Source organism: Serratia sp. H1w (assembly GCF_000633355.1).
Classification (GTDB): Bacteria; Pseudomonadota; Gammaproteobacteria; order Enterobacterales; family Enterobacteriaceae; genus Chania.
Window position 1 is genome coordinate 1 of the sequence record NZ_AYMQ01000005.1, and the last position, 57,671, is coordinate 57,671.

53 protein-coding genes and 1 other annotated feature (1 of these 54 running past the window's edge) are annotated in these 57,671 nt (G+C 54.5%); of the genes, 31 read left to right on the top strand and 22 right to left on the bottom strand.

The genetic code is table 11. The annotated features are described in order from the left end of the window. Positions 1 to 52 precede the first annotated feature (52 nt). Positions 53 to 2,728 carry a bifunctional acetaldehyde-CoA/alcohol dehydrogenase gene (gene adhE, locus U869_RS0100465; protein WP_025119246.1) on the bottom strand — a complete coding sequence of 892 codons (2,676 nt, stop codon included), beginning with the start codon at positions 2,726 to 2,728 and terminating at the stop codon, positions 53 to 55. 724 nt (positions 2,729 to 3,452) lie between these two features. Here adhE and U869_RS0100470 point away from each other — a divergent pair. From U869_RS0100470 to oppF, 7 genes are all read left to right on the top strand, one after another. Further along, positions 3,453 to 4,097 (top strand): YchE family NAAT transporter, encoded by a 645-nt coding sequence (locus tag U869_RS0100470; RefSeq protein WP_021181228.1) that lies wholly within the window; start codon positions 3,453 to 3,455, stop codon positions 4,095 to 4,097. Positions 4,098 to 4,777: 680 nt separating this feature from the next. Further along, on the top strand, positions 4,778 to 6,415 hold the full coding sequence (locus U869_RS0100475; RefSeq protein WP_025119245.1) for an ABC transporter substrate-binding protein: 1,638 nt from the start codon (positions 4,778 to 4,780) through the stop codon (positions 6,413 to 6,415). 152 nt (positions 6,416 to 6,567) lie between these two features. Further along, complete coding sequence (oppA, locus tag U869_RS0100480; protein ID WP_025119244.1) at positions 6,568 to 8,205, top strand: oligopeptide ABC transporter substrate-binding protein OppA; 1,638 nt, start codon at positions 6,568 to 6,570, stop codon at positions 8,203 to 8,205. An 82-nt stretch (positions 8,206 to 8,287) separates the two neighbouring features. After that, the gene (oppB, locus tag U869_RS0100485; RefSeq protein WP_021181231.1) at positions 8,288 to 9,208 is read left to right on the top strand and encodes an oligopeptide ABC transporter permease OppB; all 921 of its coding nucleotides are present in this window, start codon (positions 8,288 to 8,290) and stop codon (positions 9,206 to 9,208) included. A 15-nt stretch (positions 9,209 to 9,223) separates the two neighbouring features. After that, entirely contained in the window at positions 9,224 to 10,129 is a 906-nt protein-coding gene (oppC, locus tag U869_RS0100490) for an oligopeptide ABC transporter permease OppC (RefSeq protein ID WP_025119243.1), read from the top strand. 11 nt (positions 10,130 to 10,140) lie between these two features. Further along, on the top strand, positions 10,141 to 11,133 hold the full coding sequence (locus U869_RS0100495) for an ABC transporter ATP-binding protein (protein ID WP_025119242.1): 993 nt from the start codon (positions 10,141 to 10,143) through the stop codon (positions 11,131 to 11,133). After that, entirely contained in the window at positions 11,130 to 12,128 is a 999-nt protein-coding gene (gene oppF, locus U869_RS0100500; RefSeq protein ID WP_025119241.1) for a murein tripeptide/oligopeptide ABC transporter ATP binding protein OppF, read from the top strand. Before U869_RS0100495 ends, oppF begins: the two co-directional genes overlap by 4 nt. Positions 12,129 to 12,188: 60 nt before the next feature. On the opposite strand, the gene U869_RS0100505 is transcribed toward oppF, so the two are convergent. Further along, entirely contained in the window at positions 12,189 to 12,512 is a 324-nt protein-coding gene (locus U869_RS0100505; protein ID WP_021181235.1) for an HI1450 family dsDNA-mimic protein, read from the bottom strand. Between the two features lie 56 nt (positions 12,513 to 12,568). After that, entirely contained in the window at positions 12,569 to 14,029 is a 1,461-nt protein-coding gene (cls, locus tag U869_RS0100510) for a cardiolipin synthase (RefSeq protein ID WP_025119240.1), read from the bottom strand. 235 nt (positions 14,030 to 14,264) lie between these two features. Here cls and U869_RS30315 point away from each other — a divergent pair, with 235 nt between their 5' ends. Further along, positions 14,265 to 14,441: a YciY family protein gene (locus U869_RS30315; protein ID WP_071998187.1), complete on the top strand. Its 177-nt coding sequence runs from the start codon at positions 14,265 to 14,267 to the stop codon at positions 14,439 to 14,441. Between the two features lie 81 nt (positions 14,442 to 14,522). Here the strand turns inward: U869_RS30315 and U869_RS0100515 are convergent, their stop codons facing one another. Together U869_RS0100515 and U869_RS0100520 are read right to left on the bottom strand one after the other, a co-directional pair. Continuing rightward, the gene (locus tag U869_RS0100515; RefSeq protein WP_025119239.1) at positions 14,523 to 15,014 is read right to left on the bottom strand and encodes a Dps family protein; all 492 of its coding nucleotides are present in this window, start codon (positions 15,012 to 15,014) and stop codon (positions 14,523 to 14,525) included. A 148-nt stretch (positions 15,015 to 15,162) separates the two neighbouring features. Then, on the bottom strand, positions 15,163 to 16,659 hold the full coding sequence (locus U869_RS0100520; RefSeq protein ID WP_025119238.1) for an MFS transporter: 1,497 nt from the start codon (positions 16,657 to 16,659) through the stop codon (positions 15,163 to 15,165). Positions 16,660 to 16,781: 122 nt separating this feature from the next. On the opposite strand from U869_RS0100520, the gene U869_RS0100525 reads away from it, so the two are divergent. After that, positions 16,782 to 17,339 (top strand): TetR/AcrR family transcriptional regulator, encoded by a 558-nt coding sequence (locus U869_RS0100525; RefSeq protein WP_025119237.1) that lies wholly within the window; start codon positions 16,782 to 16,784, stop codon positions 17,337 to 17,339. A 113-nt stretch (positions 17,340 to 17,452) separates the two neighbouring features. On the opposite strand, the gene U869_RS0100530 is transcribed toward U869_RS0100525, so the two are convergent. Then, complete coding sequence (locus tag U869_RS0100530; protein WP_025119236.1) at positions 17,453 to 17,749, bottom strand: YciI family protein; 297 nt, start codon at positions 17,747 to 17,749, stop codon at positions 17,453 to 17,455. 305 nt (positions 17,750 to 18,054) lie between these two features. Here U869_RS0100530 and tonB point away from each other — a divergent pair, with 305 nt between their 5' ends. After that, positions 18,055 to 18,801 (top strand): TonB system transport protein TonB, encoded by a 747-nt coding sequence (gene tonB / locus U869_RS0100535; RefSeq protein ID WP_025119235.1) that lies wholly within the window; start codon positions 18,055 to 18,057, stop codon positions 18,799 to 18,801. Positions 18,802 to 18,873: 72 nt separating this feature from the next. Here tonB and yciA read toward each other — a convergent pair whose 3' ends face one another. Beyond that, complete coding sequence (gene yciA, locus U869_RS0100540) at positions 18,874 to 19,296, bottom strand: acyl-CoA thioester hydrolase YciA (RefSeq protein WP_025119234.1); 423 nt, start codon at positions 19,294 to 19,296, stop codon at positions 18,874 to 18,876. Further along, positions 19,296 to 19,835 carry a septation protein A gene (locus tag U869_RS0100545; RefSeq protein WP_025119233.1) on the bottom strand — a complete coding sequence of 180 codons (540 nt, stop codon included), beginning with the start codon at positions 19,833 to 19,835 and terminating at the stop codon, positions 19,296 to 19,298. Before U869_RS0100545 ends, yciA begins: the two co-directional genes overlap by 1 nt. Before the next feature lie 222 nt (positions 19,836 to 20,057). On the opposite strand from U869_RS0100545, the gene U869_RS0100550 reads away from it, so the two are divergent. Next, positions 20,058 to 21,761 (top strand): SulP family inorganic anion transporter, encoded by a 1,704-nt coding sequence (locus tag U869_RS0100550; RefSeq protein WP_025119232.1) that lies wholly within the window; start codon positions 20,058 to 20,060, stop codon positions 21,759 to 21,761. A gap of 49 nt (positions 21,762 to 21,810) precedes the next feature. Here U869_RS0100550 and U869_RS0100555 read toward each other — a convergent pair whose 3' ends face one another. Both U869_RS0100555 and U869_RS0100560 read right to left on the bottom strand, forming a co-directional pair. Continuing rightward, entirely contained in the window at positions 21,811 to 22,605 is a 795-nt protein-coding gene (locus U869_RS0100555) for a YciC family protein (RefSeq protein ID WP_025119231.1), read from the bottom strand. Between the two features lie 32 nt (positions 22,606 to 22,637). Further along, on the bottom strand, positions 22,638 to 23,078 hold the full coding sequence (locus tag U869_RS0100560) for a YkgJ family cysteine cluster protein (protein WP_025119230.1): 441 nt from the start codon (positions 23,076 to 23,078) through the stop codon (positions 22,638 to 22,640). Positions 23,079 to 23,362: 284 nt separating this feature from the next. Here U869_RS0100560 and ompW point away from each other — a divergent pair, with 284 nt between their 5' ends. Then, on the top strand, positions 23,363 to 24,004 hold the full coding sequence (ompW, locus tag U869_RS0100565; RefSeq protein WP_025119229.1) for an outer membrane protein OmpW: 642 nt from the start codon (positions 23,363 to 23,365) through the stop codon (positions 24,002 to 24,004). 45 nt (positions 24,005 to 24,049) lie between these two features. Here the strand turns inward: ompW and U869_RS0100570 are convergent, their stop codons facing one another. The 7 genes from U869_RS0100570 to U869_RS0100605 all read right to left on the bottom strand — a co-directional run bounded on the left by U869_RS0100570 (position 24,050) and on the right by U869_RS0100605 (position 31,147). Continuing rightward, on the bottom strand, positions 24,050 to 24,364 hold the full coding sequence (locus U869_RS0100570; RefSeq protein ID WP_025119228.1) for a BON domain-containing protein: 315 nt from the start codon (positions 24,362 to 24,364) through the stop codon (positions 24,050 to 24,052). Between the two features lie 227 nt (positions 24,365 to 24,591). Continuing rightward, positions 24,592 to 25,398, bottom strand: coding sequence for a tryptophan synthase subunit alpha (gene trpA, locus U869_RS0100580; RefSeq protein ID WP_025119227.1), 807 nt, complete (start codon positions 25,396 to 25,398; stop codon positions 24,592 to 24,594). After that, positions 25,398 to 26,588, bottom strand: a complete 1,191-nt coding sequence (gene trpB, locus U869_RS0100585; RefSeq protein WP_025119226.1) for a tryptophan synthase subunit beta — start codon at positions 26,586 to 26,588, stop codon at positions 25,398 to 25,400. The genes trpA and trpB overlap by 1 nt, the downstream gene beginning before the upstream one ends. A gap of 38 nt (positions 26,589 to 26,626) precedes the next feature. Continuing rightward, positions 26,627 to 27,988 (bottom strand): bifunctional indole-3-glycerol-phosphate synthase TrpC/phosphoribosylanthranilate isomerase TrpF, encoded by a 1,362-nt coding sequence (trpCF, locus tag U869_RS0100590; protein WP_025119225.1) that lies wholly within the window; start codon positions 27,986 to 27,988, stop codon positions 26,627 to 26,629. Positions 27,989 to 27,991: 3 nt separating this feature from the next. Continuing rightward, positions 27,992 to 28,990: an anthranilate phosphoribosyltransferase gene (gene trpD, locus U869_RS0100595; protein WP_025119224.1), complete on the bottom strand. Its 999-nt coding sequence runs from the start codon at positions 28,988 to 28,990 to the stop codon at positions 27,992 to 27,994. A 16-nt stretch (positions 28,991 to 29,006) separates the two neighbouring features. Continuing rightward, complete coding sequence (locus U869_RS0100600; RefSeq protein WP_025119223.1) at positions 29,007 to 29,588, bottom strand: gamma-glutamyl-gamma-aminobutyrate hydrolase family protein; 582 nt, start codon at positions 29,586 to 29,588, stop codon at positions 29,007 to 29,009. Beyond that, positions 29,588 to 31,147, bottom strand: a complete 1,560-nt coding sequence (locus tag U869_RS0100605) for an anthranilate synthase component 1 (protein ID WP_025119222.1) — start codon at positions 31,145 to 31,147, stop codon at positions 29,588 to 29,590. Before U869_RS0100605 ends, U869_RS0100600 begins: the two co-directional genes overlap by 1 nt. 28 nt (positions 31,148 to 31,175) lie before the next feature. Beyond that, positions 31,176 to 31,280, bottom strand: a sequence feature (Trp leader region). Between the two features lie 259 nt (positions 31,281 to 31,539). Between U869_RS0100605 and U869_RS0100610 the strand changes: the two genes are divergently transcribed. The 3 genes from U869_RS0100610 to rluB all read left to right on the top strand — a co-directional run bounded on the left by U869_RS0100610 (position 31,540) and on the right by rluB (position 34,291). Continuing rightward, positions 31,540 to 32,412, top strand: coding sequence for a PHP domain-containing protein (locus tag U869_RS0100610; RefSeq protein ID WP_025119221.1), 873 nt, complete (start codon positions 31,540 to 31,542; stop codon positions 32,410 to 32,412). 198 nt (positions 32,413 to 32,610) lie between these two features. Further along, positions 32,611 to 33,231, top strand: a complete 621-nt coding sequence (locus U869_RS0100615; RefSeq protein WP_025119220.1) for an L-threonylcarbamoyladenylate synthase — start codon at positions 32,611 to 32,613, stop codon at positions 33,229 to 33,231. 151 nt (positions 33,232 to 33,382) lie between these two features. Beyond that, on the top strand, positions 33,383 to 34,291 hold the full coding sequence (gene rluB / locus U869_RS0100620) for a 23S rRNA pseudouridine(2605) synthase RluB (protein WP_025119219.1): 909 nt from the start codon (positions 33,383 to 33,385) through the stop codon (positions 34,289 to 34,291). A 47-nt stretch (positions 34,292 to 34,338) separates the two neighbouring features. Here the strand turns inward: rluB and cobO are convergent, their stop codons facing one another. Together cobO and U869_RS0100630 are read right to left on the bottom strand one after the other, a co-directional pair. Further along, positions 34,339 to 34,929 carry a cob(I)yrinic acid a,c-diamide adenosyltransferase gene (cobO, locus tag U869_RS0100625; protein WP_025119218.1) on the bottom strand — a complete coding sequence of 197 codons (591 nt, stop codon included), beginning with the start codon at positions 34,927 to 34,929 and terminating at the stop codon, positions 34,339 to 34,341. A gap of 13 nt (positions 34,930 to 34,942) precedes the next feature. Continuing rightward, positions 34,943 to 35,704, bottom strand: coding sequence for a YciK family oxidoreductase (locus U869_RS0100630; RefSeq protein WP_025119217.1), 762 nt, complete (start codon positions 35,702 to 35,704; stop codon positions 34,943 to 34,945). Between the two features lie 384 nt (positions 35,705 to 36,088). Here U869_RS0100630 and sohB point away from each other — a divergent pair, with 384 nt between their 5' ends. Next, a complete protein-coding gene (sohB, locus tag U869_RS0100635; protein ID WP_025119216.1) occupies positions 36,089 to 37,135 on the top strand; it encodes a protease SohB in 1,047 nt (348 codons plus the stop codon). Between the two features lie 49 nt (positions 37,136 to 37,184). Here the strand turns inward: sohB and U869_RS0100640 are convergent, their stop codons facing one another. Next, entirely contained in the window at positions 37,185 to 37,436 is a 252-nt protein-coding gene (locus U869_RS0100640; protein ID WP_025119215.1) for a YciN family protein, read from the bottom strand. Positions 37,437 to 37,862: 426 nt separating this feature from the next. Here U869_RS0100640 and topA point away from each other — a divergent pair, with 426 nt between their 5' ends. From topA to acnA, 3 genes are all read left to right on the top strand, one after another. Continuing rightward, positions 37,863 to 40,469: a type I DNA topoisomerase gene (gene topA / locus U869_RS0100645; protein ID WP_025119214.1), complete on the top strand. Its 2,607-nt coding sequence runs from the start codon at positions 37,863 to 37,865 to the stop codon at positions 40,467 to 40,469. Positions 40,470 to 40,829: 360 nt separating this feature from the next. Continuing rightward, positions 40,830 to 41,804, top strand: coding sequence for an HTH-type transcriptional regulator CysB (cysB, locus tag U869_RS0100650; protein ID WP_025119213.1), 975 nt, complete (start codon positions 40,830 to 40,832; stop codon positions 41,802 to 41,804). A 230-nt stretch (positions 41,805 to 42,034) separates the two neighbouring features. Further along, positions 42,035 to 44,707, top strand: a complete 2,673-nt coding sequence (acnA, locus tag U869_RS0100655; protein WP_025119212.1) for an aconitate hydratase AcnA — start codon at positions 42,035 to 42,037, stop codon at positions 44,705 to 44,707. A 163-nt stretch (positions 44,708 to 44,870) separates the two neighbouring features. Here the strand turns inward: acnA and ribA are convergent, their stop codons facing one another. After that, on the bottom strand, positions 44,871 to 45,461 hold the full coding sequence (gene ribA / locus U869_RS0100660) for a GTP cyclohydrolase II (RefSeq protein ID WP_025119211.1): 591 nt from the start codon (positions 45,459 to 45,461) through the stop codon (positions 44,871 to 44,873). Positions 45,462 to 45,739: 278 nt separating this feature from the next. Here ribA and pgpB point away from each other — a divergent pair, with 278 nt between their 5' ends. Further along, positions 45,740 to 46,507, top strand: a complete 768-nt coding sequence (gene pgpB, locus U869_RS0100665; RefSeq protein WP_025119210.1) for a phosphatidylglycerophosphatase B — start codon at positions 45,740 to 45,742, stop codon at positions 46,505 to 46,507. Positions 46,508 to 46,541: 34 nt separating this feature from the next. Here the strand turns inward: pgpB and U869_RS0100670 are convergent, their stop codons facing one another. Further along, positions 46,542 to 47,336, bottom strand: coding sequence for a DeoR/GlpR family DNA-binding transcription regulator (locus U869_RS0100670; protein WP_025119209.1), 795 nt, complete (start codon positions 47,334 to 47,336; stop codon positions 46,542 to 46,544). Between the two features lie 380 nt (positions 47,337 to 47,716). Between U869_RS0100670 and U869_RS0100675 the strand changes: the two genes are divergently transcribed. The 11 genes from U869_RS0100675 to lapB all read left to right on the top strand — a co-directional run. Beyond that, positions 47,717 to 48,520: a transketolase gene (locus U869_RS0100675; RefSeq protein WP_025119208.1), complete on the top strand. Its 804-nt coding sequence runs from the start codon at positions 47,717 to 47,719 to the stop codon at positions 48,518 to 48,520. A 2-nt stretch (positions 48,521 to 48,522) separates the two neighbouring features. Continuing rightward, on the top strand, positions 48,523 to 49,431 hold the full coding sequence (locus U869_RS0100680; protein ID WP_025119207.1) for a transketolase family protein: 909 nt from the start codon (positions 48,523 to 48,525) through the stop codon (positions 49,429 to 49,431). A 10-nt stretch (positions 49,432 to 49,441) separates the two neighbouring features. Next, entirely contained in the window at positions 49,442 to 50,242 is an 801-nt protein-coding gene (locus tag U869_RS0100685) for a GolD/DthD family dehydrogenase (protein ID WP_025119206.1), read from the top strand. A gap of 71 nt (positions 50,243 to 50,313) precedes the next feature. Next, positions 50,314 to 51,237, top strand: a complete 924-nt coding sequence (locus U869_RS0100690) for a D-ribose ABC transporter substrate-binding protein (protein WP_369795040.1) — start codon at positions 50,314 to 50,316, stop codon at positions 51,235 to 51,237. Positions 51,238 to 51,297: 60 nt separating this feature from the next. Beyond that, positions 51,298 to 51,915: a DUF2291 family protein gene (locus U869_RS0100695; RefSeq protein WP_025119204.1), complete on the top strand. Its 618-nt coding sequence runs from the start codon at positions 51,298 to 51,300 to the stop codon at positions 51,913 to 51,915. 9 nt (positions 51,916 to 51,924) lie between these two features. Continuing rightward, entirely contained in the window at positions 51,925 to 53,424 is a 1,500-nt protein-coding gene (locus U869_RS0100700) for a sugar ABC transporter ATP-binding protein (RefSeq protein WP_025119203.1), read from the top strand. Between the two features lie 10 nt (positions 53,425 to 53,434). Continuing rightward, a complete protein-coding gene (locus U869_RS0100705; protein ID WP_025119202.1) occupies positions 53,435 to 54,499 on the top strand; it encodes an ABC transporter permease in 1,065 nt (354 codons plus the stop codon). Then, positions 54,492 to 56,015 (top strand): FGGY family carbohydrate kinase, encoded by a 1,524-nt coding sequence (locus U869_RS0100710; protein WP_025119201.1) that lies wholly within the window; start codon positions 54,492 to 54,494, stop codon positions 56,013 to 56,015. The genes U869_RS0100705 and U869_RS0100710 overlap by 8 nt, the downstream gene beginning before the upstream one ends. Beyond that, complete coding sequence (locus tag U869_RS0100715; RefSeq protein WP_025119200.1) at positions 56,012 to 56,809, top strand: glucose 1-dehydrogenase; 798 nt, start codon at positions 56,012 to 56,014, stop codon at positions 56,807 to 56,809. The genes U869_RS0100710 and U869_RS0100715 overlap by 4 nt, the downstream gene beginning before the upstream one ends. A gap of 346 nt (positions 56,810 to 57,155) precedes the next feature. Further along, positions 57,156 to 57,458 (top strand): LapA family protein, encoded by a 303-nt coding sequence (locus U869_RS0100720; protein WP_025119199.1) that lies wholly within the window; start codon positions 57,156 to 57,158, stop codon positions 57,456 to 57,458. A 6-nt stretch (positions 57,459 to 57,464) separates the two neighbouring features. After that, positions 57,465 to 57,671 carry the start of a lipopolysaccharide assembly protein LapB gene (gene lapB, locus U869_RS0100725; protein WP_025119198.1) on the top strand. The gene runs 966 nt beyond the window's last position, so 207 of the gene's 1,173 nt are visible here — the first part of the coding sequence; the start codon lies at positions 57,465 to 57,467; its stop codon lies off the right edge, out of view.

Genomic DNA, 57,671 nt, shown 5'->3' on the forward strand with positions numbered 1-57,671 from the left:
TGACCATCTCATTAACCCGCCTTTCGGCGGGTTTTGACCATTCAGGGAACGGTTATTTCTTGGACTTTTTTTCCGCTTTGGCGGCAACAGGTGCTGCCGCTACCACTTCTTCTTCGGTCTCTTCGCTGAATTTGCGGCCGTAGAAGGTATCCATCAGGATTTGCTTGAGTTCAGCAATCAGCGGATAGCGTGGGTTAGCACCGGTACATTGGTCATCAAACGCGTCTTCAGACAGTTTGTCGACCTTGGCCAGGAAGTCGGCTTCTTGCACACCAGCTTCACGGATCGAAGTTGGGATACCCAAATCTGCCTTGATTTCATCCAGCCATACCAGCAGTTTCTCGATTTTCTGCGCGGTACGGTCACCAGGAGCGCTCAGGCCGAGGTGGTCTGCGATCTCTGCGTAGCGACGGCGTGCCTGCGGACGGTCATACTGGCTGAATGCAGTCTGCTTGGTCGGGTTGTCGTTGGCGTTATAACGGATAACGTTAGAGATCAACATGGCGTTGGCCAGACCGTGCGGGATATGGAACTCAGAACCCAGTTTGTGGGCCATTGAGTGGCAAACCCCCAGGAAGGCGTTGGCAAACGCGATACCAGCGATGGTCGCGGCGTTGTGCACGCGCTCACGAGCAACCGGGTTTTTCGCCCCTTCGTGATAGCTGGCTGGCAGATATTCTTTCAGCAGTTTCAGGGCTTGCAGCGCCTGGCCGTCTGAATATTCGTTGGCCAGTACGGAAACGTAGGCTTCCAGGGCGTGAGTCACCGCATCCAGGCCGCCGAAGGCGCACAGGGACTTAGGCATGTTCATGACCAGGTTGGCATCGATAATCGCCATATCCGGGGTCAGAGCATAGTCAGCCAGTGGGTATTTCTGGCCGGTGGCGTCATCGGTCACAACCGCAAACGGCGTCACTTCTGAACCGGTACCTGAAGTGGTGGTGACGGCGATCATTTTCGCTTTCACGCCCATTTTCGGGAACTTGTAGATACGCTTACGGATGTCCATAAAGCGCAGCGCCAGATCTTCGAAGTGGGTTTCAGGATGTTCGTACAGCACCCACATGATTTTCGCGGCGTCCATTGGTGAACCACCACCCAGCGCGATGATCACGTCTGGTTTGAAGGAGTTCATCTGCTCGGCACCTTTACGTACGATGCTCAGCGTTGGGTCGGCCTCGACTTCAAAGAACACTTCAGTTTCAATACCGTGCGATTTCAGAACTTTGGTGATCTGATCGGCATAGCCGTTATTGAACAGGTAGCGGTCGGTCACGATGAAGGCGCGTTTTGCCCCATCGGTAGCCACTTCTTCCAGCGCGATTGGCAGTGAGCCACGGCGGAAGTAGATTGATTTTGGAAGTTTGTGCCACAACATGTTTTCTGCTCGCTTCGCTACAGTTTTCTTGTTGATCAAATGTTTTGGACCGACGTTTTCAGAGATGGAGTTACCACCCCAGGAACCGCAGCCCAACGTCAGTGACGGAGCGAGTTTAAAGTTGTACAGGTCACCGATACCACCCTGAGAAGCAGGGGTATTGATCAGGATACGCGCGGTCTTCATTTTGTCGCCAAAATACTCGACGCGTGCAGTCTGGTTATCTTGGTCGGTGTACAGGCAAGAGGTGTGACCGATACCGCCCATGGCGACCAGTTTCTCTGCTTTGCTGACGGCGTCTTCAAAGTCTTTGGCACGATACATCGCCAGGGTAGGCGACAGTTTTTCGTGAGCAAACGGCTCGGATTCGTCCACCAATTTCACTTCACCGATCAGGATCTTGGTGTTGGCTTGTACTTTGATACCGGCCATTTCAGCAATTTTTGGTGCAGACTGGCCAACGATAGCGGCGTTCAGGCCACCGTTTTTCAGGATGATATCCTGTACGGCTTTCAGCTCTTTGCCCTGCAGCATGTAGCCACCGTGGGAAGCGAAACGTGCACGCACGGCATCATAAACAGAGTCAACCACGATCACTGACTGCTCAGAAGCACAGATTACACCGCTGTCGAAGGTTTTGGACATCAGGATAGAAGCCACTACGCGTTTGATGTCGGCAGTTTCGTCAACCACGACTGGCGTGTTACCGGCACCAACGCCGATAGCTGGTTTACCCGAGCTGTAAGCGGCTTTAACCATGCCTGGGCCACCGGTGGCCAGGATCAGGTTGATGTCTGGGTGATGCATCAACTGATTGGACAGTTCAACCGTTGGCTGGTCGATCCAACCGACGATGTCTTTCGGTGCGCCTGCTGCGATGGCTGCTTGCAGCACGATATCTGCGGCTTTGTTGGTGGCGTTCTTGGCACGTGGGTGCGGGGAGAAAATGATGCCGTTACGGGTCTTCAGGCTGATCAGCGCTTTGAAGATCGCGGTAGAAGTCGGGTTGGTGGTGGGGACGATACCGCAAATCAGGCCAATTGGCTCTGCAATGGTGATGGTACCGAAAGTGTCATCTTCGGAGAGGATCCCGCAGGTCTTTTCGTCTTTATAGGCGTTATAGATGTATTCTGAAGCGAAGTGGTTTTTGATGACCTTGTCTTCAACGATACCCATGCCTGATTCTTCAACGGCCATTTTAGCCAGAGGAATACGGGCATCTGCGGCGGCGAGGGCAGCGGCGCGGAAGATCTTATCAACTTGCTCTTGTGAGAAGTTGGCATACTCGCGCTGGGCTTTTTTGACACGTGCAACTAGCTCGTTCAATTCAGCGACATTCGTTACAGCCATGATGCTCTCCTGATAAATGTTAAACTCTTTCAGTAAATAAGCCGTTCGAGGAACTAGTATAGACATCTGCTGGGAAGGCGTCTGTTAAATGATGAGACTTTTCCCGCAGTTAGCGACCCATACTGCTGATTTACTTAAAGAGCTTTACCAAGTGCAAGTTGGTAGTAGGCAAGCGGGACAGAAATCGGTATCCATACCTTGTGCTACCTTTTGACTACGACTTAGAGCTTAACTATTCCTGAGTAGATATTTTGTGATGTACATCATAAAAATCGCATGCTGACACCTTTCAGCTCTCATTTGTTGAGAGTAATTATCAACTGAGTGCTTGGTGGTGGTGAGAATACACGAAATAACAGCAGGCGACACACAAGGTATTAACAATAGCGAATTGTTTTGTAACATTCTGTTGGAGTAGGGAAAAATGCTGTCTGGGTGGATGGATTAGCTAGCGTAATTCCATTACATTAGCGCGCATCGGCAGTGTCTCTTTTTTAAAGCTATACCCTATGGATTTCAAGTTGCAGCTAGGCGACAAGCTTGCTCATCCCCAGGAGCTTACTTTTGGGTAAGTGACTGGGGTGACAAATCTGTCGGGAACAGATTTGAACGCTGTACACAGCGGCCCCGTAAGGGGTGAGGCCCACGGATGGGCCGAATAGCTATGTGCAGGTAACAACGCTGCAGCTTGAAAGACGACGGGTATATTTATGCGGAGTTTTTCGTGGGTCAATCTCTGTTAGATTTTTCCGGCTACATCAAGTTTTTTGTCGGCCTGTTTGCGCTGGTCAACCCGGTAGGTATTTTGCCGGTGTTTATCAGCATGACCAGCTACCAGGCCGAGGTCGGGCGTAACAAAACCAACCTGACGGCTAACCTGTCGGTGGCGATCATCTTGTGGACTTCGCTGTTCCTGGGCGAGGGCATCCTGCGGATGTTCGGCATTTCCATCGATTCCTTCCGTATTGCTGGCGGCATCCTGGTGGTGACCATCGCCATGTCGATGATCAGCGGTAAGCTGGGGGAAGACAAACAGAACAAGCAAGAAAAGTCGGAAAGTGCGATCCGCGAAAGCATCGGGGTCGTGCCCTTGGCACTGCCGTTGATGGCGGGGCCGGGTGCTATCAGTTCCACCATCGTCTGGAGCTCCCGCTACCACAGCTGGCAGAACCTGTTAGGTTTTACCGTGGCGATCGCATTGTTCGCCTTCTGCTGTTGGTTATTATTCCGGGCGGCTCCGTTGCTGGTTCGCCTGCTCGGGCAAACCGGTATCAACGTCATTACCCGCATCATGGGGCTGTTGCTGATGGCGTTGGGCATCGAATTTATTGTCACCGGAATTAAAGCCATTTTCCCCGGCCTGTTATAGCCTGAAAATGCCGCGAATATCCCCGTTCGCGGCTTAAATCATTTTTTAATCATTCAAATTATCTCATTCAATGCCTTATTAAAGTGCATGACCTGCCTGCTTTTCATTCTATTGCCCAACCATGTGGCACAAATCTCACTTTATTGCTCGATAAAGCACCAGGATGTTATTTTCTACACTTTTTAAACCCGGGTGATGGCGGTTTTCTGTCTGCCTACGGTGAAAACTGGTGTTAATTTAATCACATCATTCTGTAGGGCTTGTCTCCGTTTCACACAGGTGTTATTAGTGATTAACCACGCATAGGCAGGTGTTTATTCTCTGAATGGTGATTTTGTTAACTGAATGTTTCTTTTGGCGGGCCTTTTGGGCCACGTAAAAAATCACGCGCAGAGATGGCGAAAATTGTATATTAAAATCATGTAATTACCTCGATATTGACCGGATGGAAATGACGGGTATCAGTCGGCTGGTGCGACAACAAAAGAGAAATGCTTAACATTTCTGTAAAAATTATTAGCTATGAATTTTTGCTTCTGCTAATTTCCGAGCAACTTATTCGAAAGAATTTTCTTAGCTTTGGCTTGCCGAGTAGGAATGATTCTTGCTGGTATCCGTTTAAATCAACGCATGATAACTATTTCACAATTATTGCTTTGCAGAGAAAAGGAGCCTGAACTATGCAGTCCACCAAGAAGCACCGACCGTTAGCCGTTATCATCGCCGCCGTATTGGCGATGGGCGCCAGCCAAAACTTGCAGGCAGCAGACGTTCCCGCTGGTGTGCAACTGGCACCCGTTCAGAACATGGTGATTAACAACGGTTCGGAAGTCGCTTCGTTGGATCCGCATAAAGTTGAAGGCACGCCCGAAAGCAATATTATCCTCAACCTGTTAGAAGGGTTGGTCAGCACCGATGCCAATGGCCATCTTGCGCCGGCGGTAGCGGAAAGCTGGGAAAATAACGCCTATAAAACCTGGACGTTCCACCTACGCAAAGATGCGGTGTGGAGTGATGGTTCCCCGGTGACTGCGCAAGATTTCGTGTATAGCTGGCAGCGCCTGGCGGATCCCAAAACCGGCTCTCCCTATGCCAGCTATCTGCAATACGCCAGAATCGACAATATCGACGCTATTCTGAGTGGTAAAAAACCGGCTCAATCGCTTGGCGTCAGCGCCGTTGACGATAAAACGCTGCAGGTGACGCTTAGCGAACCGGTGCCTTATTTTGTCAGCATGCTTTCTCATACCTCGATGAGGCCGGTAAAACAGTCCGTGGTGGAGAAGTTTGGCGACAAGTGGACTCTGCCGCAGAATTATGTGGGTAACGGAGCCTATCGCATCACACAGTGGGTGGTGAATGAGCGTATCGTCCTTGAGCGCAGCCCGAGCTACTGGGATAATAATAAAACGGTGATCCAACAGGCGACCTTCCTGCCGTTATCCTCCGAGGTCAGCGATATTAACCGTTATCGCAGCGGTGAAATCGATATTACCAACAGCGCCATCCCGCCGAATCTGTACGCCAAAATGAAGAGTGAGATCCCGGAGCAACTGCACGTTAACCCTTACCTGTGCACGTTCTATTATGAGATCAACAATCAGCGCGCGCCGTTCACCGACGAGCGAGTGCGTACGGCAGTCAAATTGACGCTGGATCGCGACATCATCGCCAACAAGATCATGGGCCAGGGCCAGATCCCGGCCTACAGCTTTACCCCGACCTTTACCGAAGGGGGCAACTTCAGCCAGCCTGAATGGGCAGGGTGGACGCAGGAACAACGCAACGAAGAAGCGAAGAAGCTGCTGACACAGGCCGGGTTTACCGCTGACAAGCCGCTCAAGTTTACCCTGCTGTACAACACCTCCGATCAAAATAAGCAGCAAGCCATTGCCGCGGCGTCGATGTGGAAGAAAAACCTCGGTGCCCAGGTCACGCTGCAAAACCAGGAGTGGAAAACGTCGCTACAGAGCCGTCATGAAGGGCAGTTTGATGTAGCCCGTGCCACCTGGTGTGGTGATTACAATGAGCCGAGCGCGTTTTTGAACATGCTGCTTTCCAACAGCAGCAACAATACCTTCTTCTATAAAAGCCCGGCGTTCGATGCGCTGATGGCCAGTACCTTGCAAGCGTCGGATGCCGCTGCGCGCAGCGCTATTTATCAGCAGGCTGAGACCTTGCTGGACAAGGATTCTGCGCTGGTTCCGGTCTATTACCGGGTCAGTGCACGTCTGGTCAAGCCTAGGGTCGGCGGTTTCACCGGTAAAGATCCGCAGGACTATATCAATCTGAAAAATTTCTACCTGATTAAAGAGTAATGAAGGGTATGACCGGTGGTGATAGCGGCCGGGCATACACAGGAAAGGCAGCGCCGTTTGTTCCACGGCGTCCAGCCATAGCAACCACCCGGTTAACGGGCAACGCAGCTCCCACGACGGAGTTGTGATAATAAAAACTGGAGTTTATACACATGACCAACATCACGAAGAAGTCCCTGCTGGCAGCAGGCATTATGGCGGCGCTAGGTTTTACTGCGGTGGGAACTGCCTTTGCGGCTGAAGTGCCTGCGGGCGTACAGCTGGCGGATAAGCAGGAAATCGTTAAAAACAACGGTTCCGAAGTGCAATCCCTTGACCCGCATAAAATCGAAGGCGTGCCGGAAAATAACGTGACACGCGATCTGATTGAAGGGCTGGCCAACAACAGTCTGGATGGTTCAGTGGTGCCGGGCGTGGCAGAAAGCTGGGATAACAAAGATTTTAAAGTGTGGACCTTCCACCTGCGTAAAGATGCCAAATGGTCAAATGGTGAGCCGGTAACGGCACAAGATTTCGTGTATAGCTGGCAGCGTTTGGTCGATCCGAAGACTGCCTCTCCTTATGCCAGCTATCTGCAATATGCCCACGTGGAAAACGTGGATGACATCATTGCCGGTAAAAAAGACAAATCGACGCTGGGCGTGAAAGCCATCGACGATCATACCTTCCAGGTCACGCTGACCGAACCGGTCCCGTATCTGGTAGAAATGACCCCGCACTACGCCATGAAGCCAGTGAACAAAGAAGTGGTAGAGAAGTTTGGCGAAAAATGGACCCTGCCGCAAAACTACGTCAGCAACGGCGCTTACAAGCTGAAAGACTGGGTGGTTAACGAACGTATCGTGCTGGAACGTAACCCGGAGTATTGGGATAACGCGAAAACCATCATTAATAAAGTCACCTTCCTGCCGATTGCTTCAGAAGTGACCGACGTTAACCGCTACCGCACCGGCGAAATCGACATGACCTATAACAACATGCCGATCGAGCTGTTCCAGAAGCTGAAAAAAGAGATCCCGAACGAAGTTCACGTCGACCCGTATCTGTGTACTTACTACTATGAAATCAACAACCAGAAGGCACCGTTTACCGATGCTCGCGTGCGTGAAGCGCTGAAGTTGGGGATGGATCGCGACATTATCGTCAACAAGGTGAAGAACCAGGGCGATCTGCCAGCCTACAGCTTCACACCGCCTTACACCGATGGTGCCAAGTTGACGCCGCCAGAATGGTTTGGCTGGTCTCAGGACAAGCGTAACGAAGAAGCCAAGAAACTGCTGGCAGAAGCGGGCTATGGCCCAGGCAAACCGCTGACCTTCTCACTGCTGTACAACACTTCAGATCTGCACAAGAAACTGGCTATTGCCGCTGCGTCTATCTGGAAGAAAAACCTGGGTGTGGACGTGAAGCTGGTGAACCAGGAGTGGAAAACCTTCCTGGATACCCGCCATCAGGGGACCTATGACGTGTCACGTGCTGGTTGGTGTGCGGATTATAACGAGCCAAGCTCCTTCCTGAACATGATGCTGTCCGACAGCAGCAGTAACACCCCGCACTATAAGAGCGCAGAATTCGACAAGCTGATGGGCAACGTGCTGACAGCGAAAACCAAAGAAGAGCGTGCCGAGCTGTATCAGAAAGCCGAAGTGCAATTGGATAAAGACTCTGCCATCGTTCCACTTTATTACTATGTGAATGCTCGCCTGGTGAAACCTTACGTGGGTGGTTATTCAGGTAAAGATCCACTGGATAACGTTTACGACAAAAACCTGTACATCATCAAACATTGATGCGGCAAGGGCTGGCGGCACAGGTCGCCGGCCCATTTCAAGACTATAAGCCGTTATCAGGCTGAAGCACAGGGCTAGGGCAATGCTTAAATTTATCTTTCGTCGCTTGTTAGAGGCGATCCCGACACTATTTATCCTTATCACCATCTCCTTCTTTATGATGCGCCTCGCACCCGGCAGCCCATTTACCGGTGAACGCGCGCTGCCACCCGAAGTGTTGGCCAATATTGAAGCCAAATATCACCTTAATGATCCGATCTGGAAACAGTACGGCCATTATTTGGTGCAGCTGTCGCAAGGTGATTTTGGCCCTTCGTTCAAATACAAAGATTATTCGGTTAATGACCTGGTCAAAGCCTCATTCCCCGTCTCGGCCAAACTGGGCTTTGCCGCCTTCGTACTGGCGGTGGTGCTGGGGGTGAGCGCAGGGGTCATTGCTGCGTTGAATCAGAATACCAAGTGGGACTATACGGTGATGGGGTTCGCCATGACCGGTGTGGTGATCCCCAGCTTTGTCGTCGCACCGTTATTGGTGCTGATTTTTGCCATCACCCTTAAATGGTTGCCCGGTGGCGGTTGGAACGGTGGGGCGCTGAAGTTCATGATCCTGCCGATGGTGGCGCTGTCTCTGGCTTACATCGCCAGTATCGCCCGTATAACCCGTGGCTCGATGATTGAAGTGCTGCACTCCAACTTTATCCGTACCGCCCGTGCCAAAGGTTTACCGATGCGTCGTATCATTTTGCGCCACGCGTTAAAGCCTGCGTTGCTGCCGGTGCTGTCGTATATGGGGCCAGCGTTTGTAGGGATTATTACCGGTTCGATGGTCATCGAAACCATCTACGGTTTACCGGGCATTGGCCAGCTGTTCGTTAACGGCGCACTGAACCGTGACTACTCGCTGGTGTTGAGCCTGACCATTCTGGTCGGTGGCTTGACCATCCTGTTTAACGCGATCGTCGACGTGCTGTATGCCGTGATCGATCCGAAAATCCGTTACTAAGCTGGAGCACGCAAGATGTTGACGAAAAAGAACAGCGAAGCTCTGGAAAACTTCAGCGAAAAGCTGGAAGTTGAAGGGCGCAGTCTGTGGCAGGATGCTCGCCGCCGCTTTATGCATAACCGTGCGGCGGTGACCAGCCTGTTTGTGTTGGCGTTGATCACCCTGTTTGTGATCTGTGCCCCTTGGTTGTCGCAGTTTGCTTATGACGACACCGATTGGGCAATGATGTCCGCCGCGCCAAACCTGGAGTCTGGGCACTATTTTGGTACCGACTCTTCAGGACGTGACCTGCTGGTGCGTGTGGCCATTGGTGGGCGTATTTCTCTGATGGTCGGCGTGGCTGCGGCGCTGGTGGCCGTGGTGTTGGGCACTCTGTACGGTTCCCTGTCTGGTTATCTGGGCGGCAAGACCGACTCGGTAATGATGCGTTTGCTGGAGATCCTCAACTCCTTCCCGTTCATGTTCTTTGTGATCCTGCTGGTGACCTTCTTCGGGCAAAACATCCTGCTGATCTTTGTGGCGATCGGCATGGTGTCGTGGCTGGATATGGCACGTATTGTGCGCGGGCAGACGCTCAGCCTGAAACGTAAAGAGTTTATCGAAGCGGCACTGGTCTGTGGCGTGTCGACCCGTAATATCGTCCTGCGGCATATCGTGCCGAACGTACTGGGCGTGGTGGTGGTGTACGCCTCACTGCTGGTGCCGAGCATGATCCTGTTTGAATCCTTCCTCAGCTTCTTGGGGTTGGGGACTCAGGAGCCATTGAGCAGTTGGGGCGCCTTGCTGAGCGATGGGGCCAACTCGATGGAAGTCTCACCGTGGTTGCTGCTGTTCCCAGCCTGTTTCCTGGTTATCACTCTGTTTTGTTTCAACTTTATCGGCGATGGCCTGCGTGATGCCCTCGACCCGAAAGATCGTTAAGGAGTGCAACCATGAGCAATAATTCTCAACCACAAAATGGTCTGCTGCTGGATGTCAAAGATCTGCGTGTGACCTTCGGTACGCCAGACGGTGACGTCACCGCAGTGAACGATCTCAACTTCGACCTGCGTGCGGGGGAGACCCTGGGCATCGTCGGCGAGTCTGGTTCGGGCAAGTCACAAACGGCGTTTGCGCTGATGGGCTTGTTGGCCAGCAATGGCCGGATTGGTGGCTCGGCAAAATTCAATGGCCGTGAAATCCTCAATCTGCCGGAAAAACAACTGAACAAGTTGCGGGCCGAAGAGATCTCGATGATTTTCCAGGACCCGATGACCTCGTTGAACCCGTATATGCGCGTTGGCGAACAGCTGATGGAAGTGCTGATGCTGCATAAGAAAATGAGCAAAAGCGAAGCGTTTGAAGAGTCGGTACGCATGTTGGACGCCGTTAAAATGCCAGAGGCTCGCAAGCGTATGCGCATGTATCCGCATGAATTCTCCGGCGGGATGCGCCAGCGTGTGATGATTGCCATGGCGTTGCTGTGTCGGCCAAAGCTGCTGATTGCTGATGAACCTACCACCGCGCTGGATGTTACCGTACAGGCGCAGATCATGACGCTGCTGAACGAACTGAAGCGTGAATTCAATACGGCGATCATTATGATCACCCATGATTTGGGCGTCGTGGCCGGGATCTGCAATAAGGTCTTGGTGATGTACGCTGGGCGTACTATGGAATACGGCAGCGCCCGCGATGTGTTTTACCATCCGAGCCACCCATACTCCATCGGCCTGCTCAATGCGGTACCGCGTCTGGATGCCGAAGGTGAAGCACTAATGACCATCCCCGGCAACCCGCCGAATCTGTTGCGGTTGCCGAAAGGCTGCCCGTTCCAACCGCGTTGCCCACATGCGATGGAACAGTGCGCGAGTGCTCCGCCATTGGAGCAGTTTGGTGAAGGGCGCTTGCGCGCCTGTTTCAAGCCGGTGGAGGCGTTGGTATGACCGCAACCGATAAAAGAGTGCTGCTGGAAGTCGCAGACCTGAAAGTTCACTTCGATATTCATGATGACAAACAGTGGTTCTGGCAGGCTCCGAAAACGCTCAAGGCAGTAGACGGCGTTACCGTACGCCTGTTTGAAGGTGAAACGCTAGGGGTAGTCGGTGAGTCAGGCTGTGGCAAGTCCACCTTTGCCCGGGCGATTATCGGCCTGGTGAAGGCGACCAGCGGCCGCGTGGCCTGGTTGGGCAAAGATCTGCTGGGCATGAGCGATGCCGATTGGCGCAAGACGCGCAGCGATATCCAGATGATTTTTCAGGATCCGCTGGCCTCGCTGAACCCGCGTATGACCATCGGTGAGATTATCGCCGAGCCGTTGCGCACCTATAACCCTAAAATGCCGCGTCAGGAAGTGAAGGATAAGGTCAAGGCGATGATGTTGAAGGTCGGCCTGTTGCCTAACCTGATCAACCGTTATCCCCATGAGTTCTCCGGTGGACAGTGTCAGCGTATCGGTATTGCCCGTGCCTTGATCCTGGAGCCGAAGCTGATCATTTGTGATGAACCGGTCTCCGCTCTGGACGTTTCAATCCAGGCGCAGGTGGTGAATCTCTTGCAGCAACTACAACGCGAGATGGGGTTATCTTTGATCTTTATCGCCCACGATCTGGCGGTGGTCAAACACATTTCCGATCGGGTGCTGGTGATGTATCTGGGCCATGCGGTGGAGTTGGGGACTTATGATGAGGTGTATCATAACCCGCAGCATCCTTATACCAAGGCGCTGATGTCAGCCGTGCCGGTGCCGGATCCTGACAAGGAGAAGGAAAAGCAGATCCAACTGCTGGAAGGGGAACTGCCATCGCCGATCAACCCGCCTTCAGGCTGCGTGTTCCGTACCCGCTGCCCAATTGCCGGGCCGGAATGCGCCGTAACGCGTCCGCTGCTGGAAGGCAGTTTCCGCCATGCGGTATCCTGCCTGAAAGTTGACCCGTTATAATGGGTTGATGAGGAATAAAAAACCTGCCATTTGGCAGGTTTTTTTATACCGCTAACCGGCTTACTCTTTCCACAAAATGTGGCAAAGCTTGTTGTCTTTCTCACGGCAGATCAGTACGCGGGCAAACACATCGTTGATTGGCTCACCGTCGCTGTCCGCCAGGCCGATAACGACCTCGGCGAAGAAGTCCGGGTTCAAATCATAATCCACGTGTTCCTGCCAATCTTCTGCCGGATCGTATAGCTCGGCACCGCCGCGCTCTTCAAACTGTAAATTGAACAGCAGAATATCCGCTGGATCCAGATTGTCGCCGGCCAGTTCAAGGAAGATGTCGTAGGCTTGTTCCAGCGTTTCATCTTCGGTAAGGCGATTATTCAAGTCCATATAAAAATCCTGATAACAAATGATTTGAGGTTATTAAACCACGCTCGTTGCCGCTTTTACAGCAACGGGCTGAAAAAGTAAAACAGGCGTTCAACGATGCGGTGCCAGAACGGGCGCTTTTGCCACTGTTTTTCGTCCAGTAACTGCGAGCGTGCGATGTAATCATCTTGCACACAGGCCAGATCGGCACCAAAACCGCCGTCGTCAATCACCAACGTGATCTCAAAGTTCAGCCACAGGCTGCGCATATCCAGATTGACCGTGCCGACCAGGCTGAGCTGGCCATCGACCAGCACGCTCTTGGTATGTAACAACCCGCCTTCAAACTGGTAAATCTTCACGCCCGCTTCCAACAGCTCAGAGAAGAAAGCGCGGCTGGCCCAGCGCACCAGCATAGAGTCATTTTGGCGAGGGACGATAATGCTGACGTCAACGCCGCGCAGCGCTGCGGTGCAGATGGCGTGTAACAGATCGTCGCTTGGCACGAGATAGGGGGTAGTCATGATCAACTGCTCACGAGCGGAATAGACCGCCGTTAACAGTGCCTGATGGATCATCTCTTCCGGGAAACCGGGGCCGGAGGCAATGACCTGAATAGTATGGCCAGTTTCCTGTTCGAACGGCATGACGTTGACGTCGGGTGGCGGTGGCAGAATGCGCTTGCCGGTTTCGATCTCCCAGTCACAGGCGTAAACGATACCCATGGTGGTTGCCACCGGGCCTTCCATGCGCGCCATCAGGTCGATCCATTGGCCAACGCCCGCATCCTGCTTGAAGAAGCGTGGGTCGACCATATTCATGCTACCGGTGTAGGCGATGTAATTGTCTATCAGCACCACTTTGCGATGCTGTCTCAGGTCCATGCGGCGCAGGAACACGCGGAACAGGTTAACCTTGAGTGACTCCACCACTTCGATACCGGCATTACGCATCATGCCAGGGTAAGGGCTGCGGAAAAACTGCACGCTGCCAGCAGAGTCCAGCATCAAACGGCAATGCACGCCACGGCGCGCGGCGGCCATCAATGATTCGGCCACCTGATCGACTTGCCCACCGGGTTGCCAGATATAAAACACCATCTCAATATTATGGCGCGCCAGTTCGATATCTCGCACCAGGGCGTTCAGGGTGGAGTCGGTGGTGGTCAGCAACTGTAACTGGTTGCCTTTGACACCATCAATGCCCTGGCGGTGGTGGCACAGCTGGAACAACGGGCGGGCCACTTCGCTGTACTCGGTAGCAAAGATCCGGCTACTTCCCTTAAGTTCGTTCAACCAGCGAGCGGTTGAGGGCCACATGGCCTTGGCGCGCTCGGCACGGCGTTTGCCCAAGTGCAATTCGCCAAAGGATAAATAAGCGACGATACCGACCAAGGGCAGAATATAAATGACCAGCAGCCAAGCCATGGCCGAAGGCACGGTGCGTCGTTTCATCAGAATGCGCAATGTGACCCCGGCGATAAGCAGCCAGTAGCCGAACACCAAGAGCCAACTAATTACGGTATAAAAGGTTGTCATAAAGGCAAAAATTTCCGTTCGTAAGCCACCAATAATGAGTGTACGCACAGAACAACAAAGGTGAAACCTTTTCTCGGTCGTTAAGTTACATAAAAATGATTGACCAAAGGGACTTGCCGAAAATAAAAAACCTGCTTTTTATGCAGGGAGGGTCAACAAAGGAATTAACGGGCGGCTTGGATCATACGTTGAAAGGACTATAATGCCCGCGGTTGGCATTAGTGGGGAACGAAAATTGAGACGCAGTAGAAATGAAGTGGGCCGCTGGAGGATGTTACGGCAGGTCCAGAGGCGCAGGCACCGTTGGTTAGAACGCCAGTCGTGCAGCAATCGGCATATCATTCGGGTTCGTCGCCGTTTGGACGATCAGCACCGCAGAGCCTTACTGTTTGTCGTGGCTTACGAGTGGTAACAGCAAAACAGCCCGTTATGGGCTGTTTTGTTATCTGACAAACAAACGGGCGCAGCATGCCGCGCCCTTCACAGGTTTGAGTTATTTACCCAGGTAGGCGTTCAACATCCACACCTGCTTTTCCTGCTCTTTGATGTAATCACTCATCAGCGAAGAGGTGCCCTCATCACCGGCCTCTGCGGCCAGTGCCAGCAGCTCGCGCTGCTGTTGCAACAGAATGGCATAACCATCCAGCAAGCCGCGCAGGGTGCCTTTATCGTCGGTGACATTGGTGTCTTCTTTGATGTCTGCCGTTTTCAGATAGTCACTAAAAGCGTGACGAGGCTGTGAACCCAGCGTCAGGATACGCTCTGCCAGCTCATCGACCTTGGTCAGCAGATCGTTATAGGTTTCTTCAAACTTGACGTGCAGCTCAAAGAAGTGCGGGCCGGAAATATTCCAATGATAGCCGCGTACGTTCATATACAGCACCTGATAGTTCGCCAGTAAGGCGTTCAGTGCCTCAGAGAGTTTTGCAGATTGTTTGGTGTCCAGGCCGATATGAGTCTTGGTCGTTTTCTTTGCCGTTGCCATAAAAATCTTCTCCTGATTATGTGTTTCGAGTATCTAACGTGATATCCATACAAAACAGGTTAACCGGATCTATCATAAGGTTAAAGACGATAGTAAGCATCAATTCAATCGTTCAAACCAATTTACCCGTTGTCTTGCAAACTTAACCTTAGCGGTTAAAACAATCCTGCGACTTTTTGCGCAAAGCAAATTTTAGCACACCGGCGCTCAGGCTGGTGAGTAATGCGGCGGCGATCAGCACAGCGATAAATGCCTGATCAAAGGCACCTCTCGCCAATTGAGTCAGCCTTGCTGCGCTGTCTGCCCCCATTTCTCCCGCCAGCCGCAGCGCCTCATCAATGCTGTCATAGGCGAGATCGCCTGCGGGCAGGTTGGCTGGCAACACTAGGCTGTGGCTGTAAACTGCCGTCATCAATCCGCCTAGCAGTGTGATGCCTAGCACGCCACCCAACTCCCACGAAACATCTTCAATCGCGGCAACCATGCCTGCCTTGTCTTCAGGAGCGTTGAGCATAATGGCCGTTGAGGCCGCGGTGATGGCTCCGCCCAGGCCAAAGCCCACCACAAACAGGCAGACCAACTGCATAATGACGTTGCCTTGATACCACAGGGCAACACCGGCAATGCCTAAGGCCGTGAGAATAAAACCGCCCACCAACATGTAGCGTTCGCCATAGCGCGGTAGCAAAGCCCCAGCTAACGGGCCAGCCAGTGCCGAGGCGACCGGAATGGGCAAAATAAACAGCGCGGCCAGCAGAGGTGTCATGCCTAGCACCAACTGCAACCGCTGGCTTAGCACCAGTTCAACCCCGACCAGCGCGATCATTGAGACGATCGCCACGCCGACGCCGCTGGCAAACAGGCGGTTACGGAACAACGAGAAATCGACCATTGGGTATTGTGCCCGTTGCTGGCGGCGGACAAACAGGGTCAGGAACAGCGTACCTAACACCGCGGCAATGGCGAAGTCACTCAGGGAGAAGGCGGGTTTGCTCAGCTCTTTCAGTGCATAGATCGACGCCACCAGGCCGAACATGATCTGCAGTGAACTGATAAAGTCGCAGGGGCGTTGGCTGTTCCCACCGCAACGGGGGATCAGATAGACCGCCAGCGGCAGGACCAGCATCACCACGGGGACGTTGATCAGAAACACCGAGCCCCACCAGAAATAGGACAGCAGAACACCGCCCACCACCGGGCCAAGTGCGGCGGCACCGGAAGCCACTGCGGCCCAGATACCGATTGCCAGCGCACGTTCACGCTCATCGGTGAAGACGTGGCGCACGATAGATAGGGTGGCGGGCATCATCATGGCAGCTCCGACGGCCAGGAAAGCCCGTGAGGCAATCAGCAGCTCGGCGCTGGGAGAGAATGCGGCACATAGCGAAGCCAGGGCAAACACCGGTAGTCCGGCAATAAACATTTTCTTATGGCCGATGCGATCGCTTAACATACCTGCGCCGGGCAGCAAGCCAGCAACCACCAATGGGTAGGCGTTAACGATCCACAGTTTTTGCGAGGCAGTGGCATCCAATGCCTGGGTGAGGCGAGGCAACGCGGTGTAAAGCACCGTCATATCGGTAATGATTAAAAATAGCGCACTGGAGATCATTGCCAGGATCAGCCAGCGGTTTTGGGCGTGCATAACAGAGTATCCTAGTAAACCGATGACGCGGCTGCGTCACCTTACGGCAACCATCCGCTAGTAGCGATGGTATACTGCACTAATATAAATCCATACGTACGTATTGAAAAGAGGATTTCTCAATGGGCCGTCAACGGAGTATCGATCGTGACAAGGTTCTGGACACCGCAGAAGAGATTGTGGCGACCCAAGGAGCGGCAGGGCTAACCATTGATTCGGTGGCCAAGGCCATGGGGATTTCCAAGGGCGGGGTGCAATACTGTTTTGGTAGCAAAGATGCGCTTATCGATGCGATGTTCGACCGTTGGGGAAAAGCCTATGAGCAAGTTTTTGACAATATTGCGGGCAGTGAGCCGGACCCACTAACCATCGTCCAGGCGCATATGCAAGCCACACGCAGCTCGGATCAGGCTTCCAGCGCCAAGGCTGCCGGCCTGATGGCGACGTTAATCCAGACGCCGGAGCACCTGGACAGCACGCGAGAATGGTATCGCAGCCGAATCGCCGGATTGGATTTGACTACAGAGCAAGGGAGGAAGGCGCGATTGGCCTTTCTGGCCACCGAAGGCGCTTTTATGCTGCGCTTCTTCGGTTTTATGGATATCGACCAGCAGGAATGGGAAGAGATGTTCGGCGATCTGCAAAAGTGGGTTCTTAACGAGACGGATCGCAAGGGCTAACCTATCGCATCGATAGATGGCGGCCTGCCCGCACGGCGAGTATCTTTAACGCATAAAGATATTCCCTCGAAGAACCCACTTTAGCCAGCCACTCCGTGCTGGCTTTTTTTTGCTTAAAATACTTGCTTGAACGGTTTTACCGTGACGTCACCGTACACGCCCGCATCCACGTACGGATCTTGTGCCGCCCAGGATTTTGCCGCTTCCAGCGAAGAGAATTCGGCGATCACGGTAGAACCGGTAAACCCGGCCTGACCTGGATCGTTGCTATCGATAGCCGGGTTAGGGCCAGCGACCACGAGTCTGCCTTCGTCACGCAGCGCCTGCAGACGAGCCAGATGGGCGGGGCGAACGGCCAGGCGTTTTTCCAGCGAGCCGGGTACGTCTTGTGCGTAGATCAGATAAAGCATATTTCACCTTTAAAATCATTGCCATAGAACGGTAACCACAAAGTAGCGCAAAACCTGTGGCAAGGGAATGGCAATCCGCATAAAAATAACGCTCACCCTACGTGTCGCGATTGCCGATTGCCGCAACGCAAAGGTTAACAACCCGTGTATAAAGCCCAAAAAAAGCTAATTAAAGGTTAATATCCCTATGAGTTTGCTGGTTTTAGCGCCTAATAATGCCGATTAAAGCGATAGTTTGTCTTTCGTTATTGAATATGATTGCTATTTGCATTTAAACTTGGCGCACCAGAGGAAACAGAATCATTATGCCGCTAAACAAGATGTTCCTTATTCGCCGAATTTCAGTGCCAATTGTCCTCTCCGTTGGCTTGCACAGTGCCCTGGTGGCCGCCTTGCTCTACGCTTCCGTCAACGAAGTGTTGCAACTGCCGAAGCAGGAAGATGCCCCTATCAGCGTCATGATGGTGAATATGGCTGCGCTGGCAGAACCACCACCGCCGGCTGCGGCGGAACCGGAGCCGCAGGTCGAGCCTGAACCTGAGCCGGAACCGATCCCGGAGCCAGAGCCGCCACCGCCGGTGCCGGTAGCCATCCCTAAACCGGAACCGGAAAAACCCAAGCCGAAGCCAAAACCGAAGCCGAAGGTCGAGAAACCGGTCAAACGCGAAGTGAAGAAGACCGAAGTGCGGGAACCTTCACCATTCGATAACCCCTCCGAGGCCAAGCCTATCGACAAGGCCCCGGTTAAACAGGCTCCATCAGCACCAGCGCCGGGAACGTCCCGCGAGTTAGGGCCGAAAGCCTTGAGTATTGGCAAACCGATGTATCCGACGCGGGCCTCGGCATTGCAGATTGAAGGCAAGGTCAAGGTGCAGTTCGACGTCGATAGCGACGGACGGGTCACTAACGTGCGTATTCTGTCTGCGGAACCCCGTAATATTTTTGAACGTGAAGTGAAATTGGCGATGCGTAAATGGCGCTATGAGGCCAAAGCCGCGCAGAACCTGACGAAGACCATCGTGTTTAAAATGGAAGGGTCGACGGTAGAATAAGACTGCGGATGCTTCACAATATTGCCATAAAAAAAGGTCGCGATTGCGACCTTTTTGCTATCTGGTGTCGGCTTACTCGCCGACGTGGAAATTCATTTTACCGTCTGGCAGGGCACGAGGGCTACCGCTGTCATCTACCGCAACATAGGTAAACACCGCTTCCGTGGCCCGGTAGCGCTGGCCGATCGGGGCAGAAGAGACCTTCTTGACCCAAACTTCCACATTGATGGTAATGGAACTGCGGCCACTGCGGATGCAGTTGGCATAGCAGCACACCACGTCACCTACGGCGACCGGCTTGAGAAAGGTCATGCCGTCAACCCGCACGGTCACCACGCGTCCTTCGGCAATCTCTTTGGCCAGGATCGCGCCGCCAATATCCATTTGCGACATCAGCCAACCGCCAAAGATATCGCCGTTGGCATTGGTATCAGCTGGCATGGCCAGCGTGCGCAGTACCAGCTCGCCGCTAGGTAAAGGTCGTTGTTCGGTCATTATTTCTTCTGCTCTTCTGGCATATGACGGTAGATATAGACACCACTCAACAGGGTGAAGACCAGCGTCAGTACGGTCAGGCCAAACACTTTAAAGTTAACCCAAACGTCCTGTGGCAACCAGAAGGCCACATAGATATTGGCCAAGCCGCAGGCCAGGAAGAACAGGGCCCAGGCAATGTTGAGGTTATTCCACACTTTATCCGGCAAGGTCAGCTCTTTACCTAGCATGCGTTGGATCAGCGGCTTTTTCAGTACCAGTTGGCTGATCAGCAGCGCCAGGGCGAACAGGGTATAGATGGCCGTGACCTTCCATTTGATAAACAGATCGTTGTGGAACACCAGGGTCAAGGTACCGAACACGGCCACCATGGCAAAGGTGATCAGCGTCATTTTCTCGACCTTGCGATATTTCAGCCAGGTAAAGACCAGTGCCAAGGCGGTGGCGACAATCAAAGCACCCGAGGCGACGTAGATATCGTAGAGCTTATAAAATGCAAAAAAGACAATTAGGGGTAGAAAATCAAGAAACTGCTTCATAAATCAATCCATCATAGGTTCATCGGGCGACTATACCGGATTTGGCGCGATCTGTGTACCGGGCGAAGGTGCAGATTATCGGCGTTTGCCTGCCAGATTTCTGCTGTTAACCGGAGAATTTGCATAAACTTACGATTGTCATCGTGGGTCGTTTGCAACAGCAGGGCCTACATCGCATATTAAGCATAATAATAGCCGCATTATTTACCATGGAAAATAACTATGCAGTGGAAATCTCTCCGGGCGTGGACGCCTGGTTTGACGCATTTATTAGGATATGAACGCAGTTGGTTGAAGCCGGATATTCGTGCGGGGTTGTCGGTTGCCGCAGTAGCGCTCCCGGTGGCGATCGCCTATGCCGAACTGGCCGGCGTCAGCCCGGTGGTCGGGCTTTACTCCTGTATTTTACCGATGATCGCCTATGCCATTTTCGGCTCGTCACGGCAGCTGATTGTCGGGCCGGATGCGGCAACCTGCGCGGTGATCGCCGCCGTGGTGACTCCGTTAGCCGCGGGCAGCATGGAGCTGCATTGGCAACTGACCATCATGATGACCGCCATGATGGGCGCTTGGTGTCTGTTGGCCAGTCGCTTTCGGCTTGGTGCTTTAGCGGATCTGCTTTCGCGCCCGATCCTCAGTGGGTTGCTGAACGGGGTAGCGATCACCATCATCGTCGATCAGATCGGTAAAGTGCTGGGGTTCGGCGTACACCCGGCACAGTTGATCGAACGTATCTATGCCTTACCCGGCAATCTGTTGCACAGTGACGGCCTGACGATGGGGATTTCTTTGCTGACCTTGCTGATGCTGGTGGGGGTTAAAAAGCTGCGGCCTAACTGGCCAGCACCGTTGTTTGCCATCGTGCTGGTCGCCTTCATCACCTGGGCGGGAAATTTGCAGCAACACGGCATCATTACCGTGGGGGGCTTCAGCGGGATGTTGCCTATCGTCCAGTGGCCGGACTTCCAGCCAGGATTGCTGCGTGACATGGTGATCCCGGCGCTCAACCTGGCGGTGGTCAGCTTTGTCAGCATGATGCTTACGGCGCGCAGCTTTGCGGCAAAAAATGGCTACGAAGTGAATGCCGATGCGGAATTTCGTGCGCTGGGGCTGGTAAACATCGTCTCCGCGCTGTCGCAAGGGTTTGCTATCAGCGGAGCGGATTCGCGTACTGCGGTAAACGATGCCAACGGTGGCAAAAGCCAGCTGGTATCAATTATTGCTGCCATCGTGATCGGCATTGTGCTGTTGTTCCTGACTTCGCCGCTGCAATTTATCCCAGTGGCCGGGTTAGGCGTGGTGCTGATGTATGCCGCGTGGTCGCTGCTCGATATTCGTGGCATCTGGATTTTGCGTCGGCGCAATACGCAGGCGTTTTATCTGGCGGCCTTTACCTTTATCAGCGTGCTGCTGGTGGGGGTGATCAGCGGTATTGGCTTGGCGGTGTTGCTTGGCCTGATGCAGTTTCTGCGCACCGTATTCCGCCCAACGGAGCAACTGCTGGGGGTCAACGAGGAAGGCATGATCCACTCAATGGGCAATAACAACGGGGTGAAGGCGGTGCAGGGCGTGATGATGTACCGCTTTAACTCGCCGTTGACCTATTTCAATGTGGCCTACTTCAAACGGCGCATTCTTAATCTGGTCGATAGCACGCCGTTCCAGCCGCGTTGGGTGGTGGTGGATGCGGTGGCCAGCTTTACCCATGCGGATATTAGCGTGCTGGCCGCGATTGATGAGCTAAAGCGTGATTTGTTACAGCGTAATGTAAAGCTGGTGCTGGCAGGGCGGCGTACCGAGTTAACCCGTTGGTTCCGCATCAATCAGGTGGGGCGCGATAAGGATCTAATCCTGGTACCCGACCTCTATCTGGCACTCAAGCTGATACAAAGTAAGGAACAGGCTGAACCCGCCACGGTTGCGTAAATAAAAAGGGCACGCCAACAGCGTGCCCTTAATCGTTAACCGACTCGGTTTATCTTTTATCTAAGGACACACCAGCAGCGGGCGCATTGTCACGTAGCAGCATATACAGGCGGAACAGATAAATCAGCAGCAGGGCAGAAACCAGGTTGCTCAATGCGGTCAACACCACACTGGCAACGTGCGGCGTCAATACCGACAAGTGGCTGACCATAAACAGCACCAGCAGCTTGGCCGCCAACCATAGCATCATCGCCGGTACGATCACCCGGGCGTTGGCAAAGGCCAGCTTGCAGCTCAATTTCAGCGAGGCAAACAGGCTTTTCCCATCGGCAACGGAAATCACCGGGGCCAATGAGAACGAGATTGCCAGGATCACGCCGGGCACGACGAACAGCGTCAGGCCTAGCTGGGTCAGTAAGGTGCAGACAAACAACAGCAGCAGCAAGCGCGGCAATAGCGGGGCAGAAATCCCGATAGCCCGCAGTGCGCTGGTGCGCTGGCCTTCAGAAACCAGGCGGATCAGCGTCAACATTCCCCCCACCAGCAGCACGTTACCCACCAAAGCGGAAATCATGGCGGCGGCGGACACTTTCAACAGCACCATCTGCTGTTCAGGCGTCATTTGCTGAATGATTTCCTGGATCCCCATGCCGGTACCGGCGTTGGAGGCCAAATCACTTTCCGTCGCGGTCAGGACCTTCAACTGCTCGATATCGGGGCTGAAAGCCTGATTAAGCAGCACAGAAATGAACGCGGTCAGCAGTGCCAACAGAACAATGCTGGCAACCTGATTACGGAAAAAGTTAAAACTGTCACGGTACAACGTGTTGGCCGTGATTGGCATGCAAACTCCTTGGCGTCGGGGGACATAATAAATTAGTGGGCGATTGTACCCTGTTCTGCGCCGCTGTGGCACCCCGTGAATGGCACCGTGCTGATTTCTTGGGCGATTATGGTCTCTGCCAGCGATAATGGCAGCGGAACCGGCAAGGGGGGCAGACCGTAGCGCTCACGGGCCCGATCGCAGGCTTCATTACGTAGGCCATTTTCCCCGGATTGATCGAACTCACGGCAGGGGCTAGGGCGATTGAGATAGATCGAACAGGAAACCGCCTGGCCAATCTCACCGATCAACGAGGTGCAACGCGGGGATTTACTGTTGGTCCCCTGCATACAACGCAGAAAAGGACTCAAGGGTTCGGTTGCCGCAATAGGCACCGCGCCGCCACCATCTTCCGCTTCGGCCCAATAGAATGATACTCGGAAATAACCGCAGCAGGCGCCACAGCTGGTACAGGGATTTTGAATTTCGCTCATCTTGATTGCCACCGACTCCTTACCGGCCACCAACCAAAACCAACAGGAATAAAGAAATTACTCAGCGCTATTTTTTTTAGCAACTGATTTTTAAACTTGCATCAAATATGCAACAAAAGGCGTTTATTGATTCAGATCAATTATCGATTTATTAACACCTTAGGTGGCTTTGTTTTTGGTGGGAATTTAAATTTTTACACTTAAGATGTGATCTCGATTGGATCATAAATACCTGTTAATAGGTATATTCGTCGGGACTATAAACCACACAAATGGAATGGATAATGAAAAAGACAACTCTGGTGGTGTTAGGGGCTCTGATGGCTCCTATGTTTGCAAGTGCGCATCAAGCGGGTGATTTCCTGTTCCGTGCAGGTACTGCAACAGTTCGTCCAAATGCGGGTTCGGACAACGTTTTAGGTCAAGGGTCTTTCAACGCCAATAACAACACTCAGCTGGGTCTGACTTTTGGTTACATGGTAACGGACAATATCGGCGTTGAATTGCTGGCCGCGACCCCGTTCCGCCATAAAGTTTCTCTGGGTGGCCCAGCTGTCAACGGAGATATTGCAACAGTTCGTCAATTGCCACCAACGCTGATGGCACAGTACTACTTTGGCGAAAAGCAGGACAAACTGCGTCCTTACCTGGGTATCGGTGTTAACTACACCATGTTCTTCGATGAGAAATTCAACGACAACGGTAAGGATGCGGGTCTTAGCAACCTGGATCTGAAAAATTCCTGGGGTGTGGCCGGGCAGGCAGGTCTGGATTACAACCTGGATGAACACTGGATGCTGAACATGTCGGTCTGGTGGATGAATATCGAGACCAAGGTGCGCTTCGACGCTGGCGATCAACATCAGAGTATCGATACTCGTCTGGATCCGTGGGTGTTTATGTTTGGTGCGGGTTACCGCTTCTAAGCCAGCCCGCAATAAGGAGGCGCTGCTCGGCGCCTCCCTCTTCAGTTACTTGATGCGCATATCGTTTTCTACCGCTTTCACACCCGCCACGCCGCGAGTCACCTGAACTGCGCGATTAGCATCGGCGCTAGAGCTGACAAAACCGCTGAGCTGAACCTTGCCTTTAAAGGTCTCGACACTGATCTCAGTGGATTTGATGGTTTTATCCGCTAACAGTGCAGACTTCACTTTGGTCGTGACGACCGTATCGTCAATATAGCCGCCAGTGCCTTCGGATTTTGCCGTTGGCGCGCAGGCAGAAACTGCCATAGCCAAAATACCCGCCATGCACAGCGCCGAAAGGGTTTTAAATAGCTTCATAAATGACTCTCCTTGCAAATGTTATTGTTGATACTACAGGCTGATTTCAATCAGCTAACGGATCATATGCACTGAACCACCGAATAGAGAGCGGCCTCTATGATTGTGGGGCAGGATGCGGGTTTGTTCAAATTGTTTGCGAAAATAACTGCGGCAAGCTTGAGGGTAAACAAGACGTTATCATCGGACACAGACAATCTGTATCCGATGATCGAGGATGAGAGGGATTAAACGCGGGTTGCGGCCTTCATTTCACGAACAAACTTACCTAGCTTAGCCAGCATTTCCGCCGGTTGTGCCTGGTTTTGCTCGATGATTTTCACGATAGCCGAGCCGGAGATCGCCCCAGCTGCACCGGCCTGCAATGCATCTTTGACCTGTGAAGGTTCAGAGATACCAAAGCCTTGCAGCGGTGGTGCCGCATGATACTCGCGCAGCTTGTTGATCAAATGGTGCAAAGGTAGCTGGGCGCGGCTTTCCGTCCCGGTCACCCCGGCGCGTGACAGCAGGTAGGTGTAACCCCGGCCATGGGAGGAGATTTCACGCAGTAAATCCTCATCCGCATTAGGTGGGCAGATATAGATTGGCGCAATACCGTGGCGAGTCGCCGCCGCGCGGAAAGGTGCGGACTCCTCGAAAGGCACATCTGCGATCAACACCGAATCCACGCCAGCCTGCGCACAGCGCTGATAAAACTCATCAATACCGCCGTGGAATACCAGGTTGGCATACATCAGCAGGCCAATCGGAATATCAGGGTGTTTCTGACGGATCGCCGCCAGCATTTCAAAACAGTGCGTTGGCGTAACGCCGGAAGCAAAGGCACGCAGTGCTGCACTCTGAATGGTTGGGCCATCGGCCAAAGGATCGGAGAAGGGGATCCCCAGTTCCAAGGCGTCTGCGCCGTTTTCCACCAGCGTGTCGATGATTTGTAACGATAGCGTCGGGTTTGGGTCACCGAGGGTGACAAACGGCACGAAGGCGCCTTCTTGATTGGTTTCCAACCGTTTGAACAGCTGCTGATAACGTTCCATCAGATTTCTCCCCGTGCTTTCAGAATGTCGTGAACAGTAAATATGTCTTTGTCGCCGCGGCCGGACAGGTTAACCACCAGGATCTGTTCTTTCTGCGGCTCTTCACGGATCATTTTCAGCGCGTGCGCCAGGGCATGGGAAGATTCCAGCGCCGGGATAATCCCTTCGTGGCGGGAAAGCTCCTTGAAAGCCTCCAAAGCTTCATCATCGGTGATCGACACGTATTCTGCGCGGCCGATGCTGTTCAAATAGGCGTGCTGCGGGCCAACGGAAGGGAAGTCCAAACCGGCGGAGATGGAGTAAGACTCCTCGATCTGGCCTTCAGAGGTTTGCATCATCGGTGACTTCATACCGAAGTAGATCCCGACCTTGCCATGTTTCAATGGCGCACCATGCTGGCCGGTTTCGATCCCCAGCCCGGCAGGTTCGACACCGATCAGAGCAACGCTGGTATCGTCGATAAAGTCGGCAAACATGCCGATGGCGTTGGAACCACCGCCAACGCAGGCCAACACGGCATCCGGCAGACGACCCTCACGCTCCAGCATCTGGGCTTTGGTTTCTTCGCCGATCATGCGCTGGAATTCACGCACGATGGTCGGGAACGGGTGTGGGCCTGCGGCAGTACCCAGCATGTAGTGGGCCTTTTCGTAAGAGCCAGACCAGTCGCGCAGCGCTTCGTTACAGGCATCTTTCAGCGTGGAAGAGCCGCTGTGTACCGCGATCACTTCAGCCCCCATCAAGCGCATGCGGAATACGTTAGGTGACTGGCGTTCAATATCCTTGGCACCCATGTAGATACGGCATTTCAGACCGAGCAGAGCACAGGCCAATGCAGAGGCCACACCATGTTGACCAGCACCGGTTTCCGCGATGATCTCGGTTTTGCCCATGCGTTTAGCCAGCAACGCCTGGCCCAATACCTGGTTGGTCTTGTGGGCACCGCCGTGCAGCAGGTCTTCACGCTTCAGATAGAGCTTGGTTTTACTCCCGGCTGTCAGGTTTTTGCACAGCGTCAGTGCCGTTGGGCGGCCCGCGTAGTTTTTCAGCAGATCGATAAATTCTGCCTGGAACTCTGGGTCACGCTGGGCGCTGACGAAGGCCTCTTCCAGTTGTTTCAGTGCTGGCATCAAAATTTGCGGCACATATTGGCCACCAAATTCGCCGAAGTAAGGGTTAAGCAGCGTCATTATTTTTCCCGTTATTATCCGTTAAATGAGGTTCGCAATCAGTAGGCGCGCAGGGTTTGGAACACCGCCGCCAGACGCTCGGCATCCTTGATGCCGGGTTGGCTCTCTACGCCAGAGTTGAAATCGAGGCCCGCGCAGCCCAGCAGGGCTGCATCTACGCAGTTATCGGCGCTCAGGCCACCGGCCAGCATCACGTTGTCCAGCGTCTGGCCCTGCAAAACCGACCAGTCGAAGCGAATGCCGGTACCGCCTGCGCCGTTATCGAGGAGATAACGATCGACGTGTTGCAGATCGCGGGCAGGCAGGCTGTCTTTCACGCTCAAGGCCTTCCAGATCTGACAGTTGGCGGGCAGTTCGGCGCGCAAAGCGTTGATATAATCCTGATCTTCCGCACCGTGCAGTTGCACCGCATACAGGCCCAGATGTTCAGCAGTTTGCGCTACCGTGGTGACCGGTGCATCACTGAAAACGCCAACGTATTTCAAGGGGGCACCGGCAATCACTTCCCTGGCGCGGGCAATATCCACGTTACGCGGAGAGCGGCCAACGAAGATCAAACCACCGAAGTTGGCACCGGCCTGATAGGCTGCGGCAGCATCCTGTGGCCGGGTCAGGCCACAGACTTTGTTATCGCCCAGGATCACGCGGCGCACTGCGCTACGCAGATTGCTTTCTGACATCAACGCACTGCCGATCAGGAAGCCGTTGGCGTAGCGGCTCAGCTCACGGATCTGACCATAGTTGTTGATGCCGGATTCGCTGATCACCGTTACGCCATGTGGCACACGCGGAGCCAGGGTGCGGGTGCGATCCAGATCGATAGACAGATCGCGCAGATCGCGGTTGTTAATGCCAATCACTTTGGCTTCGAGCTGTATCGCGCGCTGTAATTCTTCTTCGCTGATGACTTCGGTCAGCACGCCCATATTCAGGCTGTGTGCCACCGCAGACAGTTGGCGATATTGCTCGTCATTCAGTACCGACAGCATCAGTAAAATCGCGTCAGCCTGATAATGACGAGCCAGATAGATCTGGTAAGGATCGATCATAAAGTCTTTGCACAGCACCGGTTGGGTCACGGTTTTGCTCACCAGTGGCAGGAAATCGAAACTGCCCTGGAAGTATTTTTCGTCGGTCAGCACCGAGATCGCCGAGGCGAAATCCTTATACACCGAGGCGATTTCCACCGGGTCAAAATTCTCGCGGATCAGCCCCTTGGAAGGAGAGGCTTTTTTGCATTCGAGAATAAATGCCGTTCTGGTGCCCTGCAGCGCGTGATAGAAGCTACGGCCGCTTGGCGTGATGTCGTTCTGAAAGCTGGCCAATGGTTGTTGTTGCTTGCGTGCCGCGACCCACTGCGCTTTGTCACGAACAATCTTGTTGAGCACGGTTTCCTGCATCATTTATCCTCTTGCTGCCAAAGCAGTGACACGCAGGTAAGCCTGCCCACTGTGGATCATGTCCAATGCCTGCTGCGCGTTGTGGCGCAGGTCTTCCTGTCCGAATAGTTTCAGCAACAGCGCGACGTTGGCGGCAACCGCCGCGGCGTGCGCTGGCTCGCCTTTACCTTGTAACAACCTTGCCAGAATGTCACGGTTTTCTTCCGGTGAGCCACCCAGCAGGGAACCCAGCGGATAACTGTCCAAACCGAAGGATTTCGGCGTCAGTTGATAGCTTTCGATCTCGCCGTTATTCAACTCGGCTACGTGAGTGGTGGTGTGGATCGCCACTTCATCCATGCCGCCACCATGTACGACCGCGGCGCGTTGATAACCCAGCACGCGCAGGGTTTGGGCGATTGGCAACACCAACTCCGGACTGTAGACCCCGATTAATGCCAACGGGGGGCGAGCCGGGTTAATCAACGGCCCAAGTACGTTGAACACCGTGCGGGTCTTCAACTGTTGGCGTACCGGCATCGCGTGACGAAAACCGGTGTGATACTGCGGTGCAAACAGGAAACACACGCCCAGGTCGTCAAGCGCCTTGCGGGATTCTTCCGCAGGCAGATCCAGGCGGATCCCAAAAGCGGCCAACAGATCGGATGAACCGGAACGGCTGGAGACGCTGCGGTTGCCGTGTTTGGCAACCTTGACCCCACAGGCGGCGGCAACAAAGGCGCTGGCCGTGGAGATATTGATGCTGTTGGTGCCATCACCGCCGGTACCGACGATATCCGCGAAGGCATAGTCTGGGCGCGGGAACGGTAGGGCATCGGCCAACAATGCCTTGGCTGCCCCGGCGATCTCTTCCGGGCGCTCACCGCGGACCTTCATGCTGATCAGTGCCGCTGCCAGTTGGCTAGGTTCCAGCTCGCCGCGCACGATCGCGCTGAACAACTGCTGGCTTTCTTCCTGGTTCATCGATTCCGAACGATACAGTTTTTCAAGAATAGGTTGCATAGTCGTTTCCTCTCAATTATTTCGCCAGCGCCCAGGCCAAAGTCTGCTCAAGCAAACGTGCGCCTTGGGTGGTCAGAATGGATTCTGGATGGAATTGGAAACCACATACGCGGTGTTCATCGTGACGCACTGCCATCACCATGTCGCCGAAGCGGGCATTGACGGTCAGTCCTTCCGGGATATTGCTGCCAACCAGCGAGTGATAGCGGGCGACCGGCAGCGGGTTGGCCATACCGGCAAACATCCCCTGATTATCGTGAGTAATAGCAGACGCCTTGCCGTGCAGGATCTCACCTGCCTGACCTACGTGGCCGCCATAGGCTTCCACAATCGCCTGATGGCCGAGGCAGATCCCGATAATCGGCAACTGGCCGCGCAGACGCTGTAACAGTTCAGGCATACAGCCGGCGTCGGCTGGAGTACCTGGGCCTGGTGACAGCATCAAGACAGGCTGCTCCATCTGTTGCAGGCGGGCGATGATGATCTCGGCAGCAATCTGGTTACGGTAAATCACGACCTGATGGCCGCTGGCACGCAGCTGATCGACCAGGTTGTAGGTAAAGGAGTCGACGTTGTCGAGCAGTAAGATATCGGCCATTAGAAAATCTCCTTGGCCTGATGCGCGCTGGCGATAGCTCGCAGCACGGCACGTGCCTTGTTACGGGTTTCATCGGCTTCCGCCTGAGGAACAGAATCCAGAACCACTCCGGCACCGGCTTGCACGGTGGCAACACCGTCTTCGACATAGGCAGAACGGATGACAATACAGGTATCGAGATCGCCGTGAGCGGTGAAGTAACCTACCGCGCCGCCGTAGCTGCCACGGCGGGTGCCTTCAGAGGCGGCGATCAGCTGCATGGCGCGCACTTTAGGTGCGCCGCTCAGCGTGCCCATATTCATACAGGCCTGGTAGGCGTGCAGTACGTCGAGATCGTCACGCAGTTTGCCGACCACGCGGGAAACCAGGTGCATCACGAAGGAATAACGGTCAACCTTGGTCAGGTCGGCAACGTAGCGACTGCCAGCTTCACAGATGCGAGCCAGATCGTTGCGGGCCAGGTCGACCAGCATCAGGTGCTCGGCCAGTTCTTTATGGTCGGTGCGCATTTCCAGTTCGATGCGGCTGTCGAGATCCAAATCCAGCGAACCATCGGCACGGCGTCCGCGCGGGCGAGTACCGGCAATCGGATAGATTTCGATCTGGCGGCTGGTGGCTTCATATTTCAATGCGCTTTCCGGTGAGGCACCGAACAGCGTGAATTCATTGTCCTGCATAAAGAACATATAAGGACTTGGATTGTTTTCCTTCAGCGTCTGGTAAGCCGCCAGCGGGTTAGGGCAAGGCAGTGAGAAGCGACGTGAAGGCACCACCTGGAAAATTTCTCCGTGGCGGATGGCCTGCTGCAACTGGCTGACGACCGCGCCATACTCTTCATCGCTTTGGTTGCAGCTTAACTGCATATCTTCGAGCTTTTGCTGAGGAATGGCGACCGGGGCCTGTTGCAATTGAGCCTGAAGTTGCTCAAGGCGCTGTTGCAAACGCTGGGTTTCAACCGCGTCGCCGGTAAATGCGCTGGCTTGCAAACGAGCCACGCCACGTTGGTGATCCAACACCAGCAGCGTTTCTGCCAGATAGAAGCAGAAGTCCGGGCAGCGTTGGTCCTGGCGCAGCTCTGGCAGGTCTTCAAACCCGGCCACCAGGTCATAGGCAAACAGGCCGCCGAGCAACATGGCTTCACGCTCATCGGCAGGGGCATCGACCAGCGTCAGCATAGTGCGCAGCGCATCAAATACCGACAATGAACGCAGGCGGGCATCTTCGTCTTGTACCGTATCAATCGCCGGGAAGGTTAATTCACGGCCATTTGGACGAGCCTGGATCTGTACTTCGGCAGGCAAGGCTTCATCCAACAGCGGCAGCAGAGCCGCTCCGTTGGCGGTAAGCGCTTGCAGGCTGACCTGGCGACCCAATGCGGTAATGCGCAGGGCACTGTCGACAATCAGCAGGCTTTTCAGATTCTGCTTGCTGTTGATTTCCGCCGAGTCCAGCAACAGGGTGGCAGGGCGAGCGCCGCACAGCTGATGAAAAATCGCCGTTGGGTCGCTGCGGTAACCGGCTTGTGCCGTCAGTAGTTTAAGCTGTGGTTTCAGGTTCATCTTCGGTCGTTCCAGTTAACTCTTATCCATAAAAAAGCCCGCTATGATGAGCGGGCCTAGGGAATCTGCAGTGTCAGATGACAGGTATGCGTGATTACTCGACCCTTGATTGGGAAGTACGCCACCAGCGAAGAAGAGAAGTGTGCTTAGTCATCATTATGCTCTCTGTTTTGTCATCCAGCTTTTTCATCTAACACGGTCAATGCCACTACCGTGAACTTGTGTACTAGTTAACTGGAACGAGAGGGCAATGTCAACTCCCTTTTTGCACAATATGTTAGCAACCCGTGTGAAATGTATAATCTTTTGGGTGGGCCATCGGCAGAATAGATTTCCGTCCGGCCAACCATAGCGGGTATGATAGAAAGCCAAGCCATCGCAGGACATCTCTTTTGACAGACAGCAGCCCACAACCCTCCGCTTTTACCCTGTACGATCTCCACAGCCACACCACCGCTTCGGACGGTTATTTGACCCCGACTCAGTTGGTGCAGCGTGCCGTTGAGATGCGTGTTGGCGTGCTGGCTATTACCGATCACGATACGACCAACGGATTGGCCGAGGCCGCAGCGGCGATTGCCGAACTTGCCTTGCCCTTGCAACTGGTTAACGGTGTGGAGATTTCTACGCTGTGGGAAAACCATGAGATCCATATTGTCGGGCTGGGGATCGATACTGCCCATCCTGCGTTGTTACAACTGTTGGCCGAACAAAGCGAGCGCCGTAATTTGCGTGCGCAAGAAATTGGCGTTCGGTTGGCGAAGGCGCGCATTCCCGATGCCTATGCCGCCGCGCAACAGTTGGCGGGTGATGGGGCGGTAACCCGGGGGCATTTTGCCCGTGTTCTGGTACAGCTTGGTATGGCCGACAACATGGCGCAGGTGTTCAAGAAGTATCTCGCCAAAGGGAAAATCGGCTATGTTCCGCCGCAGTGGTGTACAATAGAACAAGCCATTGATGTCATTCATCAATCCGGCGGTCAAGCGGTAATGGCGCATCCGGGCCGTTACGATCTGACAGCCAAGTGGCTCAAGCGCCTGCTGGCCTATTTTGCCGAACATGGCGGCGATGCGATGGAAGTGGCGCAGTGTCAGCAAGCCCCCCATGAACGCACGGTGTTGGCAAAATATGCGCAGGACTATCAATTATTGGCGTCGCAGGGCTCTGATTTTCACCAGCCCTGTTCGTGGATTGAGTTGGGGCGCAAACTGTGGTTACCCGGTGGCGTTGAGCCGGTGTGGCGTGATTGGCCACAACCTCAATAGAATACAATAGAGCCCAATATACCCTATGGATTTCAAGTCGCAGCTAGGCGACAAGCTTACTCATCCCCAGGAGCTTACTTTTGGGTAAGTGACTGGGGTGAGTAAGTGCAGGTAACAACGCTGCGGCTTGAAAGACGACGGGTATAGTTGATTTAACGCGGGCGTTGTTGTGTGCGTGCAGCATTTTCAGGAGTTACAATGAGCCAGTTATTTTATATTCACCCGGACAACCCGCAGCCGCGTCTGGTCACTCAGGCCGTAGAGGTGCTGCGCAAGGGCGGCGTGATCGTCTATCCCACCGACTCAGGCTATGCGCTAGGCTGCAAGCTTGAAGAGAAGACGGCGATGGAGCGTATCTGCCGTATTCGCCAGTTGGATGGTAACCACAACTTCACGCTGATGTGCCGCGATCTGTCCGAACTGTCGACCTATGCCTTCGTCGACAACTCGTCGTTTCGCCTGATCAAGAACAACACACCGGGCCATTACACCTTCATTCTGAAAGCGACCAAAGAAGTGCCACGCCGCCTGATGAATGACAAACGTAAAACCATCGGTCTGCGCGTACCGTCCAACCCGATCGCTCTGGCGCTGTTGGAAGGACTCAATGAGCCGATGATGTCGACCACCCTGATGTTGCCAGGCAATGATTTTGCCGAATCCGATCCGGAAGAGATCAGCGAACACCTGGGCAAACAGGTTGATCTGGTGATCCACGGCGGTTTCCTGGGCCAGCAGCCGACCACGGTGATCGACCTGACCGAATCCTCACCGGAAGTGATCCGTGAAGGCGCAGGCGATCCGGCACCTTTCCGCTAAACTGCCGATGAAGTAAGTGCCAAGGAGGGATAAAGACTGTATAATAAGCGGTTGGTTTTAACCAAGTGCTAATCTTTGTGGCCGCCTTTCCTCGGGAGCGTGGCGGCAAAGTCCCCCCGACGCCTGTGAAGGCGACACTAGAGGTTGCTCAATGAGCGAAAAGTTACAGAAAGTTTTAGCGAATGCCGGCCATGGCTCGCGTCGTGAAATAGAAACCATGATTGAAGCGGGTCGCATCAGCGTCGACGGCAAAATCGCCAAACTTGGCGACCGCGTTGAAGTCGTTGCAGGCATGAAAATTCGCCTGGACGGTCACGTTGTCTCGATCAAAGAATCCGAAGAAGCGGTTTGCCGCGTGCTGGCTTATTACAAGCCGGAAGGCGAACTCTGCACCCGTAGCGATCCGGAAGGCCGTCCAACGGTTTTCGATCGCCTGCCAAAACTGCGTGGTTCACGTTGGGTAGCGGTAGGGCGTTTGGACGTGAATACGTCCGGCCTGTTGCTGTTTACCACTGACGGTGAACTGGCTAATCGCCTGATGCACCCAAGCCGCGAAGTCGAGCGTGAATACGCCGTGCGCGTGTTTGGCCAGATTGACGACGAAAAGCTCAAGCAACTGAGCAAAGGCGTACAGCTGGAAGATGGTCCGGCCGCTTTCCGCACCATCAGTTTCCAGGGTGGCGAAGGGATCAACCAGTGGTACAACGTCACGCTGACCGAAGGCCGTAACCGTGAGGTGCGTCGCCTGTGGGAAGCCGTTGGCGTGCAGGTCAGTCGTTTGATCCGCGTGCGTTACGGTGATATCGATCTGCCAAAAGGCTTGCCTCGCGGCGGTTATACCGAGCTGGATCTGAAGGCAACCAACTATCTGCGTGAGCTGGTAGAACTGCAACCGGAAACCGTCAGCAAACTGCCGGTGGAACGCGATCGCCGCCGTGTGAAAGCCAACCAGATCCGTCGTGCGGTAAAACGCCACAGCCAGGTTGCTCCCGGCAGCCGTCGTGGCGCGCCAGGCAGCAGCAAACCAGGCAAACCGGCCAAGTCTTCCAAGCGTAACTGATATCTGTCATCGTGGCCTTGCCTGCTGGCTCGGCCACGGTGCTTCATTTACCAGTCAATTCCCTGCTGAGCCTTGATCCCCGCTTCAAACGCGTGCTTCACCGGCCGCATCTCCGTAACGGTATCCGCCAGCTCCAGCAAATCGCGATGACAGCCACGTCCGGTGATAATCACCGTCTGGTGTGCCGGACGCTGCTCAAGCGCCTCCAGCACCTCTGACAGCTCTAGATAGCCGTAGGTCACCATATAGGTCAACTCGTCCATCAACACCAGATCCAGGCTGCTGTCGGCCAACATGCGTTTACCGTGTTGCCAGACGGCCTGACAGGCGGCGGTATCGCTTTCCCGATCCTGCGTTTCCCAGGTAAAACCGGTCGCCATCACCTGAAATTCCACGCCGTGCTGTTGCAGCAGGTTTTTCTCGCCGTTAGGCCATTGGCCTTTGATAAACTGGATCACTCCGGCCTTCATACCGTGGCCGACGGCACGGGTAACGGTGCCAAATGCGGCGGTGGTTTTGCCTTTGCCATTGCCGGTAAAGACCAGCAACAGACCACGGGTTTCCTGTGCGGCGGCAATGCGGGCATCCACCTGTTCTTTCAGCCGTTGCTGGCGTTGCTGGTGATGATCTTCAGCCATGTTAAAAGCTTCCTTATTCGGCGGCGCCGGGTTTGCGGTTGGGCTGAGCATCGAAGCTCATACCGGTTTTACGACGACTGTCATCGCCCATCAGATACAGATACAGCGGCATGATATCGGCCGGCGTTTTCAGCTTGTTTTTATCTTCCTGCGGGAATGCCGATGCGCGCATTTTAGTGCGCGTTCCACCCGGATTGATGCAATTTACCCGCAAGTTACGGTTTTTGTACTCGTCGGCCAACACCTGCATCATTCCCTCGGTGGCAAACTTGGAAACGGCATAGGCACCCCAATTGGCCCGGCCGGTACGGCCAACGCTGGAACTGGTGAAGACCAGCGAACCCGCATTCGATTTCAACAGCAACGGCAGCAGCGCCTGGGTGAGCATGAAGGTGGCATTGACGTTGACCTGCATGACCTCGTTCCACATGGGCATCGACAGCTCGGCCATGGGGGCGATGTCACCCAACAGACCGGCGTTTTGCAGCACACCGTCCAGGCGTGGCACCTTCGTGGCCAGATCTTCCGCCAGGCTTTGGCACTGTTCTGGCGTGGCGTGCAGCAAATCCAGCGTAACGATATGCGTCGGAGCGGTGGAAATGGCGGCAATTTCTGCCTGAACGGCCTGCAGTTTGCTTGCCGTGCGGCCAAGCAGCACCAGTTGCGCACCGTAACGCGCGTAGGTCAGTGCCGCTTCACGGCCAATGCCGTCGCCCGCACCGGTCACTAGAATAATTCGTTGTTCAAGCAGATCCTGCTTAGGTTGGTAATGCACAATAGTTCCTCGCGCCTGGTTGGCGGCTCTCGCGCTAATGGCTGGGAGCTCGGGTAGATAGCGGAGCGCTGGCAGGAGCGGGTTGCTCAACCACCGTGGCGATCCACAGCGAATTTTTGTCGGTAATTTATTGGATAATGAGTGTTATATGCCTGAAATGGATCGCATTTTCAATGAGTAACCCACAGAAACGGCATTCTTTTGTAACAAAAACGGTACAATGGCAGCTTGGTTACCGACACCGGAAGCCCCATAACACGTTGGAGTGCCGCATCTTACGCCCGCTCATCAATCTGAATTTTTCATTTAGTCGCGACAGCCCCGCTGGTGATTGGCTAAAATGATTGGGGTCACACTAAACAACTGTAAATAAAGGCGGTATCTGTGGAATTTATATCTGTTTATGGCCTTTTCCTGGCCAAGGTTGCCACGGTGGTGATTGCGATTGCCGCACTGGCGTTGCTGGCGGTGAGCCTTGGGCAACGCAAGAGCCAGCAGAAAGGGGAACTACAGCTTACCGACCTGGGTGAGCAATATCGTGAAATGCAACGCGAGATGCGCCTGGCACGCATGGGCGCGGCAGAGCAAAAGAGCTGGAGCAAGCAGTTTAAAAAGCAGACCAAGGCCGACGACAAGCTGAAAAAACAGCGTGCCAAGGCCGGGGCGGTTGAGGCCAGCAAACCTTGCCTGTATGTGCTGGACTTCAAGGGCAGCATGGATGCTCATGAGGTCAGCTCACTGCGTGAAGAGATTTCTGCTGTGTTGGCGGTCGCCACGGCCAAAGACGAGGTGTTGCTGCGTTTGGAGAGCCCTGGTGGGGTGGTGCACGGCTATGGTCTGGCAGCCTCGCAATTGGAGCGCCTGCGCAAGGGCGGTATCCGCCTGACGGTAGCGGTGGATAAGGTTGCGGCTAGCGGAGGTTACATGATGGCCTGCGTGGCCGATCGCATTGTGGCGGCCCCGTTCGCGATCATTGGTTCGATCGGCGTGGTGGCACAGATCCCCAACTTCCATCGGTTGCTGCAAAAGAGCAATATCGATGTGGAACTGCATACCGCTGGCCAGTTCAAACGCACCCTGACCCTGTTTGGTGAGAATACCGAACAAGGGCGGGAAAAATTCCGCGAAGATCTGAACGAAACCCACGAACTGTTCAAGCAATTTGTGCAGCAGCAACGCCCTTCATTGGCGATCGAAGAAGTCGCTACCGGCGAGCACTGGTACGGCACGCAGGCGAAAGACAAAGGTCTGATCGATGCGGTTGGCACCAGTGACGATCTGCTGATTGCCGAAATGGAGAACCATGAGGTGGTGGGGGTGCGCTATGCCCGTCGTAAACGCATGATCGATCGCTTTACCGGCAGTGCGGCAGAGAGTGCCGATCGTCTGCTGTTGCGCTGGTGGCAACGCGGTGAGAAACCGCTGTTGTAAGCCGATAAACCGGTTATTGCACGGGGCCTGATGGCCCCGTTTTTAATGGTTAATCCACCAGATGATATTTCTCGGAAAGCACATGGGCCAGGTGCTTGAACATATTAAATACGGCGGTGGTTTTTGCCGTTGGCAGCCCTTCGGGATCTAAAAAAAACTCGCCGCGGAAAACCAACACGCTGCCTTTCTGCTCAACGTCGGTAGCCACCATGCCGTGCATATAATCTTCGTGTTGGCGAATGATGTTATTTGCTTCAGTTAGCAAAGCTGCTCGTTCGATGGGTTGAGTATTGTTACGCATTTATTTCTCCTGCAAACGGAAATTCTGCGCGTATTCTAGCGCGGGTTCGCGTTTGTCCGCAAACCGACTAAAGTTTACTTGCCGTCTGGATGGCCAGTGATTAGACCGCGCGTGGCGAAATGTGGCTTTCCGAGCTAATTAGGTTGCGTAGCGTTTGTTATCAGGTAGAGTGTGGGATTTTGCGGCTTCCGGTGGAAGGATTTGTTTACGCTTAACGCAGTTCATCGCTGGCTTGGCCTCTGGGGGCTGGTATGAACGGCTTAGGCTGCCGCGATGCGTTCAGGTTGACCAGTTAGGCAACCATTAGAAAAAAACATGTTGATCTCTTGCCAGAGTACCGCAATATAAATAAGAGATACGAATTGCCGCGGTACGGCGAGACAAATAGCTTCTTTTTAGAAGTATTAAATTCAGGTAAAGGTAATTATGGGCAAAGCTCTCGTAATAGTTGAGTCCCCGGCAAAAGCCAAAACTATTAACAAATATTTAGGTAATGACTACGTGGTGAAGTCCAGCGTCGGTCATATCCGTGATTTGCCGACCAGTGGCTCAAGCAAAAAGAGTGCTGAGTCCAGCGAAGACAAAACCAAAGACAAAGCCAAAAAGAAAGTCAAGAAAGATGAAAAGACCGCACTGGTCAATCGCATGGGCGTCGATCCTTACCACGGTTGGGAAGCGCAATATGAGATTTTGCCCGGTAAGGAAAAAGTCGTCGCCGAGTTAAAGTCGTTAGCCGAAAATGCTGACCACATTTACCTCGCAACCGACCTTGACCGCGAAGGGGAAGCCATCGCCTGGCACCTGCGGGAAGTGATCGGTGGGGACGAAAAACGCTTTAGTCGCGTGGTGTTTAACGAAATCACCAAAAATGCGATCCAGCAGGCGTTCCAAGCGCCAGGCGAGCTGAATATCGATCGTGTCAACGCACAGCAGGCGCGTCGCTTTATGGACCGCGTGGTGGGCTATATGGTGTCGCCACTGCTGTGGAAAAAAATCGCCCGTGGCCTGTCCGCAGGTCGTGTGCAGTCCGTTGCGGTACGGCTGGTGGTGGAGCGTGAGCGCGACATCAAGGCGTTCGTACCAGAAGAATACTGGGAACTGCATGCCGATCTGTTGGCGAAGGGTGAAATCGCGCTGCAGATGGAAGTGACCCATGCCAACGATAAGCCGTTCAAACCGGTTAATCGTGAGCAGACTCACGCCGCGCTGAACTTGCTGGAAAAAGCCCGTTATACGGTGCTGGATCGTGAAGACAAACCGACCAGCAGCAAACCGGGTGCGCCGTTCATCACCTCCACGTTGCAACAGGCTGCCAGTACCCGCCTGAGCTTCGGCGTGAAGAAAACCATGATGATGGCTCAGCGTCTGTATGAAGCCGGTCATATCACCTATATGCGTACTGACTCCACCAACCTGAGCCAGGATGCGGTCAACATGGTGCGTGGTTACATCGGTGATAACTTCGGTGACAAATACCTGCCGAAGGCGCCTAATCATTACAGCAACAAAGAAAACTCCCAGGAAGCGCACGAAGCGATCCGTCCTTCCGATGTCAGCGTGTTGGCTGAACAACTGAAAGATATGGAAGCGGATGCGCAGAAACTGTATCAGTTGATCTGGCGTCAGTTTGTTGCCTGTCAGATGACACCGGCGCAATACGACTCCACCACGCTGACAGTCAAAGCCGGTGATTTCCTGCTGCGTGCCAAAGGCCGTACGCTGCGTTTCGATGGCTGGACCAAGGTCATGCCTGCGCTGCGTAAGGGCGATGAAGATCGCACCCTGCCGTTTGTGGAAGTGGGTACGGAACTGGATCTGCAAAAACTGATCCCGAGTCAGCACTTTACCAAGCCACCGGCACGTTACAGCGAAGCTTCGCTGGTTAAAGAGTTGGAAAAACGCGGAATTGGCCGTCCCTCTACCTACGCCTCGATCATCTCGACCATTCAGGATCGTGGTTATGTGCGGGTAGAAAGCCGCCGGTTCTATGCGGAAAAAATGGGTGAGATCGTCACCGACCGCCTGGAAGAAAACTTCCGTGAGCTGATGAATTACGATTTCACCGCACGCATGGAAAGTGGCCTGGATCAGGTTGCCAACAATCAGGCGGAATGGAAAGCGGTGCTGGACGAATTCTTTGCCGAATTCAGCGAGCAGTTGGAAACCGCCGAGAAAGACCCTGAAGAGGGCGGTATGCGCCCGAACCAGATGGTGATGACCAGCATTGACTGCCCGACCTGTGGCCGCAAGATGGGCATCCGTACCGCCAGTACCGGCGTGTTCCTCGGCTGTTCCGGCTATGCGTTGACGCCGAAAGAGCGCTGTAAAACCACCATCAACCTGGTGCCGGAAGCGGAAGTGCTGAACATCCTCGAAGGGGATGATGCAGAAACCAACGCCCTGCGTGCCCGTCGCCGTTGCCAGAAATGTGGCACCGCGATGGACAGCTACCTGATCGACAACCAGCGCAAGCTGCACGTGTGCGGTAACAACCCGGCCTGTGACGGCTACGAAATCGAGCAGGGCGAATTCCGCCTGAAAGGTTACGACGGCCCGATCGTGGAGTGTGAGAAGTGTGGTTCTGAAATGCACCTGAAAATGGGGCGCTTCGGTAAGTACATGGGTTGTACCAACGAAAACTGTAAGAACACCCGCAAGATCCTGCGCAGCGGCGAAGTTGCTCCGCCGAAAGAGGATCCGGTCCCGCTGCCAGAGTTGCCGTGCGAGAAGTCGGACGCCTACTTTGTGTTGCGTGATGGGGCTGCTGGCGTGTTCCTGGCGGCCAACACCTTCCCTAAATCGCGCGAAACCCGTGCACCGTTAGTGGAAGAGTTGCGGCGCTTCAAAGATCGTTTGCCGGAGAAACTGAGCTATCTGGCCGATGCTCCAGTGACCGATCCTGAAGGCAACAAGACGATGGTACGCTTCAGCCGTAAAACCAAGCAACAGTATGTCTCATCAGAGAAAGACGGCAAGGCCACCGGCTGGTCCGCTTTCTTCGTTGATGGCAAATGGGTTGAAGGCAAGAAGTAACCCTGACGCAAGGCAACAGCAAAAACCAGCTCATTGAGCTGGTTTTTTATTGGCGGAAATCGGCTGGCGGATCTATTCTTGCGTGCTTTTTCTTATTTTTATCGGCCAGGCTCGGCGTTGATAATCATGCGAAAAGATCGTTATCATCTTGTGACGTAGCTCTATACTTGATGCCGTGGCATGATATAATGGTTATATAAAAACGTTTTTTATGATTAAAGCTTATTAGCAACGGCGTTTTCATCAGCATCTGGGCGAAATCACTGTGTTTAAGGCTTGTGATAATTAAGCATACCGGGGCAACACCGAGATACCTGGCTGCGGCAAGCCGCAGTGTTTAACCTAGGATGGTATTAAAATATGAAATTGCAGCAACTTCGTTACATCGTAGAAGTGGTGAATCATAACCTTAACGTCTCTTCCACGGCTGAAGGTCTCTATACCTCGCAACCGGGGATCAGTAAGCAGGTGAGGATGCTGGAGGATGAGCTAGGCATCCAGATCTTTGCCCGTAGTGGCAAGCATCTTACCCAGGTGACGCCTGCCGGTCAGGAAATTATCCGCATTGCCCGCGAAGTGCTGTCCAAAGTCGAGGCCATCAAGGCCGTTGCCGGTGAGCATACCTACCCGGACAAAGGCTCGCTGTACGTGGCGACGACCCACACCCAGGCACGCTACGCCTTGCCAAACGTGATAAAAGGCTTTATCGAGCGTTACCCGCGCGTCTCGCTGCATATGCATCAAGGCTCGCCAACGCAGATTGCCGAAGCGGTTTCCAAAGGCTCGGCAGATTTTGCCATCGCCACGGAAGCGCTGCATCTGTATGACGATTTGATCATGCTTCCGTGCTACCACTGGAATCGGGCGGTAGTGGTGAAGCCCGATCACCCATTAGCGGGCAAGAGCCACATCACCATTGAAGAGTTGGCCGAGTATCCTATCGTCACCTATACCTTTGGCTTTACGGGGCGCTCAGAGCTGGATACGGCGTTTAACCGCGCAGGGCTGACGCCACGTATCGTGTTTACCGCTACCGATGCTGACGTCATCAAGACCTATGTACGCCTGGGATTGGGTGTAGGGGTGATCGCCAGCATGGCGGTCGATCCGGTGCAGGATCCAGACCTGGTGATGGTGGATGCTCGCGATATCTTCACTTACAGCACCACCAAGATCGGATTCCGTCGCAGTACCTTCCTGCGCAGCTATATGTACGACTTTATCCAGCGCTTCGCACCGCATCTGACCCGCGACGTGGTCGATACCGCCGTTGCGTTACGCACCAATGAAGAAATCGAGGCGATGTTCAAGGATATTTCGCTGCCGACCAAATAAGCCGCCAACTCGCAATGCATTCAACCGACAAAGCCGCCGACAGGGCGGTTTTGTCGTCATATCAGTTCGCTAACTCATTGACCTGTCAGTATCTTCCCGCCTTTGATTGCTCTCACCTATCGTTATGATCAAAACGTGTTGTTATCAAAACGTTACATGGGGTTTGTGTTATCTTTAAAGAAGACCTCAGAAATGACCCTGGTTTGACACAATAAAAAAATGGAGGAGCTATGTCGTCCGATCTTCGTAAAACGAGTATGGATAAGCTGGTCGCACTGGGTAGTGAGTATCACTATTACAGTTTGCCACTGGCGGCCAGACAGTTGGGGGATATTGACCGGCTGCCGAAATCGATGAAAGTGTTATTGGAAAACCTGTTGCGCCATGTGGATGGTGATACGGTACAGGTTGACGATCTCAAGGCGATCGTGGGCTGGTTGCAAACCGGTCATGCCGATCGGGAAATTGCTTATCGCCCGGCGCGGGTGCTGATGCAGGACTTTACTGGCGTGCCAGCCGTTGTTGATTTGGCGGCGATGCGTGAAGCCGTGCTGCGCCTGGGTGGCAAGGTTGATCAGGTGAACCCGTTATCACCGGTCGATTTGGTGATCGACCATTCAGTTACCGTCGATGAGTTTGGCGATGATGCCGCCTTTGGTGAGAACGTGCGTATCGAAATGGAGCGTAACCACGAACGCTACACCTTCCTGCGCTGGGGGCAAAAGGCCTTCAACCGCTTTCGCGTGGTGCCGCCCGGCACGGGTATCTGCCATCAGGTGAACCTGGAGTATCTGGGGCAAACCGTTTGGCATACCGAAGAAAACGGCCAACGCATTGCTTACCCCGATACCCTGGTGGGGACCGACTCGCACACCACCATGATCAACGGCCTGGGCATATTGGGCTGGGGCGTCGGCGGTATTGAAGCCGAAGCCGCCATGCTGGGCCAACCGGTGTCGATGCTGATCCCGGATGTGGTGGGCTTTAAACTCAGCGGTAAGTTAGCCGAAGGTATAACGGCCACCGATCTGGTGCTGACCGTCACGCAGATGCTGCGTAAGCACGGCGTGGTGGGCAAGTTTGTTGAATTTTATGGGGATGGACTGGCCGATTTGCCGCTGGCGGATCGGGCGACCATCGCCAACATGTCGCCAGAGTTTGGGGCCACCTGTGGCTTCTTCCCGGTAGATGACGTGACGTTGGGCTATCTGCAATTAAGTGGCCGTAGCGCCGAACAGATTGCCTTGGTGGAAGCCTATGCCAAGGCCCAGGGGATGTGGCGTGACCCAGGCGATGAGCCGGTGTTTACCAGCACGCTGTCGTTGGATATGTCTACGGTCGAGGCCAGTCTGGCAGGGCCAAAACGGCCACAGGACCGCGTTGCATTGCCACAGGTACCGAAGGCGTTTACCGCTGCGACCGAGCTGGAAATTGGCGGTCAGAAAGATAAGCAGGACGTTAAAAGCTTGACGCTGAATGGCAAAAGCCTTGATCTGCATACCGGTGCGGTGGTGATAGCAGCCATTACCTCTTGTACCAACACCTCCAACCCGAGTGTGATGATGGCCGCCGGGTTACTGGCGAAAAAGGCCGTTGAAAAAGGGTTGAAAACCAAGCCTTGGGTGAAAACCTCGCTGGCACCTGGTTCCAAAGTGGTCACTGAATACTTCGACCGCGCCAAGCTGACACCGTATCTGGAGCAACTGGGCTTTAACCTGGTTGGCTACGGCTGCACAACCTGTATCGGGAACTCTGGCCCGTGGCCGGAGCCGATTGAGCAGGCGATCAAAGAGGGCGACCTCACCGTCGGTGCCGTATTGTCCGGTAACCGTAACTTTGAAGGGCGTATTCATCCCTTGGTGAAAACCAACTGGTTAGCCTCACCGCCGCTGGTGGTGGCGTATGCGCTGGCAGGGAACATGAAGGTCGACCTGACCCAAGATGCGTTGGGTACCGGTCGTGACGGCAAGCCGGTCTATCTGAGGGATATCTGGCCTACCAGCCAGGAGATTGCTCAGGCGGTGGCCGAGGTCAGTACCGAAATGTTCCATAAGGAATATGGCGCAGTGTTTGACGGCGACGCCGATTGGCAAGCGATCCAGGTGACCGGTTCCGCGACCTATGAATGGCAAGCCGACTCTACCTATATTCGTCATCCTCCTTTCTTCACTACCATGAAGGCACAGCCGGATCCGGTACAGGATATTCATGGCGCACGTATTCTGGCGATCCTGGCAGATTCCGTCACCACTGACCATATCTCTCCAGCGGGCAACATCAAGCGTGACAGCCCGGCGGGGCGCTACCTGAGCGAACGTGGCGTCGAGGCGAAAGAGTTCAACTCCTACGGCTCGCGCCGCGGTAACCACGAAGTGATGATGCGGGGCACCTTCGCCAACATCCGTATCCGTAACGAAATGGTGCCGGGTGTGGAGGGCGGTTATACCAGGCATCTGCCTTCGCAGAATCAGATGGCGATCTATGATGCCGCCATGCAGTATCAGCAGGAGCAGGTGCCACTGGCGGTGATCGCCGGTAAAGAGTATGGCTCTGGCTCCAGCCGCGACTGGGCAGCCAAAGGCCCGCGTCTATTGGGGGTGCGAGTGGTGATTGCCGAATCCTTCGAGCGTATCCACCGTTCCAACCTGATTGGCATGGGCATCTTGCCGCTGGAGTTCCCGCAGGGGGTCACGCGCAAAACGCTGGGTCTGACGGGGGAAGAACAGATCGATGTCAGCGGATTGCAGGCGTTGCAACCCGGCCAGACGGTAGCGGTCAATATCACCTATGCCGATGGGCGGCAGGTGGTGCTGAATACCCGTTGCCGCATTGATACCGGCAATGAGCTTACCTATTACCAGAACGACGGCATTCTGCACTACGTTATTCGCAAAATGCTGTAGGTTGCCCTCACCCCAACCCTCTCCCACAGGGAGAGGGAGCTGGCCGGAGCACGTGATGGGATAGTGCTGCTTCGGGATGCGGGGAAAGGTAAGGGTATTTCGCAGAAAAATCAGCGAACTCGATCGGTTCCCTCTCCCTGTGGAGAGGGTTAGTGTGAGGGGGCTATCTGTCCAGCAGATGGCCCATTTTGGCGGCCTTGGTGGCCAGGTAGCGCTCGTTCTTCGGGTTACGGCCAACGATCAACGGCACGCGCTCGGAGATGTTAATTCCCGCCTCGCTCAGGATCTCGACCTTCTTCGGATTGTTGGTCAGCAGGCGTACCGCATCCACCCCCAGCAGTTTGAACATATCGGCGCACAGGGTGAAGTCACGCTCATCGGCGGCAAAGCCTAGCTGGTGGTTGGCTTCCACCGTGTCCGCGCCTTTATCCTGCAACGCATAGGCACGGATCTTGTTCAACAGACCGATGTTACGGCCTTCCTGGCGGTGATACAGCAGGATGCCACGGCCTTCCTCTGCGATCTGCTCCAACGCGGCTTCCAGTTGAAAACCACAGTCACAGCGCAGGCTAAACAGCGCATCGCCAGTCAGACATTCGGAATGTACCCGTGAAAGCACCGGAGTTTCGCCAGAGATATCACCGAAAACCAGTGCCAGATGATCGTGCCCGGTGGCCAGTTCTTCAAATCCCACCATCAGGAAATCGCCCCATGGCGTTGGCAGTTTGGCTTCCGCCACACGTTTAAGCTGCATGTCACTCTCCAAAAACACTTACCTGTCAAATCGCTACGTGCATCCTACGACTGGAACAGGGGACTGACCAGCATTAAAACAGACGGCGACGATCGCTATTTCATTCGTTACCGGCTATTTTGCCATAACTTCTGGCTGAGCGGTGCTCAGCAAAGCAGCATCTGGTGTTTTAGCGCACCTATTAATGCAATAGGCCGGTTATCTGCCTAATTTCTCTTGTTTTGCTGAGAACACAAGATTGTTACACTGCGAGTTACCCTTAGTTAAAGGATAAATGGATGTTAAAGATAGTAAAACGCACCGCGGGCGGAGCCTTTGTGCTGATGTTGCTGCCGCTGGCGGTCTGGATTTTTGGTTGGCACTGGCAACCCGGCGGCAATGAAAGTCTGTTGAAAGCGCTGTTTTGGGTGACGGAAACCGTTACCGCGCCCTGGGGTATCCTTACCAGCCTGATCCTGTCGGCCTGGTTTTTGTGGTGCTTGCGCTTTCGGCTGAAACCGGCGGTAGGGTTGTTCATCCTGCTGTCTGCGGCGATTGGTCTAGGGCAGGCGGTTAAATCCGCCATCAAAGAGCAGGTACAAGCCCCTCGGCCATTCGTCATATGGCTGGAATCGACCCACCAGATTGATGATAAATACTTCTACTCGTTGGACAGGAAGCAGCGCAGTGCCCTGGTCAAAGAGCAGTTGCGGGATCAGACGCTGGTGCCGGAATGGTTGAGCAAACACTGGCAGTTTGAAACCGGCTTTTCGTTCCCTTCGGGCCACACGATGTTTGCGGCCATGTGGGCACTGCTGGGGGTTGGGTTGCTGTGGCCACGGCGGCATTATAAAACCGTCGCGGTGCTGATGGTGTGGGCGTTTGGCGTGATGGCGAGCCGCCTGATGCTCGGTATGCATTGGCCGCGGGATCTGGCAATGGCGATCGTTATCAGCTGGCTGCTGGTGACCCTGGCCAGTTGGCTGACGCAGCGTTGGTTTGGGCCACTTACCATTCCACCGCAGGAGCAACAAGAAATCAGCGAGCGCGACGGCTCAAGTTCATGACGTTGGGGCACTGCATGTTGCGCCCATCTTCATCTCAGGCGCCAGCAATCAGCACCTTCACACCCAGTTTTTCAAATGCCTGCACCGCCGTAGGGCCGATCCCTGCGTCGGTGATCAGGTAGTTGATATGGCTCCAGTCACAGGGCAGCGCAAACATCGAAACCTTATCGATTTTGCTGGAGTCTGCCACCACATACACCGTATTGGCCGCGTTGATCATGGCCATCTTGACCTTGATGTCGGTTTCGCTCGGAAAGCTCAGCCCCAGGCGCGGAGAAATGCAGGCCGTGGCCAGAAACAGCTTCTGCGCCAGCACGTTTTGGAAAAAGCTGGCGGCTTTGTCGCCGGAGGTCGATAGCGTCGGGAATTTGAACGAACCGCCGGTCAGTAAAATATTGACCCCTGGCTCGCCGCCCAGTTGCAACGCGATATTGACCCCGGTGGTGATCACCGAAAGCTTTTTGATATGGCTCAGGTGGTTGGCAATCGCCGTGGTGGTGGTGCCAGAATCCAGAATGATGGTATCGCCCGGTTCAATAAAGCTGGCTGCCAATTCCCCAATGCGATCCTTTTCCGCCAGATTGACCTGCCGTTCCAACAGGAGCGCATGGGTATTCTGTTTGCCGTCTACCAGCGTCGCTCCGCCATGAAACCGCTGCACATAGCCTTGCTGCTGTAACACGCGCAAATCGGTACGGATAGTGGCCTCGGTCAGATTGAAGGTTTCCGTCAACATTTTTACCGTGGCCGACCCGTCTTCACGGATCATGTCGAGGATCTTCTCCCGCCGTTGTTGCATTTCCGCCAGCTGTTCACTTTTGCTTTTCAATCGAAATACTCCCTCGCGTGCCATGGGCTGCATGGTGCCGTACATCACCGCCAATGCGCAGGATTTTAGCCCGCTTGCAATGATAAAGCCATTGATAACGCAGGATACAATATTGGTTTTCGTTTGAAAATGAATGATTGATAAAAGGCTGCTCAAGATCTCCTTGCCTGCTGTCTATTGCCGATAAAGTCGCTGTTAAAGTGCCATTCTGCTGTTTTCATTCATAAAATGGCAATCATCCATTTTTGTTTGAAATTTGATCTGCGCCACAACAATTATCGAATTAGCACTATATGATTTCGTTCGAAAATCAATGATTCGTTTTTATCGACTGTTCATGGTGTCAGGGCGGTGAAACGAAAAGCCAACATGAGGTGATGATGGACATTCAGACGATTAACCACACGGCGCGACAGGCCCGCCGTTACGTTGTGACCATGAACCATAAAGCGGGCAAGGGCCACACCGGTGCCGATCTGTCAGAAATCGACATCATCTGCACGCTGTATATGGCGGTGATGGATCGCAGCCAGGCTCGTCCCGATCAGGATCGTTTCATTTTGTCAAAAGGCCACGGCGCTGGGGGCTTTTATTGCAGCTGCGCCGCCATGGGTCTGCTGGATCCGGCGGTACTCGATCAGTACATGGGGGATGACACCTTGCTGGCTGGGCATCCAATTCATCAAAAGCTGCCCGAACTGGTAGAGATCAACTCGGGTGGTCTGGGTCATGGGCTGCCGATTGCCGTTGGATTGGCGTTGGGCAACAAGCTGGCGGGGCGCTCTCACCGTCGCGCCTTTGTGTTGCTGGGGGACGGAGAACTGGCAGAAGGCTCCAACTGGGAAGCCGCCATGTCCGCCAGTAAATTCAAGCTGGATAACCTGATTGCCATCGTCGATCGCAATCGGCTGCAACTGGCCGGAAAAACCGAAGACATCATGCCGCTGGAGCCGTTGGCGGATAAATGGCAAGCCTTTGGCTTTGAGGTGATCGAGTGCGACGGCCACGATCCGCAGGCATTGATCGAAGCCATCAATCGCCCTGGGCAAGATAAACCACGGGTGATCCTGGCGAATACCGAGAAAGGGCATGGCGTGTCATTTATGACCAATGTCCCGGCCTGGCACCACGCCGTTCCTGACGATCAACAGCTGGCGCAGGCGCTGGCAGAACTGGAGGATTAATCATGCAGGACTTACGTGATGCAGTGATCAACACGCTGATTGAGCAACAACAGGCTGGCGCGGATCTGAGCGTGATGGTGGCAGACTCTACCTCCACCTCAAAAATCGGCCCGTTCGAGCTGGCTTATCCGGAGCGGGTGATTAACGTCGGTATCGCCGAGCAGAATATGGTCGGCATGGCCGCAGGGATCGCGCTTAGCGGAAGAACCGTTTTCACCGCCAACGCGGCGCCGTTCCTGTTTGCCCGTTCCAACGAACAGATGAAGAACGATGTGTGCTACTCGGCGACCAACGTAAAAATGCTGGGATTGAACGCGGGGTTTGGCTATGGCCCGTTGGGTGCCACTCACCATTGCATGAATGATATCGCCATTGCTCGCACGCTGGGGAATCTGGCGGTGTATGCCCCGGCAGACGGGCGACAGGCTGCAGAGATTGTGCGCCACGTGATCGCCAATCCTGGCCCGGCTTATATCCGCATGGATAGTGACAAATTGCCACTGCTGCATGAGGAAGGCTATCACTTCCGTCCGGGACAACCAGAAGTGCTGCATGAAGGGACCGGCTGTGTGGTGTTCTGCCTGGGCACCATCGCGCATGAAGCGATGAAAGTGCTGGCGATGGGGAACGATCCTACCGTGGTGTCCTTACCTTCGCTGTGGCCATTGGATGAACTGGCGGTGGTGGCGTTGATCCGCGAGCATCAGCAGGTGATCACCATGGAAGAACACGTGCTCAGCGGCGGTCTGGCCACCATCATCAGCGAACTGCTACTCAAACATCAACTGCGCCAGACCTTCGTGCCATTGGGTGTTCCCGCCTATGAGTTTACCCATAGCAGCAGCCGTGCCGCATTGCGTCAGCAATATGCGATAGACGCCGCAGGTTTGCATCAGCAACTGAATAAATAAGGAGAACGGGATGAGCCAAAACGAATACGACGTGAATTTACGTTACGGTGTCGACACGCAAATGTCGTTGGCAGGCAAGGTGGCGGTGGTGACCGGTGGGCTTGGCGGTATTGCCATGGCGGCCAACCAGATGTTGTTAGAGAAAGGGGCCAGGCTGGTACTGATGTATCCCGCCTTCGAGCAGGAAAAAGTCGCGGCGATCAAACAGCAACTCGGCGAGGAGAAGGTCGCGTATCAGGTGTGCGATGTTGCCGATCCTCAGTCCGTGGCCACTGCCTTTAGTGCCGCCCAACAGTGCTGGGGCCGGTTGGACATTCTGGTGAACTGCGCGGGATACGTCAATTTGCAGCCCGCCACCGAAATCTCCTTTGCTGAATGGCAGCAACATCTCGCCGTTAACCTGACCGGACCTTTCCTGTGCGCACAGGCTTTCGCTCAGCGGCTGATGGCGGCCGAGCATGGCGGCAAGGTCATCAATATTGCTTCTCAGGCCGCCTCGATCGCCATTGATAATCACTGTGCCTATACCTCGGCCAAGGCGGGTTTACTGGGCATGACCAAAGTGATGGCCAAAGAGTGGGCCGCGCATGGGATCACGGTCAACACGCTGTCGCCCACCGTGGTGTTGACGCCAATGGGGGAAAAAGCCTGGCGGGGAGCGAAGGGCGAAGAGATGAAGAAACTGATCCCGCTAGGGCGTTTTGCCTACACCGATGAAATTGCAGCGGCGATCCTGTTCTTTGCCAGTAACGGCAGCGACATGATCACCGGTGCGGATCTGATGATCGACGGCGGTTTTACCATTTGGTAAGCGGCACCGCCCCGGCCACCAACACCAGACGATGTTCAACACAACGATAAGAGAACACCATCATGAAAAAGATAGCCACTTACCTGACCCTACTTGCCGGTTGCGCCCTGATGCCCGTTCAGGCCGCAGAAAAAGGCACCATCGCCATCCTGGTGAACTCCCTGGATAACCCTTATTACTCTGCCGAAGCCAAAGGGGCGGAAAGCAAAGCCAAAGCGTTGGGTTACAGCACACTGGTGCTGTCCCACGGTGAGGATGTCAAACGCCAGGGGGAACTGATCAGCCTGGTTATTGGCCGCAAGGTACAAGGGATCGTGCTCGATAATGCCGATTCTCAGGCCAGCGTTGCGGCGGTGCAGCAGGCCAAAAATGCCGGGATCCCGGTGGTGCTGATCAACCGCGAGATCCCGGTTGACGGTGTGGCGTTGGCACAGATCACCCATAACAACTTCCAGGCCGGGTCCGACGTCGCCAACCAGTTTGTCGAGAAAATGGCGGAAACCGGCAAATACGCCGAGCTGACCTGCAACCTGGCCGATAACAACTGTGTGACACGGTCACAATCGTTCCACAACGTCATCGACCAATACCCTGAGATGGTCAGCGTCGCCCGCCAGGATGCCAAGGGTAACCTACTGGAAGGCAAACGCATTATGGATAGCATCTTGCAGGCCCACCCGGATATCAAGGGCGTTATCTGTGGCAACGGTCCTGTCGCGCTTGGTGTTGTCGCCGCGCTGAAGGCGGCTGGGCGTAAGGATGTGACGGTAGTCGGCATCGACGGTAGCAACGATGAACGTGACGCGATCCTCAATGGTGATTTATACGCCAGCGTGATGTTGCAAGCCCAGGCCATCGCTAGCCAGGGCGTGGATATCCTGGATGGTTATTTCAAGTCCGGCAGCTACACCGGCAAGGAGCGCATCATGTTCCGCGGCATTCTGATCGACCAAAAGAATGCCAACAAGGTCAATGAGTTCAACTATCAGCAATAACCCACAGTGGTAATGGCATATTCAACACCCCGTTACGGCGGGGTGTGACTGGAGGTTTTTATGTCCAAGCGTATTGCGTTGGCAATCGCTGCTGTGATGGCGCTGAGCGGTTGTCGCATTGTTTCACAACAGGAGATGGCGGCGCTGCAAAGCCCGGTTAACCCGCACTTGGCCCAGGCCGCAGCGCTTTACCATGAGCAGATGGTGCCACAGGTGATGAACAGCGCCGTGCCGCTGGCTAGCCTGATCGCGCAGATTGAGCAGGCAAAGGATTTTTCTACGGCCTGCCAGCAGTTTGGTTACCGTGCACAGCCGGAATTCCCTTGCCACTTCAGCACTCAGGTCAGTGGGGAGATCACGGCGATCAATACGCAGTCCCGCAGTGGCCGCCTGACGCTCAAACTGACCGCTGGGCCGATCGGCAGTGTCGACGTGCAGATTGGTCCGGTTTATCGCGGCACGGTGCTGCGCGATAACTACCGTGGCCTGGGCTATGGCGATTTTAACGATCAGACCCTGTTTGGCGATTTCGCCAAGGCCATCAATCAGGCTTCGATCGCTGAACTGGCAGGTTTTGTACCGAAGGTGGGCGACAAAATCACCGTGTATGGCGTGTTTACCAGTTGGCAACTGCCTGCGGAGCCCCTGCTGATCACCCCGGTACGCATCCAACCCTGAGGAGAGGTTATGAGCAACCCTGTCATTATCCAGACCCATAACGTCTCACGGCGCTATCCCGGCGTTACGGCACTCGACAGCGTCAACTATCAGGTATTTCGCAATCAGGTCAACGTGCTGATCGGCGAAAATGGCGCAGGCAAATCCACCATGATGAAGCTGCTGGCCGGGGTGGAACGGCCTTCCTCCGGCAGCATTGAACTGGACGGGCAGCAGATTGAGCTGCACTCCACCCATCAGGCGGAGAAGCACGGTATCAGCATCATCTTTCAGGAGCTGAACCTGTTCCCCAACATGTCGGTGATGGACAACATCTTTATGGGGAACGAGTTTTTCCAGCGTGGCCGCATCAACGTGGAATACCAGTACCAACTGGCCAAATCCTTGCTGGAGCGGTTGGAGCTGAATGTCGATCCGCATACCTTGCTGGGCAGTCTGGCGATTGGCCATCAGCAACTGGTCGAAATCGCCCGCGCGCTGGCGAAAGATACGCAGGTGCTGATCATGGACGAGCCGACCTCGGCACTCAGCCAGGTGGAGGTTCGCACGCTGTTCAAGGTGATTGCCGATCTGAAAAAGCGCGGCGTCACGCTGATCTACATCTCCCACCGTCTGGAAGAACTGATGGAGATTGGCGACCAGGTGACGGTGTTTCGCGATGGCCGCTTTGTGGCGGCGGAACAGATCGCCAACGTCAGCATTCCCTGGATCATCGAAAAAATGGTCGGCGAGAAGAAAAAGCACTTCGATTATGTTCCGGCCGAAAAGGGTGGAGAGGTATTGCGGGTGAACGGCCTGACGCTGCCGCATGAAAACGGTGGCTATCGTTTGCATGACGTCAGTTTCTCGGTACGCCGGGGCGAGGTGATCGGCATTTATGGCCTATTAGGGGCCGGACGGACCGAATTGTTCAAGGTGATCAACGGCGTAATGCGCCAAACCGCCGGGCAAATCCTGCTGAACGGTAAAAACGTTGAACGCACCAGCTTTCGTGATCGGATGCGCGGTGGCATGGCGTTGGTGCCGGAAGACCGGCAAGCGGAAGGACTGGTTCAGATGATGTCGATCCAGGCCAACATGACGTTATCCAGTCTCGGACGGAATGCCATCAAGCCGATTGGTGCGCAACGTGAAACCGATATCGTCAACGGCATGATTGAAAAGCTGGCGATCAAGGTTAGCGATGCGGGGCTGCCGGTGACTTCACTGAGCGGCGGCAATCAGCAAAAGGTGGTGCTGGGCAAGGCGCTGTTGACCGGGCCGCAGGTGGTGTTTCTCGACGAACCGACACGCGGCATCGATGTGGGAGCGAAAACCGACGTTTATCACCTGATTGGCGCCATGGCGCGCCAGGGGCTGGCGGTCATGTTTTCGTCTTCTGAACTGGATGAGGTGGTGTCGCTGGCGGACCGAGTGATGGTGATGGCGGATGGCAGGCTCACGGCCGATTTTCCCCGAGAACAAGCCGATCGCGAACTGCTGATCCGTGCCTCTACCCCTCATGCTTAAGGATAACAAGATGCAAACCAAATACCGGTTGTATATGTATTTGCTACAGGCGCGAACTTTCATCGCCTTGCTGCTGGTGGTGCTGTTTTTCAGCAGCATGGTGCCCAATTTCCTGACGGTGTCCAACCTGCTGATCATGACCCAGCACGTGGCCATTACCGGTTTACTGGCGGTGGGGATGACACTGGTGATCCTGACCGGCGGGATCGACCTTTCCGTGGGAGCGGTAGCGGGCGTTTGCGGCATGATCGCTGGTGCACTGCTGACCGTCGGGATCCCGATCTGTGGCGGTAACCTGTTGTTTCTCAACGTGTACGAAGTCTTTATCGTGGTGGCTATTGCCGGTATCGCTATTGGTCTGGTTAACGGCACCCTGATCACCAAGCTGGGCGTGGCACCGTTTATCTGCACCTTGGGGGCGATGTATGTGGCCCGTGGTGCGGCGCTGTTGACCGCCGACGGTAAAACCTACCCCAATCTGGTGGGCATGGAAGCGTTGGGCAATACCGGCTTTGCTACGCTGGGATCCGGCACTTTTCTCGGCATCTACAATCCGATCTGGCTGATGCTGGTAGTGGTGTTGCTGGGCATCTATATCACCAAGAAAACGCCGCTGGGCCGTTATATCTATGCCATTGGCGGTAATGAGTCGGCGGCGCGGCTTTCCGGTGTGCCGATCGTTAAAGTGAAGATGTTTGTCTACGCCTTTTCCGGCATGTGTGCCGCGTTGGTTGGGCTGGTGATCGCCTCGCAGCTGCAAACGGCACATCCAATGACCGGCAACATGTTTGAAATGGACGCCATTGGGGCCACCGTGCTGGGCGGAACCGCACTTAGCGGTGGGCGTGGGCGGGTATTTGGCTCGATCATTGGTGCGTTCGTGATCGTGTTCCTGGCGGACGGCCTGGTGATGCTGGGCGTCAGCGAGTTCTGGCAGATGGTGATCAAAGGGTTGGTGATCGTGACTGCGGTGGTGATCGATCAGTTCCAGCAACGGTTGCAGAGCAAAGTGACCCTGATGCAGCGCCATGAGAAGAAAGCGGCCCAACCGCTGGCCGAGGTGAGCCATGGATAAGCGTGATTGCGTAGTGGCATTGGATGAAGGAACCAGCAATGCCAAAGCGGTAGTGGTGAATGCCATGGGGCAAGTGATTGCCACCAGCAGCCGTCCCCTGACGTTACAGACGCCGCAGGCTGGCTGGGTAGAGCAGCGAGGGGAAGCGTTACTGGAAGCCTCATTGACGGTGTTACGCGAGGCGATTACTCAGGTTGGAGAAGCACGTATCGCCGCCATCGCCATCAGCAACCAACGCGAAACGGCAATGGGCTGGTATCGCCATAACGGTCAACCGATCGGCCCAGCAATTACCTGGCAGTGTTCGCGCAGCGCAGCGTTTTGCGACCAATTACGCCGCGACAGGCAAGATGATTTGATCCGTCAGGTGACAGGGTTACCGATTGCACCGCTGTTTTCCGCCTCCAAAATGCGCTGGCTGCTGGACAATACGCCGCAAGGGCAGCAACTGGCAGAAAAGGGCGAAGTGTGCCTGGGAACGGTGGACGCCTGGTTGCTGTGGCATCTGACTGGCGGCCAGCAATTTTGTTGCGACCGCTCCAATGCGGCTCGGACGCAGTTGCTTAACCTGGCTAGCGGGCATTGGGACCAAGGGATGCTGAAGCTGTTCAGTATTCCCGAAGTGGCGCTGCCACAGGTGTGCCCTTCAAGCCATCATTTTGGTGTGACGCAGGGGGTTGCAGGGATCGCTGACGGTATTACCATCTGCGCCATGATCGGTGATTCCCATGCCGCGTTATATGGGCACGGATTAGGGCTGGCGGGCAGGGTCAAAGCGACTTATGGCACCGGATCTTCGGTGATGGCTCCTGTTGACGATCTGCATTATGGCATCACCCAGTTGGCTACCACCATTGCCTGGCATGACGGCAATCGTCCGCAATATGCCCTCGAAGGCAATATCCCCCACACCGGCGATGCCGTGGCCTGGATGTTGGGGATCACGCACATGGAGATGACCGATCAACGATTACTCAGTGAACTGCCAGCCAGCGTAGCCAGCACCGAAGGAGTCTACTTTGTACCGGCACTCACCGGGACGGGCGCTCCCTGGTGGGATGACCGTGCTCGCGGGGTTATCTGCGGCTTGAGCCGTGGTACACAGCGCGCTCATGTGATCCGAGCCTCGCTGGAGGCGGTGGCCTACCAGATTGCCGATGTGATCGGAGCATTACACCAGCACCCGGGTTTCCAGTTGCATTGCCTGATGGCCGACGGTGGGCCAAGCCGTAATGACTGGCTCATGCAGTTCCAGGCCGATTTGCTGGGTTGCCCGGTAGCGCGCAGCAATACGCCAGAGCTTTCGGCCATTGGTGCAGCACTGCTGGCCATGCGGCAATGCTTTGCTCTGGAGGATCGGCAATTGCTGGCCTTGCTACCTGAGCATGATGAATTCCAACCCGATATGCAGCGGCATCTGGAGCTGCAAGAGAACTATCTAGGCTGGCAGCAGGCGGTACAGCGCACGCTATGGCAGCCACAATCGACAATTTGCCTAACCGAGGGATCAGTATGAAACAGCAATTTAGTGATAAAACGGTGGTAGTGACCGGTGCCTGCCGTGGGATTGGTGCAGGCATAGCGGAGCGGTTTGCGGCGCGGGGAGCCAATCTGGTGATGGCCTCGAACAGCGATCGGATTTTTGCAACCGCAGAACAACTGCGTCAGCGGCATCAAGTGCAGATTGTGGCGGTGAAGCTGGACGTGACCGATGAGGCCCAGGTCAGCGATATGTATCTGCAAGCCTGGGAAACCTTTGGCCGTATCGACGTATCGATTCAAAATGCCGGGGTGATCACCATCGACCGTTTCGATGAAATGCCCAAAAGCGATTTTGACAAGGTGTTGGCGGTCAACACCACCGCCGTTTGGCTATGCTGCCGTGAAGCCGCCAAGTATATGGTGAAGCAGGGCGGTGGCCGCTTGATCAATACCTCCTCCGGCCAGGGGCGCAATGGCTTTATCTACACGCCTCATTATGCCGCCAGCAAAATGGGGGTAATTGGCATCACCCAGAGCCTGGCGTTGGAGCTGGCCTGCCACAATATCACCGTCAATGCGTTCTGCCCGGGGATCATTGAAAGCGAAATGTGGGATTACAACGATCGCGTATGGGGGGAAATTCTCAGTACGCCGGAAAAACGTTATGGCAAAGGGGAATTGATGGCGGAGTGGGTGCAGGGCATCCCCCTCAAACGTGCCGGACAGCCTGAAGATGTCGCTGGGCTGGTGGCATTCCTGGCCTCTGACGATGCTTGCTATATTACCGGCCAGACCATCAACGTCGATGGGGGGTTGATTATGTCATGACGTGACATTGTCACATATTGGCGGCTCCAATTCGGGGCCGCATTAACGCCGAATTTGCCCCCGCATTGCAATCTGCGCTTTTGCCCCCATATCTTATCAAACCTGTGATTTTGAGAAGCTTTCTCATTAATTTGCGCCGGTGCGGCATTTCTTGGTGAATATCCCAGCAGATCTGCGGTTTTATCGTCTGCCAGGGTTTCCCTGCCACGACGGGAAATGCTAACTTAAGTAACAGGGACGCCACTTAATGGCAATTACCCAAGGTGAAGCAAAAGCCGATTTGGGCTGTGATTTGTGACCCCAGGGGTAGAGTTCATCCGATTCACTCGGCATTGCGGGAAAGAATGTGAAATATTTGCTGATTTTTTTATTGGTTCTGGTGATATTCGTGGCTTCAGTCACGCTGGGCGCGCATAACGATCAGGTGGTGACGTTTAACTATTTAGTTGCTCAGGGCGAATATCCGATATCTACCCTGTTGGCCACCCTGTTTGGTGCTGGCTTTGTACTGGGTTGGATCATCTGCGGTTTATTCTATCTGCGCACACGCATCGCTCTCGGGCGTGCAGAGCGGAAAATCAAAAGGCTGGAACTGCAACTCGAAGTACCTGTCGAGCCGGCATCATTGCCCGCAGTCAGCAAGGAATAATCTGTTATGTTAGAGCTGCTGTTTCTGTTGCTGCCTGTAGCTGCCGCGTACGGTTGGTACATGGGCCGCAGAAGTGCTCAGCAGGATAAACAACAGGAAGCCAACCGCCTGTCGCGTGAATACGTGGCGGGGGTTAACTTCCTGCTTTCCAACCAGCAGGATAAAGCGGTCGATCTGTTTCTCGACATGTTGAAAGAGGACAGCAACACCGTT

Bases quoted from the DNA above. Each gene is read 5' to 3' on its own strand.
- U869_RS0100615 (WP_025119220.1), top strand. From the start codon at position 32,611: ATGAGCCAGTTATTTTATATTCACCCGGACAACCCGCAGCCGCGTCTG.
- U869_RS0100605 (WP_025119222.1), bottom strand. From the start codon at position 31,147: ATGAACCTGAAACCACAGCTTAAACTACTGACGGCACAAGCCGGTTAC.
- U869_RS0100520 (WP_025119238.1), bottom strand. From the start codon at position 16,659: ATGCACGCCCAAAACCGCTGGCTGATCCTGGCAATGATCTCCAGTGCG.
- U869_RS0100555 (WP_025119231.1), bottom strand. From the start codon at position 22,605: ATGCCAATCACGGCCAACACGTTGTACCGTGACAGTTTTAACTTTTTC.
- ompW (WP_025119229.1), top strand. From the start codon at position 23,363: ATGAAAAAGACAACTCTGGTGGTGTTAGGGGCTCTGATGGCTCCTATG.
- U869_RS0100695 (WP_025119204.1), top strand. From the start codon at position 51,298: ATGTCCAAGCGTATTGCGTTGGCAATCGCTGCTGTGATGGCGCTGAGC.
- trpCF (WP_025119225.1), bottom strand. From the start codon at position 27,988: ATGCAGGAAACCGTGCTCAACAAGATTGTTCGTGACAAAGCGCAGTGG.
- U869_RS0100530 (WP_025119236.1), bottom strand. From the start codon at position 17,749: ATGCTTTATCTGATCTACGCACAAGACGTACCCGGCTCGCTGGAAAAA.
- U869_RS0100715 (WP_025119200.1), top strand. From the start codon at position 56,012: ATGAAACAGCAATTTAGTGATAAAACGGTGGTAGTGACCGGTGCCTGC.
- pgpB (WP_025119210.1), top strand. From the start codon at position 45,740: ATGTTAAAGATAGTAAAACGCACCGCGGGCGGAGCCTTTGTGCTGATG.
- oppA (WP_025119244.1), top strand. From the start codon at position 6,568: ATGACCAACATCACGAAGAAGTCCCTGCTGGCAGCAGGCATTATGGCG.
- U869_RS0100705 (WP_025119202.1), top strand. From the start codon at position 53,435: ATGCAAACCAAATACCGGTTGTATATGTATTTGCTACAGGCGCGAACT.
- acnA (WP_025119212.1), top strand. From the start codon at position 42,035: ATGTCGTCCGATCTTCGTAAAACGAGTATGGATAAGCTGGTCGCACTG.
- oppC (WP_025119243.1), top strand. From the start codon at position 9,224: ATGTTGACGAAAAAGAACAGCGAAGCTCTGGAAAACTTCAGCGAAAAG.
- rluB (WP_025119219.1), top strand. From the start codon at position 33,383: ATGAGCGAAAAGTTACAGAAAGTTTTAGCGAATGCCGGCCATGGCTCG.
- U869_RS0100570 (WP_025119228.1), bottom strand. From the start codon at position 24,364: ATGAAGCTATTTAAAACCCTTTCGGCGCTGTGCATGGCGGGTATTTTG.
- ribA (WP_025119211.1), bottom strand. From the start codon at position 45,461: ATGCAGCTTAAACGTGTGGCGGAAGCCAAACTGCCAACGCCATGGGGC.
- U869_RS0100600 (WP_025119223.1), bottom strand. From the start codon at position 29,588: ATGGCCGATATCTTACTGCTCGACAACGTCGACTCCTTTACCTACAAC.
- U869_RS0100700 (WP_025119203.1), top strand. From the start codon at position 51,925: ATGAGCAACCCTGTCATTATCCAGACCCATAACGTCTCACGGCGCTAT.
- U869_RS0100545 (WP_025119233.1), bottom strand. From the start codon at position 19,835: ATGAAGCAGTTTCTTGATTTTCTACCCCTAATTGTCTTTTTTGCATTT.
- yciA (WP_025119234.1), bottom strand. From the start codon at position 19,296: ATGACCGAACAACGACCTTTACCTAGCGGCGAGCTGGTACTGCGCACG.
- cysB (WP_025119213.1), top strand. From the start codon at position 40,830: ATGAAATTGCAGCAACTTCGTTACATCGTAGAAGTGGTGAATCATAAC.
- topA (WP_025119214.1), top strand. From the start codon at position 37,863: ATGGGCAAAGCTCTCGTAATAGTTGAGTCCCCGGCAAAAGCCAAAACT.
- U869_RS0100675 (WP_025119208.1), top strand. From the start codon at position 47,717: ATGGACATTCAGACGATTAACCACACGGCGCGACAGGCCCGCCGTTAC.
- U869_RS0100495 (WP_025119242.1), top strand. From the start codon at position 10,141: ATGAGCAATAATTCTCAACCACAAAATGGTCTGCTGCTGGATGTCAAA.
- cobO (WP_025119218.1), bottom strand. From the start codon at position 34,929: ATGGCTGAAGATCATCACCAGCAACGCCAGCAACGGCTGAAAGAACAG.
- U869_RS0100525 (WP_025119237.1), top strand. From the start codon at position 16,782: ATGGGCCGTCAACGGAGTATCGATCGTGACAAGGTTCTGGACACCGCA.
- U869_RS0100560 (WP_025119230.1), bottom strand. From the start codon at position 23,078: ATGAGCGAAATTCAAAATCCCTGTACCAGCTGTGGCGCCTGCTGCGGT.
- trpD (WP_025119224.1), bottom strand. From the start codon at position 28,990: ATGCAACCTATTCTTGAAAAACTGTATCGTTCGGAATCGATGAACCAG.
- tonB (WP_025119235.1), top strand. From the start codon at position 18,055: ATGCCGCTAAACAAGATGTTCCTTATTCGCCGAATTTCAGTGCCAATT.
- oppB (WP_021181231.1), top strand. From the start codon at position 8,288: ATGCTTAAATTTATCTTTCGTCGCTTGTTAGAGGCGATCCCGACACTA.
- U869_RS0100680 (WP_025119207.1), top strand. From the start codon at position 48,523: ATGCAGGACTTACGTGATGCAGTGATCAACACGCTGATTGAGCAACAA.
- trpB (WP_025119226.1), bottom strand. From the start codon at position 26,588: ATGACGCTGCTTAACCCTTACTTCGGCGAATTTGGTGGCCAATATGTG.
- U869_RS0100685 (WP_025119206.1), top strand. From the start codon at position 49,442: ATGAGCCAAAACGAATACGACGTGAATTTACGTTACGGTGTCGACACG.
- oppF (WP_025119241.1), top strand. From the start codon at position 11,130: ATGACCGCAACCGATAAAAGAGTGCTGCTGGAAGTCGCAGACCTGAAA.
- cls (WP_025119240.1), bottom strand. From the start codon at position 14,029: ATGACAACCTTTTATACCGTAATTAGTTGGCTCTTGGTGTTCGGCTAC.
- trpA (WP_025119227.1), bottom strand. From the start codon at position 25,398: ATGGAACGTTATCAGCAGCTGTTCAAACGGTTGGAAACCAATCAAGAA.
- U869_RS0100710 (WP_025119201.1), top strand. From the start codon at position 54,492: ATGGATAAGCGTGATTGCGTAGTGGCATTGGATGAAGGAACCAGCAAT.
- U869_RS0100640 (WP_025119215.1), bottom strand. From the start codon at position 37,436: ATGCGTAACAATACTCAACCCATCGAACGAGCAGCTTTGCTAACTGAA.
- U869_RS0100550 (WP_025119232.1), top strand. From the start codon at position 20,058: ATGCAGTGGAAATCTCTCCGGGCGTGGACGCCTGGTTTGACGCATTTA.
- adhE (WP_025119246.1), bottom strand. From the start codon at position 2,728: ATGGCTGTAACGAATGTCGCTGAATTGAACGAGCTAGTTGCACGTGTC.
- U869_RS0100515 (WP_025119239.1), bottom strand. From the start codon at position 15,014: ATGGCAACGGCAAAGAAAACGACCAAGACTCATATCGGCCTGGACACC.
- U869_RS0100475 (WP_025119245.1), top strand. From the start codon at position 4,778: ATGCAGTCCACCAAGAAGCACCGACCGTTAGCCGTTATCATCGCCGCC.
- U869_RS0100505 (WP_021181235.1), bottom strand. From the start codon at position 12,512: ATGGACTTGAATAATCGCCTTACCGAAGATGAAACGCTGGAACAAGCC.